The following is a 57427-nucleotide window of genomic DNA, read 5'->3' on the forward strand; positions in this document are numbered from 1 at the left end:
ACGCTGGTGCCGCGCGCGGGCAGCTCGGCGAACAGGGCCATGATCTCCGCCGCCAGGGTCGGGTCGAGGTTGCCGGTCGGCTCATCGGCCACCAGCAGCTTGGGCTCACCGACAATGGCGCGGGCGATGCCGACGCGCTGCTGCTCACCGGCCGACAGCTGCGAGGGCAGCGCCTTCTCGCGATGGCCCAGGCCCATCCGCTCGAGCACCGAGCGCACGCGCTTGTTGATGTCGCTACGGCGGGTGCCGCGCAGGATCAGCGGCAGCGCCACGTTCTCGGCAATAGAGCGGTCCATCAGCAGGCGGTGGTCCTGGTAGACCGCGCCGACCGCGCGTCGATGGCGGGGCACGTCGCCACCGCGCACCTTCAGCAGGTTGCGCTCGTCGAACACCACCGCGCCGCGGCTGGGCCGCTCGTCCAGGTGGATCAACTTGAGCAGGGTGCTCTTGCCCGCACCGGAATGGCCGGTGACGAACAGCATCTCGCCCGGCGCGACCTCGAAGCTGACATCGGTCAGCGCCTCGTGGCCACCGGCGTACTGTTTGCTGACATTGTCGAAGCGCAGGACACTCATGCCCCGATTATGCAGGACCGGCGCGACGTCGTGGAGACGGTCATATGATCGGTAGTGCCGGCCGCTGGCCGGCAGCGGTGTGGGTTGCCGGCCAGGGTGGGTGCCGACCGTTGGTCGGCACACCGGTCAAGGTCACCCGACCAACGGTCGGGTGCTACCCGCTGATCGGCAGCGCCGATCAGCTGCCCGACAGCATCCGGCGGATCTTGCGGCCGATGCGGGTCAGGAACGAATCGCCGGTATCAGCAGCCGTGCGCACCGGCTTGGCCACCACCTGCACCGGGGTGACCGGGCTGGCGCCATTGCCGGCGGCGTTCTGCACACCCTCGGCACCTTCGACCGGACGGCCGTGGCGACGACGACGGCGCTTGCGCGGCTTGTGCTCACCGTCCACCGCACCTTCCGGTGCGCCTTCAGCACGCGGCGGGCGCGGCGGACGCGGGGCCTGTGCGGCAGCGCCTTCGGCACCGGCGGCCGGGGCGGCAGCGCCCTGCTCGCCTTCCACGCGCGGCTTGCGCGGGCCACGCGAACGGCGCTCGCCGCTGCGCTCACCGTCGCGGCCACCGCGGCCACCGCCACTGCCGGAACGGCCGCCACTACGGCCACCGCCACGGCGCTCTTCCTCGGCAGCGCGGGCTTCGCGCGCTTCGCGGAAGATCTGGCCGACGCTTTCGTTGTCCTCGCCTTCCTCGCCCGCAGCCGGGGCCGGGCGTTCCGGGCGCGGCAGCGGGGTCAGCAGTTCCTTGGTGACCGGCTCGGACGGAATCTTCTGCTCGATGTAGGCCTCGATGTCCGGCAGGCCCATCGCATAGCGTTCGCAGGCGAAGCTGATCGCATCGCCCTCTTCGCCCAGGCGCGCGGTACGGCCGATGCGGTGCACGTAGTCTTCGGCGTCGAACGGCAGGTCGTAGTTGTAGACGTACTTGATGCCATCGATGTGCAGGCCACGCGCGGCCACGTCGGTGGCCACCAGGATTTCCAGCTGGCCCTTCTGGAAGCGGTTGAGCAGGCTCTCACGCTTCTTCTGCGGCACGTCGCCGGACAGCACGCCGACGCGGTAACCGGCCTTTTCCAGCGAACGGGCGACGCGTTCGACGAACACCTTGGTGTTGACGAAGACCATGGTGCGCGCGCCTTCGCTGCGCGACAGCAGGCCCAGCAGCAGCGGGATCTTCTCGTCGTCCGCCGGGAAGTAGATGCGCTGGCGCACGCGCGCGGCGGTGATGGTCTCGGCTTCAACCACCAGCTTCTGCGGTTCGTTCATGTGCTCGTAGGCCAGCTCCAGCACGCGGTGGCTGAGGGTGGCACTGAACAGCAGGGTCTGGCGGGTGGTGCGCTCGGGCATGCGGCGCAGCAGGAAGCGGATGTCCTTGATGAAGCCCAGGTCGAACATGCGGTCGGCTTCGTCCAGCACGCAGATCTCGCAGGCGTGCAGCGAGACCACCTTGTGCTGCTTCACGTAGTCGATCAGGCGGCCCGGGGTGGCGATGATCACGTCCACGCCCTGCTGCAGCAGTTCGCGCTGCTTGTCGTAATCCACGCCGCCGTAGACCAGGGCGAAACGCAGGCCCAGGTCGGAACCGAACTTCACTGCATCCTTGTGGATCTGGATGGCCAGTTCGCGGGTCGGGGCGAGGATCAGCGCGCGCGGATCCTCCGGCTTGCGGTCGGCCAGGGCCGGACGCGTCAGCAGGCGGTTCACGACAGCGACCAGGAAGGCCAGGGTCTTGCCGGTGCCGGTCTGGGCCTGGCCGGCAACATCACCACCGGGCAGCGCGACCGGCAGGGTCAGCGCCTGGATCGGGGTGCAGCGGGTGAATCCGGCTCCTTCAAGGCCGGCCTGCAGGGCCGGATGCAGCTCGAAGGAGGAGAAGGTCAAATCGGTCAGCGGTTTGTCGCTCATGAGTCCGTCTTGGTATGGCCGCCGGCCCGTGGGGCGGCTGGCACTTCATCGTCTAGGGGCACCGTCGCAAACTGCGGCCCCTGCGGCGGGTTGGCAGGCTGGGACCACCCGGTCCGCGCGCCGCACAATGCCCCAGTTTAACGCACTCGGGCCGGCAAACCGGAATGAGCTGTCTCATAAAGTCAAGAGACGGCACCCTTCACCCAGCCACACCGGACTTGAACGGCCCTGCCAGGGCCGCTGGTATCGCCCGCTGCCAGCCCCATGTACAGGAAGACAGTGAAATCCGACACATACCAGGCATCGAAGCGATCACGATACGCTGGGTTCCAGCCGGCGCCTGTCCCCGCCCTGCGATAGGGGTACACTGCCGGCCGTGAGCGTCCAGGCATCCCGCCGAACGCACCGCGGCAGTGCGCCGCGAGGCAACGACGAGGGTCGCGCCACCGGGCATGGCCCAGTTCACCCACCTCCGGCATGGCCGGGTGCAATCCAAGACGAGAAACCAAGATGAGCGACAAGGTTGTACATGTCGGCGACGCCGACTTTGATAGCGCAGTGCTGAATTCCAAGGAACCGGTGCTGGTCGATTTCTGGGCCGAGTGGTGTGGCCCGTGCAAGATGATCGCCCCGGCGCTGGACGAACTGGCCGATGCCTACCAAGGCCGCGCCAAGATCGCCAAGGTCAACGTCGACCACAACCGTGCGCTGGCCGCCAAGTACCACGTGCGTTCGATTCCGTACCTGGTCGTGTTCAAGGACGGCGAGAAGGTCGGCGAGCAGATCGGTGCGGTGGGCAAGGCCCAGCTGGCCGGCCTGCTGGACAAGGCCCTGGCCTGATCCTGCTGTTCTCCGGCAGCCGCCGACCGCGGCTGCCGGCGGGCGCCCCGCGCCCATGATGAATGCTGTTCCCGGCGACCCTTGCGTGGCGCCGCAGGCCGATGATAGTGTCGGCATATCCGGCCGCGTTCGCGTGCCGCACCCTCTGGACGCAGTTTCTTCCAGACCCATTCCCAACGTTCGCCGCCCCAGCCGGGCGCTCGCACCTTCAAGCGAGGAATAACGCTCTTGTCCGATAACACTTCCGAAACCGGCAGCGCCGATGCGCCCGCCGAAAAGCGCGTGCGCAAGCCCCGCGTGAGCAAGGCCGCCGCTCCGGCAGCCGCCGAAACCAGCGCCGCGCCGGCGCAGCCGACCCTGCCGCTGGCCGCCGCGCCCGAGGCACCGGCTGCTGCCCCTGCACCGAGCGCGCCCGCCGCCGAGGCCCCCGCCAGCAGTGGCGGTGGCGAAGGCGGTGAGGGTCGCGAATCCGGCCAGCCGCGCCAGCAGAACCACCAGGGGGGTGGCCAGAACCAGGGCCAGAACCCGTACAACCAGAACGGCCAGCAGGGCCAGGGGCAAGGTCAGGGCAACCGCCGTGACCGCTTCCGCAACCGCCGCGACCGTGACCGCAACAACCGCTTCCGCGACGATGGCCTGCCCAACGACGGCGGCGAGCAGCAGCCGTTCGTGCCGCGCCCGCACGCCAACGTACCCGAGGGTTTCCCGGTCTACTCGCTGAGCGACCTCAAGCGCATGCCGGCACAGAAGCTGCTGGAAATCGCCGAGCAGCTGCAGATCTCCGAAGGCGTGGCCCGTGCCCGCAAGCAGGACGTGATCTTCGCCCTGCTGAAGGTGCTGACCCGCCACGGTGACGGCGTCGCCGCCGACGGCGTGCTGGAAATCCTGCCGGACGGCTTCGGCTTCCTGCGCGCGGCCGAAGCCAGCTACCTGGCCGGCCCGGACGACACCTACATCTCGCCCAGCCAGATCCGCCGCTTCAACCTGCGCACCGGCGACCACATCTCCGGCCGCATCCGCTTCCCGAAGGACGGCGAGCGCTACTTCGCGCTGAACATCGTCGACACCATCAACGGCGAGCCGATCGAAGCGTCGAAGAACAAGGTGCTGTTCGAGAACCTGACCGCACTGTTCCCGCGCCGCCGCTTCACCCTGGAGCGCGGCAACGGTTCGTCGGAAGACATCACCGGCCGCATCCTCGACCTGATGGCCCCGCAGGGCAAGGGCCAGCGCTCGCTCATCGTGTCGCAGCCGAAGGCCGGCAAGACCATGATGATGCAGCAGGTCGCCACCGCCATCACCACCAACCATCCGGACGTGCACCTGATCGTGCTGCTGATCGACGAGCGCCCGGAAGAAGTGACCGAGATGCAGCGCACCGTGCGCGGCGAGGTCATCAGCTCGACCTTCGACGAGCCGGCCGCGCGCCACGTGCAGGTGGCCGAAATGGTCATCGAGCGCGCCAAGCGCCTGGTCGAGCACAAGAAGGACGTGGTGATCCTGCTCGACTCGATCACCCGCCTGGCCCGCGCCTACAACAACGTGGTGCCGAGCTCGGGCAAGGTGCTGACCGGTGGTGTGGACGCCAACGCCCTGCACCGCCCGAAGCGCTTCTTCGGTGCCGCGCGCAACGTGGAAGAAGGCGGCAGCCTGACCATCATCGCCACCGCGCTGGTCGACACCGGCTCGAAGATGGACGAGGTGATCTACGAAGAGTTCAAGGGCACCGGCAACAGCGAAGTGCACCTGAGCCGCCGTATCGCTGAAAAGCGCGTGTTCCCGGCCATCGACATCAACCGTTCCGGCACCCGCCGCGAAGACCTGCTGATCGAACCGGAGCTGCTGCAGAAGATCTGGATCCTGCGCAAGCTGCTGCATCCGATGGATGAAATGGCCGCGATGGAGTTCCTGCTGGACAAGATGAAGAACACCAAGTCCAACGACGAGTTCTTCGGTTCGATGAAGCGCTGATCCCTGGCGCTGCATCAGAAGAAACCTGCCGCTCGCTGCGGCAGGTTTTTTTTTGCCTGCAGGGCGACGCACTTCACTTCGCTGGCGCCCGCTTTTGGCGATAATCCGCGCGATACCCTGCCCGGCCCCGTGGGCCCGGCCACCGATTCCCGCTGTCGCCCCTTCCGGAGAACCGGTCGGGTCCAGCCTCCTGCCGGATCCGTCGACGCATGCGAACGCTGTCTCCCCGCCTCAACCTGGGCAAGCTGATCCTCGCCCTGGCCCTGCTCAGCGCCATCATCGCGCTGGCCAACACCCTGCTGGCCAGCTACCGGGTGCAGCGCGACCAGCTGGTCGGCAATACCCTGGAAGCCAACCGCGTCTACGCCACCAAGCTGGCCGAGACCACCCAGAACTTCCTGCTGGCCGCGCAGCAGCAGCTGGCCTATGCCGCGACCCGCCTGGGCGAGGACGACCTTGATCCGAAGCAGGCCCAGGATGAAGCCAGCCGCCTGCAGCTGCAGTCCAGCAGCTTCAACTCCTCGCTGGTGGTGGATGCCGACGGCCTGGTGATCGCCACCTCGCCGCAGACCCTGCAGCTGCAGGGTGAGGTGCTGCACAGTGTCGGCAACAACGCGGCACTGGCGGCGCGCCAGCCGATGATCAGCGATCCCTATCAATCGGCCACCGGCAAGCTGCTGGTGTCGCTGTCGCACCCGATCTTCGACCGCGAGGGCCGCTATCGCGGCTATGTCAGCGGCACCCTGTACCTGCGCCAGCGCAGTGCACTGCACACGCTGCTGGGCAAGCACTACTACCGCGACGGTTCCTACCTGTACGTGGTGGACCGCAATGGCCGCCTGCTGTACCACGCCGATAGCAAGCGGGTGGGTGACTACGTGGTCGGCAACCCGGCGGTGAAGGCCGTGGTGCGCGGAGAACGGGGCGCACAGCAGGTACGCAACAACCGCGGCGTGTCGATGCTGGCCGGCTATGCACCGGTGGCGGCCACCGGCTGGGGCATCATCGCGCAGCGCCCGACCGAGGCCACCCTGCAGCCGCTGTCGCGGTTGATGACCGCAGTGATCTGGAATGCAATTCCACTCGGCCTGCTGTCGCTGCTGGTCACCTGGTGGTTCGCGCGCCGCATTTCGATGCCGCTGTGGCAACTGGCGCGCAACGTGCAGGGCGGCGAGGACACCGGCAACGCGATCAACCACGTCAGCGGCATCCGCGCCTGGTACTTCGAGGTCGCCCAGCTCAAACAGGCGGTGCTGCACAGCTTCAATGCGCTGCAGGATCGTATCGGCACGCTCAACCGTGCCAGCCGCACCGACCCGCTGACCGGCCTGCTCAACCGCCGCGGGCTGCAACAGGCGCTGGATGCGCTGCAGGTGCAGGGCATTCCGTTCGCGATCCTGGCGCTGGACATCGATCGCTTCAAGTCGATCAACGACAGTTACGGGCATGACGTCGGCGACAACGCCATCGTCCACATCGCCGACCAGATGCGCCGCTACTCGCGCGACAGCGACATCCTCTGCCGCGCCGGCGGCGAGGAGTTCCTGCTGCTGCTGCCGGGCATCAGTACTGAATCGGCCCGCCAGGCCGGTGAACGCCTGCGCCAGCACATCGCCGACCATCCGTTCGAACCGGTCGGCACCATCACCGTATCGCTGGGCGTGGCCCACTTCCCCAGCTTCCACGTCGACGCCGAGCAGGCATTGCGGCTGGCCGACAAGGCCCTGTACATGGCCAAGGAACAGGGCCGCAACCGGGTGGTGGTCTACCCGTACGCGGACTGACGCGGAGCCGGGCTGCCCGGCTCCGCAGCGGGTCTCAGCCCTGCGCCAGCGGGGTCAGCAGGCGCAGGCCGCGCTTGGCGCCGTCCACCATGTAGACGCCGCCTTCCGGCAGCAGATCGCTGCCGACCTGCTCGACCGGGTCCGCCTCGCGCCACGGGACGGTCTGCCGCGGCCCCGGAATGAAGGCGCGCCAGCGGCCATAGCGTTCCGCCACTGCATTGGGATCATTGTTCAGGGCGAAGTTCACCGGGATGCGAACCGTCCAGCTGTCCCGGGTGCTGTCCTCGCCGGTGGTCGGCGGCTTGAAGGTCCACGTGCGGGCGGTGCTGACACTGGCTCTGGCCAGGATGTCGCGCATCTTCGCCAGGGTCCGCTCAGGTGCGACCACGGCCATGTTCACCTGCTCGGCGGCCACATCGGCCACCGTTCCGTCACGGGCCACCTTGACCAACAGCAGCACCTCACCCTGGCCACCGTTACGGTAGGCCGCTTCCGGGTAGCGCGGCGGCGTCATGTGCAGCTGGGTCACCGAATCGGTGGCCTTCGGATCGTACTCGCTGAAGTCGACACTGGTCATGCTGATTTCATAACCGCCATCGGCCGCAGCCTTGCCGCGCAGGCGAACGCGCAAAGGGGCCCGCGTAGCCACCGCCTGGCCATCGCGCAGCGTGGGCTCGAAGCGCCAGCCACCGATGGTGCCTTCCACGAAGGAGGCGATGCTCGGGGCCACCATGGCTTTCTGGTCCAGCACCAGCGAACGGACCGCGCCCTCCGGCGTGACCTCGATATGACCGGACAGCACCATGCTCATTTCCGCAGTCGCACGTACAGCACGTGCGGTCTGCGCAGTTGCATCGCCTGCAAGCAGGGGGGCGCCGGCACCTACGGCCAGCGCGAGGGCGAGAAACAGTGGGGAACGCATCATTGCCGGATCCTTGGTGATGAACGGCGAGCCTATCCCAGTCCCAGCCGCGATGACAGCCGGTTCACGCCAGCCGGTGTGCGCCTGCGTAGGGCGGCGTGTCCGGATAATCACCCCGGGCGAAGCGTTCCTGCAGGCCCTGCCACCAGCCCGGGTCGAACAGGTGCCGGTAGTGCTCGCGCACGGCTGCCAGCTCCGGAGCAGGCAGGCCCATGAACGGACCGAAGCGCTCGGGAAACACGTCGCGCGGGCCGACATGGAACCACGGCTCGTCGGCCATCGCTTCCTCTGGCGTGCGTGGCTGCGGCCAGGCGCGGAACACGCAGTCGCTGACCAGGCACAGCTCGTCATAGTCATAGAACACGGCCCGGCCGTGCCGTGACACACCGAAGTTCTTCGGCAGCATGTCGCCGGGGAAGATGTTGTTGCGCGCCATGTCGGTGATGGCCTGCGCGTAGTCGAGCACCGCCGCGCGCACCGCCTCGCCGGACTGCTCGCGCAGGTACAGGTTCAAAGGACGGAAACGACGTTGCACATAGCACAGTGCGACTTCGACCTCGTCGCCATCGACACGTACGCTCTGCGCGCACTGCTGCAGCAGCTCTTCCAGCAGGGCCGGCGCGAAGCGCTCGCGCGGGAAACGCAGGTGGCGATAAGGCTGCGCATCAAGCAGGCGGCCGACACGATCGAGATTGAACACCAGCGCGTACTTCTCTTCCACCTGCTGCCGCGACATTGCCTTGGGCCAGGCGAAACGGTCACGGATCAGCTTGAACACCAATGGATAACTGGGCAGGGTGAACACCGCCATGACCATGCCCGGCGTGCCTTCGGCATGCACCAGCCGTTCCTGCGGATGCTCGTTGAAGTGTCGGAAGAAGGTTCGGTAGCGCTCGGTCTTGCCCTGCTTGGCACGTCCCAGCACCGTGTAGATCTCGTCGATCGGCTTGCCCGGCAGCAGGCTGCGCAGGAACACCACCGCGTCGCCCACGGTGCCCAGGTCAGCCTGGAAGTAGCTGCGCGACACGCCAAACAGATGGGCGACATCACGGCGCCGGGTCAGCACCGCATCGGCACGCAGGCCGCGCGCATCGTTGACCAGGGCAATCACGCATGGCGAAAAGCGATGCTCGCCGAACACGCGGCCAACCAGGTAAGCGCGGCGCTCGCGGTAGAACACCGTGTCGAGCAGTTCGATGCTGCGTACCGGCGTGTCCCCCCAATGGGCGAGGTCGTCCTGCAGGCGCACGGCGATGGCCGCCGCACAGCGCAGCTGGTGCGCATAGGGGATGTCGAAACGGTAGTCGGCCAGTACGCGTTGCAGGGCCTCCACCGGCCGCGTCGGCGAGACCGCGTAGGTATGCCGCGCGACCGGATGGGTGATTGCATCGGAGGGCTCGACGTCGAAAGCAATGAATTCCAGCGCCGGGTCCACGCCGCGGGTAGCGAACAGGCGCCGCGACAGCGTGTTGTAGAAGGTCTTGTACAGCTCGGCGTCGATCAGGCCCTGCAGCAGCCCGCTGTACTGCGCGTGCACCTGCAGCCACAGCGCACGCTCGCCGATCGCGTCACCGGCGAGGCGGCGCAACGCATCCATCTGCTCGGCGATGCACAGGTCGTACAGGGCGATGCGCTCGACCGCATCCTGTCGCGCACCCGCCCAATCGCGCTGCTCGAAGCGCTGCCGCGCCCGCGCGGTGATCGCCGCGAAGCGGGCATGGTACTGCTCGAAACCATCGCGGATGGCACCGGCGATACGCGGCGCCAGCTCGGCAACGATGTCAGGCGTGGACATGCAGGGCTCATCCGGGAGGACCGGCTTCACCATACGCTGGCGTGGGGTGGCTTGTGTAGAGTCGAGCCATGCTCGACTGCTTTTGGCCGAAGTCGAGCACGGCTCGACTCTACAGAAGGCAGGGGCAGAAGCAGTCGAGCAAGCTCGACTCTACAACGCGCCGGTGGATCAGATCGCCAGTTCGGCCTCTACGTCCTGCACCTTGCGCCGCGCCAGCGCCAGGTTGGATTTGGTCCGGTCCAGCACGATGTAGAAAAACAGGCCCTTCTTCTTCGCCACCGGGCGCATGATGTGGTACGCCTTGCCCAGCGAGATCAGGATGTCCTCGATGCTGTCGTTGAGGTTCAGCGACGCGGCGGTCTTCATCTTGGCGCGGATCACTTCAGTGTTGCCGGCGGCGGCCACTTCCATGTCCATGCCGGCACCGGCTTCGCCCAGCAGCATGCCGCTTTCGTAGTCGACCAGCGCCACTGCCTGCGCGCCGTCGATGCCCATCAGTGCGTTCAACGATTCATTCAATCCAGCCACGTCGCACCCCTTGTCGATGTTGGTTCGAGCCCCTCGTTCCCCTGCGGCCGGGCTCACGATCCGCCGAGTTCGGCCAGGATCGCCTGGCCACATTCCCTGCTCTGCCACAGCACCTGGCCGATCACGCTGCGCTGGTCGCAGGCCGCCATCAGCAGCAGCGGTGCGCGCCCTTCGGCCTGGATCGCCAGCATCAGCACCTTGCCGCCCGCGGCTTCCAGCATCAGCGTCTGCAGATCGCCCAGCAGCAGTTCGCGGCCAACTGCCGCGGCCAGCGCCAGCATCGCGCTGGTCATCGCCGCCAGCCGTTCGCCGCGCCCTTCGGCCCCGGCACTGACCAGGGCGAAGCCATCGACACTGGCCAGCACCACCGTGCGCACGCCTTCCACGCGCTGCTGCAGGTCCTGCAGCAGCGGCTGCAGGCGCTCACGCTGACCGGCATCGGGCAGTACCGCCATCTGCCCGTCAGCCATGCGCCGCCACCAGTGCGTACGCTTCCATTTCGCTCATCAACACATCCATCAGCAACAGTCCCTGTTCGCGGTCGCGGGCATCCACCGCCAGCAGCGGCAGTGGTTGGTCGTCAAGGCTGGCACGGGCGGCCCAGTCATCCAGTGCGGCCTGCGGTGCCTGGTCCAGGTGGGTGACCGCCACCACCAGTGCCAAGGATGATGCGAACGGCTGCAGCACCTGCAGGTAGTCCTCCAGCTCGGTGGCCATGCCGGCACGACGCGCATCCAGCAGCAGCACCGCGCCACGCGCGCCCTGCAGCAGGATCGGCCACAGGAAATCGAAACGCTGCTGGCCGGGTGTTCCGTACAACCGCAGGCGTTCGCCATTGGGCAGATCGATGTCTGCGTAGTCCAGCGCCACGGTGGTGGACGCCTTGTCGGCGCCAAGGCGATCACTGTTGGCCACATCCGTGTCGACCACCGCGCCAACCGCGATGCTGCGTACCAGGGTCGACTTGCCGCTGCCCATGCCGCCCAGCACCACCACCTTGTGCTCACGCATTGCGTTCGCTCCCGCGCAGGTGCCGCCACAGGCGGGCAAGCAGGCCGTTGTCGGTGCGGGTGCCACCTGTCGCCATCAGCGGCGTCGCCGATGCAGTCTGCAGCTGCGCGTAGCCGCACAGGTAGGCGGCATGGATGAAATCGCGCACCGCCGCAGCCGGCAACTCGAGCAGCATCACGCACTCGTCAACCGTGCACGCGCGCTTGAGCAGCAGCGAACACAGGCGGAAGCCATCATGGTCGTGGCCCAGTACGCGGAAGTCCGGCCAGCGCAGCAGCTTCACTGAAGCGCCACGAAGGCGTTCGTCCAATGCCTGCCAATGGCGGCTGCGCTGTGCCCACTGCCACAGCAGCGGTCGCAGTGGCTGGCGTGGCCGCTCACCGGCCAGCGCCTGCAGGCGTGCGGGTGTCAGCGCATCCAGTTGCAGGTGTTCGAAGGCATCGGCCAGACGCTCCACCAGCGCCGCAGCCGGTTCCTGCAGCAGCACGGCCTGGTCGTGCTCCAGATCCATCAGCAGCAGAGGCCCGCTCGCATCACTCAACAGTGCCTGCCCCTGTCGCAGCGGCAGCCGCTCGCGCAGCAGGCGGGTGATGGCGTGTGCACCATCGGCAAGACGGATCGGTGCGGGTGCGTGCATGGCCATGGGCTCCGGTGCCAACTGCATGCGGCGCAGCGCGCGGCCGATGGCACCATCGTCAAGCACGTCCTGGTGCCCGTCGCCGTCACGCAGCTGGCCGCCGATATCCTCGATCCAGCACTGCAATCGCGGGCGTTGCTGGCGCATGCGCTGGGCCGCGTTGCGCAGTGCAGGGGTATCGCGGATGACCAGCAGGTCGCAATCGTCCAGATCCTGGCTGCGGCGGATCTGGCCATCCGGCAGTGCCGACGCCAGGCGCAGCCGTTGCAGCAGGGCCTGCTCGCCCTGGATGTCGGTTCCCACTACCAGCACGCGTGCCATCCGTGTTCCCCGAGCGACCACCTCCCCGGTGGTCTCGCGTCGCCAAGGCTAGGGCATCGCCAGCGGCAGCCGTCGTGATCGACTGCTCAGATTGAAGGCGGTTGCAGACTGCCTCCTGTCGTTTCTGCGACGGCCATCGCGGGCAAGTTTCATGCCCCTTTGACGGCATTCCGACAGCCGACGGATGTCACGGTTTCATCGCCTGGCCAAAAAAGAAACCCGCGCCGAAGCGCGGGTTCCGGTGTCACGGCCGAGCGGCGATGGATCAGCCGCGCAGCTGCTCCAGCGCGGCGTTGAAGGTCGCGCTCGGGCGCATCGCCTTGCTGGCCTTGGCCACGTCCGGGCGATAGTAGCCGCCGATGTCCACGGCCTTGCCCTGCACTGCGATCAGCTCTTCGACGATCTTCTGCTCGTTGTCGGTCAGCGCCTTGGCCAGCGGGGCGAAGCGCGCCTTCAGTGCGGCGTCCTCGTCCTGCGCGGCCAGGGCCTGGGCCCAGTACAGCGCGATGTAGAAGTGGCTGCCACGGTTGTCGATGCCACCCAGCTTGCGCGACGGCGACTTGTCGTTGTCCAGGAACTGGCCGTTGGCTTCGTCCAGCGCCTTGGCCAGCACACGGGCCGCGGCGTTGTCGTAGCGGTTGCCCAGGTGTTCCAGCGACGCGGCCAGGGCCAGGAACTCACCCAGCGAATCCCAGCGCAGGTAGTCCTCTTCAACAAACTGCTGCACGTGCTTCGGGGCCGAACCACCGGCACCGGTCTCGAACAGGCCACCACCAGCCATCAGCGGCACGATCGACAGCATCTTGGCGCTGGTGCCCAGCTCCATGATCGGGAACAGATCGGTCAGGTAGTCGCGCAGCACGTTGCCGGTCACCGAGATGGTGTCCTCGCCCTTGCGGATGCGGTCCAGCGAGAACGCGGTGGCTTCCACCGGCGGAAGGATGCGGATATCCAGGCCGCTGGTGTCGTGGTTCTTCAGGTACTGCTCGACCTTGGCGATGACCTGCGCGTCGTGGGCGCGGGCGGCATCGAGCCAGAACACGGCCGGGGTGCTGCTCAGGCGGGCGCGTTCGACGGCCAGCTTGACCCAGTCCTGGATCGGCGCGTCCTTGGTCTGGCACATGCGCCAGATGTCACCGGCTTCCACGGCGTGCTCGAACACCACGGTGCCGGCATCGTCGGTGACCTTGACCACGCCGTCGGCGGCGATCTGGAAGGTCTTGTCGTGCGAGCCGTACTCTTCGGCCTTCTGTGCCATCAGGCCGACGTTCGGCACCGAACCCATGGTGGCCGGGTCGAAGGCGCCGTGCGCCTTGCAGTCGTCGATGACGGCCTGGTACACACCGGCGTAGCAGCGGTCCGGGATGACGGCCTTGGTGTCCTGCAGCTTGCCTTCGGCGTTCCACATCTTGCCGGAGTCACGGATCATCGCCGGCATCGAGGCGTCGACGATCACGTCGCTCGGCACGTGCAGGTTGGTGATGCCCTTGTCCGAGTTGACCATGGCCACGCCCGGGCGCTGTGCGTACTCGGCCGCCAGGTCGGCTTCGATCGCAGCGCGGGTGGCCTCTGGCAGCGACGGCAGGCGCGCAGCCAGGTCACCGATGCCGTTGTTTGCATCGAAACCGGCCTGCTTGAGCACGTCGGCGTGCTTGGCCAGCACGTCCTTGTAGAACTCGTTGACCGCCACGCCGAACATGATCGGGTCGGAGACCTTCATCATGGTCGCCTTCAGGTGCAGCGAGAACAGCACGCCCTGGGCCTTGGCATCGGCAATCTGCTCAGCGATGAACGCGGCCAGCGCCTTGCGGCTCATGACGGCGGCATCGACGATCTCGCCCGCCTTCACTGCGGTCTTTTCCTTCAGCACGACGGTGCTACCGTCGTTGCCGTGGAAGGTGATCTTCAGCGCACCGGCGTTGGCCAGGGTGGCCGACTTCTCGCTGCCGTAGAAGTCACCGGCGGCCATGTGCGCGACGTGCGACTTCGAATCCGGCGCCCAGGCACCCATGCGGTGCGGGTGCTTGCGCGCGTAGTTCTTCACCGACAGCGGCGCGCGGCGGTCCGAATTGCCTTCGCGCAGCACCGGGTTCACCGCGCTGCCCTTGACCTTGTCATAGCGCGCCTTGTAGTCGCGCTGCTGGTCGTCGGCCGGGGTTTCCGGGTAATCCGGCAGCGGATAGCCCTGGTCCTGCAGTTCCTTGATGGCCGCCTTCAGCTGCGGCACCGAGGCGGAGATGTTCGGCAGCTTGATGATGTTGGCGTCCGGCGTGGTCGCCAGCTGGCCCAGCTCGGCCAGATCGTCGCTGACCTTCTGCGCGTCGCTGAGCAGTTCCGGGAACAGCGACAGGATGCGGCCGGACAGCGAGATGTCACGGGTTTCCACCACGATGCCGGCAGTGGCGGTGTAGGCACCAACGATCGGCAGCAGCGACTGGGTGGCCAGGAACGGTGCTTCGTCGGTCAGCGTGTAGAGGATCTTGGACATGGGGGACTTGGACTCTGTAGCAATGCTCAGGGGAAGGCCGGCGCCAGCGCCGGGCCACGTGCAACCGTGTCACTTCCCCCGCCGCCGTCAGGGTGGGCGCGCGGCGGGGAAACCCCTGCATTGTCGCGTTTTCAGCCGCGCGGGGCAAAGCCGCGCCATACGCGGCGGTACTGCACCACTGTGTTGCGCCGCTGGCTCGCTTCCGGTCTGGAAGCTGAGGCTTGATGGCTAGTTCGACTTCCCGCTCGTGGAGGAACGCATGACCCATTCCGACAATCGCGGCCCCCACTCGGCACGCCTTGGACAGGTCAATGTCTGTGAGCGCTTGCTTTGCTGGAAGTTGCAGATGCGCAATCCCCCAACGACGGCGGCCAGGCTGGCGAGTTCATCAGCCGTCGCTGCAGAGCCTCGGATGTGCAGCGAACCGGCGCCAGACGATCCGGGTCGAACGTAGACGTCGTACCGGGTGGAACCTCCTTCCGCCCTTGCATACCCCGACACGACATATCCGCCGTCCGTGAAGCGCAGATCCGGCGTGCTTCCTGACGCAGGCTTTTCGGGGGCATCGCCCTCGTAGATCAAGGCGACTTCCCTACCTTCATGCCTGATGCGGTGCAGACCAAAGTCAACAGGTGCCTCGTAGGTCACGGACATGCCTGTTGGCACGCGCAGACAGGCGCCGTATAGGAAGTGGTCGCAGCTGTAGCTCCAGAGATTCGCGGGTCCCATTGCGAGTGCGAGCGCAATCCAGCTGAGCATGCTGTCCCCCGACCTGTCCGTGTTCCGTTCAGCGTACCCCGCTAGCCTCCCTAAAGCGGGCATCGCCCAACAAAAAAGGACGCAGCCTCGCGGCTGCGTCCATCGTGAGCCCTGCCGGGAGAGAGTCGGCAGGACTTACTTGACCTCGAACTCCTGCGGCGTTCCGGCCGCCTTGCCATCGACGGTGACTTCTGCGCGGTACTTGCCGGCAGGCCAGCCCTTTGCATTCTTGAACGTGACGTTGGTGGTTTCCGCACCGCTGGTGTTCAGGGTGGCGTTCTGTTCGCCGGCCACCTGGCCGTCCTGGTAGGTCAGCTTCGCGCCAACGGTGACGTTGTTGGCAGCACCGTCGGTCTTGACCGAGACGATGACGTCATCCTTCGGTGCGAACAATGCCGTCGTCGCAACCGACTTGTCGGCGGCTGCGGTCTTGCCGACGGTGACCGAGGAGACGCTGACCGCAGCGGCTTCGGCCATCGGCGGCGGTGCGCCGGTCATCGGCGCGGGAGCTGCAGGTTCGGCCGGGGTGGTCGCTGCCGGAGCGGCGTTGCTGTCGGTCGACTCTTCCTTCTTCTTGCAACCGACCAGGGCAACGCTGCCCAGCAGGGCGGCGATCAGGGCGGTCTGGAGCGGGGTGGTCTTGATCATTCGGGGTTCCTCCCAGGGATTGTCGGACGGCGTTCGATGGCCGGCTTACTTCGGCGGCAGTTTCAGGGTCTGGCCCGGGAAGATCTTGTCCGGGTCATCAAGCACATCGCGGTTGGCTTCGAAGATCTTTTTCCAGGCATTGGCGTCGCCCAGATGCTGCTTGGCGATCTTCGACAGCGAGTCACCCTTCTGCACGGTATAGGTGCCGCCGCTGACAACGTCTGCGGTGCTGTCCACCGAAGCGCTGACGCCGGAGAAGTCCGCCTTCGGCACCTGCTCGGCGGTACTGTCGACGCTGCCACTGACGCCGGAGAAATCGGCTTTCTTCTCGGTACTCATCCACAACTCCCGTCTGCATGACTACGTGATTCGCACGGTGCCATGGAGGTTGTTAAATGGGGATGGTGCAGATGTGAAGCCGCCCCCCGGGGCGGCTGAACAATCGGGGGAATAGACGCCCGGTAGTGCCGGCCGCTGGCCGGTTTGCGCTGGCCCTGGATGCGGGTTCCCTGCGGTTGCCGGCCAGCGGCCGGCACTACCCGTAATCGCCTGCGGCAGTTATTGCCGCAGTTCGCGGTAGGTCGCAGCGGGGGCGGCGATGCCGGGACTGGCACGCCAAGGGTTGATATCAAGGCCACCACGGCGGGTATAGCGCGCCTCCACTTCCAGCCACTGCGGCTGGCAGCGGGCGGACACTTCGCTGAAGATCCGCTCAACGCACTGCTCGTGGAACTCGGCGTGCTCGCGGTAGCTGACCAGGTAGCGCAGCAGGCCCGCGCGGTCGATCTTCGGCCCACGGTAACGCAGGCTGACCGTTGCCCAGTCCGGCTGGCCGGTGACCGGGCAGTTGGACTTCAGCAGCGACGAGACCAGGGTCTCCTCCACCACCTCGCCCGCGTCGGCAGTCAGAAAGTCCGCCTGCGGCGGGCCGTAGCAGTCGATCTCCACGTCCAGTCCGTCGATGGATTCACCGAGCGGCGTCTCACGCAGGCCCGGCAGGCCGAACTCGATCTGGACCGGCGCACCGGCGCAGGCAGACAGGTCGTCGACGATGCGCGCGCGCAGTGCCTCGGCGCTGTCGATACGGGTGCTGTTGAGGGAATTCAGGTACAGCTTGAACGACTTAGATTCGATCAGCCGCGGCGAGGTGCACGGCACCTGCACGGTGGCGACGGCGACCTGCGGCTTGCCACGCGGGTCGAGCCAGCTCAGCTCGAAGGCATGCCAGCGGTCGTGGCCGACGAACGGCAGCGCGCCGTCATCGAGGCCGATCTCGGCGCGGGCGCCGCTGCGGGGGATGGGAAACAGCAGGCCGGGATCGTACTGCGACGGGTAACTGACCTCGCGACCGAGGCTGGAATCCTGTGGGGTGTTCATGGGCGTCATTGTATCGCGCCAGAAGCGGGCCTTCGGCCGGGCCGGCCAACGGCGGAGCCCCTCCGTGGTGGTTGTGTTGGATGGTCGCGAAAGGCGGTCTATCGGCCTGGCCGGGTGGGCAGGCGGGTCGGGGGACGCCGTTAACCCGTCCTTGGGGGCTTGGCCGCGGCTTGCTCGTGTGCGCTGTCCTGCGCACACGGCAAAACCGGGGTTGGGCGTCCTGCCCAGCCCGCCCGAGGCATGCCTCGGGCCCATGCCGCGGACACCCCCGCCCCGCCTACCCACCCGGCCCCTGACAGTTCCCTGCACGCGGCCACCACCACGGGAAAGATCAGAAAAATCAAAATCAAAAGCCAATCCTTCAGACATTCCGGATGTCTGCCCGTGTCGACCAAGGTCGACACCTACCAACAGCCGCGTGAACCTGTCGGGGGCGGGGCGGTGTGGGCCTGCAGGACCGTTGGCGCCATGGATGGCGTCATCGAGCCCCCATGGACGGGTTTACGGCGTGTCCTGCAGGCCCACACAGCCCCGCCCAACCAACAGAAATCCAGCACCGCTTTTGCCGTTGACGTTGCCGTTGCTTCGGCGGGTGCAGGGCGCAGCCCTGCCGGAAACCCTCAGCCAGCAGGAGTGCCGGCACCGTTCAAGTAATCCAGGCTCACCTGCAGCAACGCCCGCAACCCGACATCCAGCGCCTTCTCATCCAGCAGGAACTTCGGTGAATGATTCGCCGGTGCCGTCGCCGGGTCGATGCCCACGCTGGTCGAACCGACGAAGAAGAACATCCCCGGCACTTCCTTCGCGTACAGCGAGAAATCCTCCGCACCCATCTGCAGCGGTGGCTCGTACACGTTGTCCTTGCCCACCACCGCCTGCAGGCTCGGCAGCATCTTCGCGGTCAGCGCCGGGTCGTTCACCGTGGCCGGGTTGCCTTCAGACTCGTAGATGTCGGTCACCGCCTTGGCACCGTGCGCGGCGGCAGTGTGCTCGGCCACGTTGCGCAGGTCGGCGAAGATCTGCTGGCGCATGCCTTCGTCGAAGGTACGGATGGTGCCGACCATTTCCACTTCATCCGGAATGATGTTGTAGCGGATGCCCCCGTTGATCGCGCCGAAGGTCAGCACCGCCGGCTGCTTGGACAGGTTCGCGCGGCGGCTGACGATGGTCTGCGCGGTGCCGACCAGGTCAGCGGTGGCCACGATCGGATCAACACCGTTCCACGGCGCCGAGCCATGCGTCTGGCGACCGATCACCTTGATCCCGAAACGATCCGAGGCGGCCATCAGCGGGCCACCGCGCACCGCGATCTGCCCAGCCTGCACGCTGGAGAACACATGCAGGCCAAACACGGCTTCCGGCTTGAAGTCGGCGAACAGGCCTTCCTTCAGCATCAGGGCAGCACCACCCTCTTCCGGCGGCGGTGCACCCTCTTCGGCCGGCTGGAAGATCAGCATCACCTGGCCCGGCAGATCCTTCTTCATCGACACCAGTGCCTCGGCCACGCCGAGCAGGGTGGCGGTGTGCGCGTCATGGCCGCAGGCATGCATCACGCCCACGGTCTGCCCGCGGTACTGGTCGGTGGCTTTCGAGGCGAACGGCAGGCCGGTCTGTTCGGTCACCGGCAGCGCGTCCATGTCCGCGCGCAGGGCGATCTTCGGCCCGGGCTTGCCGCCTTCGATGATCGCCACCACGCCGTGGTGGGCGATGCCGGTCTTCGGCTTCAGGCCCATCGCACGCAGGCGCTTGGCGACCTCGGCCGAGGTGCGCACCTCACGGTTAGACAGTTCCGGGTGCTGGTGGAAATCGCGCCGCCATTCCACCACCTTGGCCTGCAGCCGCTGGGCGGCAGCGGTCACCTCCGGGCGCTGCCCGTCCTGGGCGTGGGCAAGAGCCGGCAAGGCCAGCAGCAGGGCGGACAGCAGCAACGAACGGCGCATCACGATCTCCACGGCAGGGGGTTCCAGCTGAATGTAGGGCAACACCGCCGCTACGGGAACCTCCGCGGCCGGATCCGGTCTTAGCGCCCGTCCCATCCGTCATGCAGGAAACGTGATGTGGCGCAGGTATGCTTTGCGCATTGCCAACCGGGGCCGTGCCCCGTCCAGCCCTCTTGGAGTCCTTGAATGTCACGTGTTTGGAAGATCGTGCTGCTGGTCGTGGCGGTACTGGTGCTGGCCGTGGTCGGCCTGCGCGTACTCGGCGGGGGCAAGGACAAGGCCGGTGGCCCGGCGGCAGCTGCGCGCCAGGGCGGTGAAGACCCGGATGCCGGCCCGGTGCCGGTGACCGTGGTGGATGCGGCACGCCAGGACGTGCCGGTCTATGCCAGCGCGCTGGGTACGGTGACCGCAATGAACACCGTCACCGTCAGCCCGCAGGTTGGCGGCCAGCTGATGAGCCTGAATTTCCGCGAAGGCCAGGAAGTGAAGAAGGGCGATGTGCTGGCGGTGATCGACCCGCGCACCGCCCAGGCCAGCTATGACCAGGCCGTGGCCTCCAAGCGCCAGAACGAGGCGCTGCTGGCCACCGCGCGTTCCAACTACCAGCGCTCGAACGCGCCGGAGTATCGCCAGTTCGTCGCCAAGACCGATCTGGATACACAGCGAAACCAAGTGGCACAGTACGAAAGCGCAGTCGCGGCGAACGAGGCCAGCATGCGCTCGGCGCAGGTGCAGCTGCAGTACACCAAGGTCACCGCGCCGATCACCGGCATCGCCGGCATCCGCGCGGTCGACGCCGGCAACGTGGTCAACGCCGGCACCGCGCTGGTCACGCTGACCCAGATCCATCCGATCCACGTGCTGTTCAACCTGCCCGAGCGCCAGCTCGGCGATGTGCGCCAGGCGCAGGCCGCCGGTGCGGTACCCGTCGCGGCACTGGACCGCGCCGATTCGCACGTGCTGTCCGGCGACGGCAAGCTTGACGTGGTCGACAACCTGATCAGTGCCGACAGCGGCACGTTCAAGGCGCGCGCGATCTTCGACAACACCGACAACGGCCTGTGGCCGGGCCAGTTCGTCAACGTGCGCATGCAGCTGCGCACGATTGCCGGTGGCGTGGTCGTTCCGACCCAGGCCGTACTGCGTGGCCCGGACGGCGAGTACGTCTATGTGGTGCAGGGCGACAACACGGTGAAGATGCAGACCGTGCGCAGTGGCGTGGAAGTGGGTGACAGCCAGGTGCAGATCGCCGAGGGCCTGAAGGGCGGCGAGCGGGTGGTCAGTGAAGGCCAGTTCCGCTTGAAGCCGGGCAGCAAGGTCACCGCGCTGAAGCCGGGCGAAACCCCGGCGGTGCCGACCGAAGCCGAGCTGAAGGCCGCCGAGCAGAAGAACGGCGGCGGTGGCCGTCGTGGCGGCGGCCCGCGCTGAGCGCAGGCTACCGACCTCCCTCGCGCCGGCAAGCCTGCCGGCGCCGACATTGAAGTGCCAGCAAGGATCAGTCCGTGGGCTTTTCGACGATCTTCATCCGCCGCCCCATCGCCACCTCGCTGCTGATGGCGGGCCTGTTGCTGCTGGGCATCCTCGGTTACCGCAAGCTGCCGGTGTCGGCGCTGCCGGAAATCGATGCGCCCAGCCTGGTGGTCACCACCCAGTACCCCGGCGCCAACGCCACCACCATGGCCTCGCTGGTCACCACGCCGCTGGAGCGCCAGTTCGGGCAGATCTCCGGGCTGGAGCTGATGACCTCCGACTCGTCGGCCGGGTTGTCCACGATCATCCTGCAGTTCTCGATGGACCGGAACATCGACATTGCCGCGCAGGACGTGCAGGCGGCGATCCGCCAGGCCACCCTGCCCTCGTCGCTGCCCTACCAGCCGGTCTACAACCGGGTGAATCCGGCCGACGCGGCCATCGTCACCCTGAAACTGACCTCTGACACGCGCCCGCTGCGCGACGTCAACAACTACGCCGACTCGATCCTGGCCCAGCGACTGTCGCAGGTGCAGGGCGTGGGCCTGGTCTCGATCGCCGGCAACGTGCGCCCGGCCGTGCGCATCCAGGTCAATCCGGCGCAGCTGTCGAACATGGGCCTGACCCTGGAACAGCTGCGCAGCGCGCTGACCCAGGCCAACGTCAACGCGCCGAAGGGTTCGCTGAACGGCAAGACCCAGTCCTACAGCATTGGTACCAACGACCAGCTCACCAGTGCCGCCGAGTACCGCGACACCATCATCAGCTACAAGAACGGACGTCCCGTGCGTTTGTCCGACGTGGCCGAAGTGGTTGATGGCGTGGAGAACGACCAGCTGGCCGCCTGGGCCGATGGCAAGCCGGCGGTGCTGCTGGAAGTGCGCCGCCAGCCCGGCGCCAACATCGTGCAGACCGTCGAGCGCATCCGCGCGATCCTGCCGCAGCTGCAGGGCGTGCTGCCAGCCGACGTGCACCTGGAGATCTTCAACGACCGTACCGAGACCATCCGCGCCTCGGTGCATGAGGTGCAGTTCACCCTGATCCTGACCATCGGCCTGGTGGTGGCGGTGATCTTCGTGTTCCTGCGCCGCCTGTGGGCCACGATCATTCCCTCGGTGGCGGTGCCGTTGTCGCTGGCCGGCACCTTCGCGGTGATGGCCTTTGCCGGCATGTCGCTGGACAACCTCTCGCTGATGGCGCTGGTGGTGGCCACCGGCTTCGTGGTCGACGATGCGATCGTGATGATCGAGAACATCGTGCGTTACATCGAGCAGGGCAAGAGTGGCAAGGAAGCGGCCGAAATCGGTGCGCGCCAGATCGGCTTCACCGTGCTGTCGCTGACCGTTTCGCTGGTGGCGGTGTTCCTGCCGCTGCTGCTGATGCCCGGCGTCACCGGCCGCCTGTTCCACGAGTTCGCGTGGGTGCTGAGCATCGCCGTCGTGCTGTCGATGCTGATCTCGCTGACGCTGACCCCGATGATGTGTGCCTACCTGCTCAAGCCCGACGCCCTGCCCGAAGGCGAGGACGCGCATGAGCGCGCGGCGGCGGCCGGCAAGCAGAACCTGTGGACGCGCACCGTCGGCCTGTACGAGCGCAGCCTGGACTGGGTGCTGGACCACCAGCGCCTGACCCTGGCCGTGGCCGGCGGCGCACTGGTGCTGACCGTGCTGCTGTACGTGCTGATTCCCAAGGGCCTGCTGCCCGAACAGGACACCGGCCTGATCACCGGCGTGGTCCAGGCTGACCAGAACATCGCCTTCCCGCAGATGGAGCAGCGCACCAAGCAGGTGGCCGAAGCGCTGCGCCAGGACCCGGACGTGACCGGCGTGTCAGCCTTCATCGGCGCGGGCAGCATGAACCCCACGCTCAACCAGGGCCAGCTGTCGATCGTGCTGAAGGAACGCGGCGAGCGCGACGGCCTGGACAAGATCCTGCCGCGCCTGCAGAAGGCCGTCGCCGGCATTCCAGGTGTCGCGCTGTACCTGAAGCCGGTGCAGGACGTGACCCTGGATACCCGCGTGGCCGCCACCGAGTACCAGTACTCGCTGTCGGACGTCGATCCGGCGACCGTGGCCACCCAGGCCACACGCCTGACCGAAGCGCTGCGCAAGCGCCCGGAACTGGCCGACGTCGACAACAACCTGTCCAACCAGGGCCGCGCGCTTGAACTGAACATCGACCGCGACAAGGCCAGCGTGCTGGGCGTGCCGATGCAGACCATCGACGACACCCTCTACGATGCGTTCGGCCAGCGCCAGATCTCGACCATCTTCACCGAACTCAACCAGTATCGGGTTGTGCTGGAAGTGGCGCCGGAGTTCCGCACCAGCACCGCGCTGATGGAACAGCTGGCCGTTGCCTCCAATGGTGCCGGTGCACTGACCGGCACCAATGCCACCAGTTTCGGCCAGGTCACCTCGTCGAACTCATCGACGGCTACCGGCATCGGCGCGCAGAACACCGGCATCACCGTCGGCGCCGGCAACATCATCCCGCTGTCGGCGCTGGCCGAAGGCAAGGTCAGCAGCGCGCCGCTGCTGGTCAGCCATCAGCAGCAGCTACCGGCAGTGACGGTCTCGTTCAACGTGGCGCCGGGCTATTCGCTGTCCGACGCCGTGCGTGCAATCCAGGAGACCAAGGACAGCCTGGACATGCCCACCCACCTGCATGCCGAATTCATCGGCAAGGCCGCCGAATTCACCGGCAGCCAGACCGATGTGGTGTGGCTGCTGCTGGCCTCGCTGGTGGTGATCTACATCGTGCTGGGCGTGCTCTACGAGAGCTACATTCACCCGATCACGATCATCTCCACGCTGCCGCCGGCCGGTGTCGGCGCGCTGCTGGCACTGATGCTGTGCGGGCTGAGCCTGTCGGTGGATGGCATCGTCGGCATCGTGCTGCTGATCGGCATCGTCAAGAAGAACGGCATCATGATGGTGGACTTCGCGATCGAGGCGCGCCGCGCCGGCGCCAACGCGCATGAAGCGATCCGCCGCGCCTGCCTGCTGCGCTTCCGCCCGATCATGATGACCACCGCCGCGGCCATGCTCGGTGCACTGCCGCTGGCGCTGGGCACCGGCATCGGCTCGGAACTGCGCCGCCCGCTGGGCATCGCCATCGTCGGTGGCCTGCTGCTGTCGCAGCTGGTGACCCTGTACACCACGCCGGTGATCTACCTGTATATGGAGCGCTTCTCCGAATGGCTGGCCCGCCGCCGCGAGCAGCGCGCACTGCGCGACGGTTCGCTGCAGGAGCCGCAGGCATGATCCACGCCCCGCTGCCGTGGGGGGCCGCACGATGAACCTGTCCGGCCCCTTCATCCGCCGCCCGATCGGCACCGCGCTGCTGGCCATCGGCCTGTTCATGGTCGGCCTGATCTGCTACCTGCGGCTGGGCGTGTCGGCGCTGCCGAACATCGAGATCCCGGTGATCTTCGTGCACGCCAGCCAGTCCGGTGCCGATGCGGCAACCATGGCCTCCACGGTCACCGCGCCGCTGGAACGTCATCTCGGCCAGCTGCCGGGCATCGACCGCATGCGCTCGTCGAGCTCGGAAGGCAGCTCGCTGGTGTTCATGATCTTCCAGAGCGGCCACAACATCGATTCGGCGGCACTGGACGTACAGACCGCGATCAACTCGGCACAGGCCGACCTGCCTTCGGGCATGGGCTCGCCGATGTACCAGAAGGCGAACCCGAACGACGACCCGGTGATCGCCATCGCGCTCACCTCGCAGACGCAGTCGGCCGACGAGCTGTACAACGTCGCCGATTCGCTGCTGGCGCAGCGCATCCGCCAGATCAGCGGTGTTGCTTCGGTCGACATCGCCGGTGCCTCGACGCCGGCGGTACGCGTGGACGTCAACCTGCGCCTGATGAACGCACTCGGCCTGACCGCCGACGACCTGCGCAACGCCGTGCGCGCGGCCAACGTGACCTCGCCCACCGGCTTCCTCAGCGATGGCAACACCACCACCGCGATCATCGCCAACGATTCGGTGGCACGCGCCGCCGACTTCGCCGACCTGGTGGTCAAGACGCAGGGCGATGGCCGGGTGATCCGGCTGAAGGACATCGCCAACGTCTACGACGGCCAGCAGGATGCCTACCAGGCCGCGTGGTTCGACCACAAGCCGGCGGTGGTGATGTACGTGTTCACCCGCGCCGGCGCCAACATCGTGGAGACCGTGGACCGGGTCAAGGCACAGATTCCCGCGCTGCGCGACTACCTGCAGCCGGGCACCACGATGACGCCGTACTTCGACCGTACGCCGACCATCCGCTCGTCGCTGCATGAAGTGCAGATCACTCTGCTGATCAGCCTGGCGATGGTGGTGCTGACCATGGAGCTGTTCCTGCGCCGGCTGGCACCCACGTTGATCGCCGCAGTGACCGTGCCGCTGTCGCTGGCCGGTGCCGCGCTGGTGATGTACGTGATGGGTTTCACCCTGAACAACCTGAGCCTGCTGGCGCTGGTGATCGCGATCGGCTTCGTGGTCGACGATGCGATCGTGGTGATCGAGAACATCATGCGCCACCTCGACGAAGGCATGCCGCGGATGCAGGCAGCGCTGACCGGCGCGCGCGAGATCGGCTTCACCATCGTCTCGATCACCGCCTCGCTGGTGGCGGTGTTCATCCCGCTGCTGTTCGCCAGCGGCATGATGGGCGCGTTCTTCCGCGAGTTCACCGTCACCCTGGTGGCGGCCATCGTGGTCTCGATGATCGTCTCGCTGACGCTGACCCCGGCGCTGTGCAGCCGCTTCCTCAGCGCCCACGACCACACGGCGCCGCCGTCGCGCTTCGGCCGTTGGCTGGATGCCGGCCACGAGCGCATGCTGCGCATCTACACCGTGTTCCTGGATTTCTCGCTGCGCCATGCGCTGCTGCTGTCGCTGACGCCGCTGCTGCTGATCGGTGCCACCGTCTTCCTGTTCGGCGCGGTGAAGAAGGGCGCGTTCCCGCCGCAGGACACCGGCCTGATCTGGGGCCGCGCCAACTCCAGCGCCACCGTATCCTTCGAGGACATGGTCGCCCGCCAGCGCCGCATCACCGACATGCTGATGGCCGACCCGGCGGTGAAGACCGTGGGTGTGCGCCTGGGCAGCGGTCGCCAGGGCTCCAGCGCACAGTTCAACGTCGAGCTGAAATCACGCAAGGAAGGCCGCCGCGAAACCACCGCACATGCCCTGGCGCGACTGAGCGCCAAGGCCGACCGCTACCCCGACCTGCAGCTGCGCCTGCGCGCGATCCAGGACCTGCCCAGCAACGATGGCGGTGGCTCCAGCCAGGGCGCGCAGTACCGCATCTCGCTGCAGGGCAATGACCTGGCGTCACTGCAGGAATGGCTGCCCAAGCTGCAGGCGGAGCTGAAGAAGAACCCGAAGCTGCGCGACGTCGGCACCGATGTGGACAATGCCGGGCTGCGCCAGAACATCGAGATCGACCGTGCCAAGGCCGCCCGCCTGGGTGTTTCGGTCGGCGCCATCGACGGCGCCCTGTACGGTGCGTTCGGCCAGCGCCAGATCTCGACCATCTATTCGGACATCAACCAGTACAGCGTGGTGGTCAACGCCCTGCCCTCGCAGACCGCTACGCCGGCGGCGCTGGACGAGGTGCATGTGCGTGCGCGCAACGGCGACATGGTGCCGCTCACGGCGGTGGCCAAGCAGGTGCCGGGGCTGGCGCCTTCACAGATCACCCATGAGAACCAGTACACGACGATGGACCTCAGCTACAACCTGGCGCCGAACGTGAGCATGGGCGAGGCCAAGGCGATCATCGACGCGACCGTGGCCGGCATGCGCATGCCCGGCGACATCCGCCTGGCTGATGACGCCGGCTTCGGCTTCAACTCCGACCCCAGCGACATGCTGATCCTGGTGTTTGCCGCGATCCTGACCGTGTACCTGGTGCTGGGCATGCTGTACGAGAGCCTGATCCACCCGGTCACCATCCTGTCCACGCTGCCGGCGGCGGGCGTGGGTGCGCTGCTGGCGTTGTTCGGCACCAATACCGAACTGTCGGTGATCTCGATGATCGCGCTGGTGCTGCTGATCGGCATCGTCAAGAAGAACGCGATCATGATGATCGACTTCGCGCTGGTGGCGCAGCGCGAACATGGGCTGGCACCGCGCGAAGCGGCACGCGAGGCCAGCATCGTGCGCTTCCGCCCGATCATGATGACCACGATGGTGGCGATCCTGGCTGCTGTGCCGCTGGCGATCGGCCTGGGCGAAGGGTCCGAGCTGCGGCGTCCGCTGGGTATCGCGATGATCGGCGGCCTGCTGTTCTCGCAGAGCCTGACCCTGCTCAGCACGCCGGCGCTGTACGTGATCTTCTCCTGCCTGGCCGAGCGCTGGCGCGCACGTCGCGCACGCAGGCGCGAAGCGAAGCTGCTCAAGCGCGCGCAACGGGCGTAGAAGGGCCCATCCACGCAGGGCGTGGATCTACTGGTAGCGCCGGCCGCTGGCCGGCGTTCTCCGTACAGCCAATCTGCCGGCCAGCGGCCGGCACTACCGTGGGAGCGGATGGTGGGTACGAACCGTGGGCGCGGATGGTGGGTGCGGACCGTTGGTCCGCATACCTCCGGGTTTGACGCACGGTAACGAAAAGAGAACAATTCTCATCCAGCCATGGTCCTGCGCCCCTTCGCGGCGCCCCGCTGCCATCTCCGGCCAGCCTGCGTGATCCCAGCCACTGCCCCTTCCCCCACCCGTGGGCGGATGGCCTGTGGCCGTCCGTCGAGGACCACCATCGATGCTGCCTTCCCGTTCTCCCCGCCTGGCCCTGCTGGCCATCGCCCTGTCAGCCGCCTGCGCTGCCCATGCCGAAGCGCCGGCCGTCAGCCGTAACGCCACCGATCTGGATGCGGTGAAGGTCACCGCCGAACGCACCCATACCGACGCTGGCGCACTGGGCGACCGCGCCCTGCGCGACACTCCGTTCGCGATCACCGCTGTTGGCCGCGAGCAGATCGAGCAGCGTCAGGTGGTCTCGCTGGGCGAAGCCTTCCTGCTCGACCCTTCGGTCAGCACCCAGGTCAGCGCCTATGCCAGTGGCTGGAGCTCGCCCATCCGCAACCGCGGTCTGGAGCTGAACTACGACAGCTACCGGGTCAATGGCCTGCAGGTCTCTTCCTGGGGCACCGAATGGCCGCTGGAAGTGATGGAACAGGTCGATCTGCTGAAAGGCCCGGGCGGATTCCTGTATGGCTTCGGCACCCCCGGCGGCATCGTCAACTACATCACCAAGAAGCCGACGGACACGCCCACCTTCTCCGCCCAGCTGGGCTGGCGCGAACAAGGCATCGTCAGCGGCGGCATCGACGTTGGCGGCCGCTTCGGCAACGAGCAGATGTTCGGCTACCGCTTCAACGCCTTCCAGGAAAAAGGCGAGACCTTCAATGGCGGACACGTCGATCGCAAGGTGGGCGCACTGTCGCTGGACGCGCGCCTGAGCGATGCGCTCACCTGGACCTTCGACGGTGTGTTCCAGTCGCGCGACCTGCGCGAGGAATCGCCGCAGTACTACTTCCGTGGCCTGACCTCGTTGCCGCGGCCGATCGCCGGAGATACCGACAACAGCGTGCCCGGCACCTACTACGACACACGCTCCAGCCTGCTGTCGACCGGCTTGAACTGGCAGATCAACAGCGACTGGAAAGCCAGCCTGAGTTACGGCGTCACCACCTCGTGGAATGACGTCAACAAGATCTTCGCCTACATCGACGATCTCAACGGCGACTACGACGTCAACGTCTACGAACTGGGTGGCAAGAGCGAGTGGAAGCTGGCCCAGGCGATGCTGCAGGGCAGCTTCCGCACCGGCCCCCTTCAGCATCAGGTGGTGGCGGGCATCAGCCACCAGACCGGACTGGGGTGGGACCGCCCCTACGAGTGGAACCTGATTGGCCGCGCCAACCTGTACCAGCGCCATGCCATCCGCCACGACGCCGTTGGTTCGCGGGTGATGACCCGCGGCGACGAGACGGTGCAGCAGGCGGTGTTCGCAAGCGATACGGTGAACCTCGGCAGCGGCTGGTCGGTGCTGGCGGGCTGGCGCTACAACGACTTCGAAACCAAGGGGCGGTACCACACCTACCCGGTCACCCCGACCTACGCCGTGATGTTCAAGCCCAGCGAGGCGGTCACCCTCTACGCCAGCTACATCGAGTCGCTCGAAGCGGGCAGCCGCGTAGGCAACAGCTACATCAACGCCGGTGACGTGCTCGATCCCACCATCAGCAAGCAGTACGAGATCGGAGCCAAGGTCGAAGCGGCGCGTTGGAATGCGAACGTGGCCGCGTTCCGGCTGGAACGTGGTGCCAACATCGATGAGCTCACGCCGGCCGGCAAGCGCCTGGTGCAGGACGGCATCACGCTGTACGAAGGCATTGAAGCCAGTGCCGACCTGCACCTCAACGATGCACTGACCGTCGGCGGCGGCGTGACCTGGCTGGATCCGACCTACGACAAGCTGTCCCCGGGCAGTGCCGCACAGGAAGGCAACCGCACCGCCGGTGCTGCGCGCTGGAGCGGCGTACTGCACGCCACCTACCAGCTGCCGTGGGTAGACGGCTTGGAAACCTATGCCGCCGTGCGCTATTACGGCGATGTCTGGTACGACGCCGACAACACCCTGAAGCTGCCTGACTACACGCTGGTGAATGCAGGCATCGGCTATCGCCTGCTGGCGTCCGGCCATCCGGTGACTCTGCGTGCCAGCGTCGAGAACCTGGCCAACCGCAGGTACTGGTCCAACGCCGGCGCCGGCCTGCCGCGCACGTTCGCGGTGAGCGTGCGCTGGGAGATGTAAGGTGCCGGTCCCCGCCGTCCATGCGGACGACGGGCCCGCACATGGACGGTGGGTGCGGACCGTTGGTCCGCACTCCATATTTCACCCCGTACCCGCAATAATGGTGGGAGACCCTTCCACCGAGCCTGCATGCCCGCCCGCGAATCCCGCCTCAGCCGCCTGTGGGCCCACGAAAAGGCCAGTTATGGCCTTCGGGTGTTCATCGCCCTGACCGCAGCGCTTGCCGTGTGCTGGCAGCTGGACGCGCTCACTGCCCTGCCCGGCGTGTTCCTCGGCATCATCGCCAGCGCCATCGCCGAGACCGATGACAACTGGTGGGGCCGTACCAAGGCGGTACTGCTGTCGCTGCTGTGCTTCTGCCTCGCCGCCGCTTCGGTGATCTGGCTGTTCCCCTGGCCATGGATCTTCATCGGCGCGCTGGCGCTGTCCACCTTCGGGTTGACCCTGCTGGGTGCGCTCGGCGAGCGCTATGCGTCCATCGCCCAGGCCACGGTAACGCTGGCGATCTACACCATGATCGGGCTGGAGCAGCATGGCGCCAGCGACCTGCACAGCGCGCTGGACGCGGTCAGCCACCTGCTGGCCGGTGCGGTCTGGTACGGCCTGCTGTCGATCCTGTGGACCGCACTGTTCGCCAACCGTCCGGTACGCGAACGCGTGGCGCGACTGTACGTTGAACTGGGCCGCTACCTGCAGTTGAAGGCAACACTGTTCGAGCCGGTGCGCGAGGCCGACCTGCAGCGTCGCCAGCTCGACCTGGCCGAACAGAACCGGCGCGTGGTAGGTGCATTGAATGAAGCCAAGACCGCGATCCTGGCCCGCTTCGGCCGTTCCGGGCGGCCCGGCGTGAACTCCGGCCTGTACCTGCGCCTCTATTACATGGCACAGGATTTCCACGAGCGCGCCAGCTCCTCGCACTACCCCTACGGTGCGCTGGTCGATGCCTTCTTCCACAGCGATGTGCTGTACCGCTGCCAGCGCCTGCTCGACCTGCAGGGGCAGGCCTGCGCACGGCTGGGCGAGGCGATCCGCCTGCGCCGTCCGTTCGTGTATGGCGAAAGCAACCAGCAGGCCGGGCGCGACCTGGCCGATGCGCTGGCCTATCTGCGCGACCAGCAGCGGCCGCAGTGGCAGCGACTGCTTGGCTCGCTGGATCTACTCGTGCACAACCTGCGCAGCATCGAGCGCCGCCTGCTGGATGCGGAGCGCTCCGAGGCCAGCCTGGACAACGTCGATACCCGCCTGCGCGACAGCAACCCGCACACCCTGCGCGAGATGGGCGTGCGCGTGCGCCAGCAGCTCACGCCCGGCTCGGTCCTGTTCCGCCACGGCCTGCGCATGGCATTGGCCCTGATCGCCGGCTTCGCGGCAATCCGCTTGTTCAATGCACAGAACGGCTCGTGGGTGCTGCTGACCATCGTGTTCGTGTGCCGCCCCAACTTCGGCGCGACCCGCCAGCGCCTTGCACAACGCATCGTCGGCACCGTGGCCGGCCTGGTGCTCACGTGGGCACTGCTGCAGCTGTTCCCGCAACTGCACGTGCAGCTGCTGATCGCGCTGCTGTCGGCGCTGCTGTTCTTCTTCACCCGCACCGACCGCTACCTGGTGGCGTCGGCGGCGATCACGGTGATGGCCCTGACCTGCTTCAACCTGATCGGCGACGGCTTCGTGCTGATCGTGCCGCGCATGGTCGATACGCTGCTGGGTTGTGCGATCGCCGCCGCGGCCGCCTTCCTGATCCTGCCCGACTGGCAGGGCCGGCAGCTGCATCTTGTGCTGGCGCGGGTGCTGGACACCGCCGCGCGCTATCTGGATTCGGTGCTGGGCCAGTACCGCAGCGGCATGCGTGACGATCTGGCCTACCGCATCGCCCGCCGCGATATGCACAACGCCGACGCCGCGCTGTCCACCGCGTTGTCGAACATGCTGCGTGAGCCCGGCCATGTGCGCCGCAATCTGGATGCCGGCTTCCACTTCCTGGCGCTGTCCAACACACTGCTCGGGCACCTGTCGGCCCTGGGTGCGCACCGCGACCAGGTGGACAGCTACGCCGGCGATCCGCTGGCGCTGGCTGCCGGTGAGCGCGTGCGCAAGGCGCTGCAGCAGCTGGCGACGGCCCTGAGCGCTCGGCAACCGGTCGCGGAAGAGGACAATGATGCCGACCGCGCGGTGGCCGCCGAACTGGAACAGATCGACGAGGCGATGCCGCCGAAGCTGCAGCTGATCCGCACGCAGATGGCGCTGGTGCTGCGGATGCTGCCGAAGGTGCGGGCGGCGGCGAATGAGGCGGTGACCAGCCTGACCTGATCCCTCATCGCTGGTCGGACATTCCATCCACGCATGGCGTGGATCTACTGCACCGCGTGCAACCGTGTGTTGCGTATGGCGATGCGCCCCGATCACGTTCCCGCGCGGATACTGGGCGATCCCTGCTCCCCCGGATTCCCCATGAAGATTGAACTCTCCGGCCGTACCGCGCTGGTCACCGCCTCCACCGCCGGCATCGGCCTGGCGATTGCCCAGGGCCTGGCCAACGCGGGCGCGCGGATCATTCTCAACGGCCGCAGCACCGACAGCGTCGAACGCGCCCGCCAGCGCCTGCTCGCCGCCGTTCCGGGTGCCGACGTGCTCGGCGTGGCCGCCGACCTCTCCGATGCGGCCGGCGTCGACACGCTGCTGACAGGCCTGCCCAAGGTCGACATCCTGGTCAACAACGCCGGCATTTTCGGCCCCGAGGACTTCTTCGAGACCGAAGACGCGACCTGGGAACGTTACTGGCAGATCAACGTGATGTCCGGCGTGCGCCTGTCGCGGGCACTGTTGCCGGCCATGGTCGATGCCGGCTGGGGTCGCGTCCTGTTCATCTCGTCCGAATCGGCACGCAACATTCCGGCCGACATGATCCACTACGGCGTCAGCAAGACCGCGCAGCTGTCGCTGTCGCGCGGCCTGGCCAAGCGCGTGGCCGGCAGCGGCGTCACCGTCAACGCGGTGCTGCCCGGCCCGACCCTGTCTGACGGTTTCGCGGCGATGTTCGAAGATGAACGCCAGCGCAGCGGCAAGCCACTGGAGCAGATCGGCCGCGAGTTCGTGATGACACACCGGCCGTCTTCGGTGATCCAGCGCACCGCCACGGTCGAGGAAGTGGCCAACATGGTGGTGTACCTGGCCTCGCCGCAGGCCTCGGCGACCTCGGGTGCGGCGCTGCGCGTGGATGGCGGCGTGGTCGACGATATCGTCTGAGACCTATCAAGGTGTGCGGACCAACGGTCCGCACCCACAGTTGTGGGGCTTCAGTAGATCCACGCCATGCGTGGATGCATCCCGCCATGGTCCCGGCGGATAGGCAGGAATGCTAGGCTGCGCCGGTCAAGGAGGCTCCATGTCCGGTCACAACCAGTTCGCCCTGCTGCGCCAGCGCCGTTTCCTGCCGTTCTTCGTCGTCCAGGCGCTCGGAGCGTTCAACGACAACGTGTACCGGCAGGCGATCATCGGCCTGTTGTTCTATCTGGGCGTTTCGGAGGAGCAGCGTTCGCTCTACACCACGCTGGCGCCAGCCATCTTCATCCTGCCGTACTTCCTGTTCTCGGCGCTGGCCGGGCAGATCGCCGACAAACTGGAAAAATCGCGGCTGATCGTGATCACCACCACCATGGAGATCGTGATCATGTCGATGGCGGCTGTCGGTTTCATCACCGAGAACCTGCCGTTCCTGCTGGTCGCTCTGTTCTGTACCGGCATGCAGTCGACCCTGTTCGGCCCGGTAAAGTACTCGGTACTGCCCTCGGTGCTAAAACCCGAGGAACTGACCGGCGGCAACGGCCTGGTCGAGATGGGTACTTCGATCTCGATCCTGTCCGGCATGATCATCGGCGGCTCTGTATTCCTGCTTGCGGGCAGCTACGGTCCGATCGTGGCAGCCACAGCGGTGATCGCTCTGGCCATCTGCGGCAACATCGCGGCGCGCCTGATTCCCAAGGTCGACGCCGGCGATCCGAACCTGAAGATCAACTGGAACCCCTTGCCGGAGTCGCGGGTCGTGCTGCGCATGGCACGGCAGCAGAAGGCGGTGCGCAACGCCATCCTCGGGGTATCCTGGTTCTGGTTCGTCGGTACCGTGCTGACCTCGCAGCTGCCCAATTACGCGTTGGCCAACCTCGGCGGCGAACCCAAGCTGTATCTGTTCGCCCTCGCCCTGTTCTCGGTCGGCACCGGCGTTGGCTCGTTGCTGTGCGAGAAGCTGTCGGCACGCACGGTGGAAATCGGCCTGGTGCCGCTGGGTGCGTTCGGCATGACCGCGTTCCTGCTCGACCTGTATTTCGCCCGCAGCGGCGAAGCGACCGTGCACGGACTGACCATCGGGACGTTCCTGCAGCAGCCGGGCAGCATCCGCATCGTCATCGACCTGATCGGCATCGGCCTGTTCACCGGCATCTTCGTGGTGCCGCTGTTCGCGCTGATCCAGAGCCGCACGCCGAAGGCGCAGATGTCGCGCGTGTTTGCGGCGCTGAACATCCAGAACTCCGGCTTCATCGTCGGCGCAGCCCTGCTGTCGCTGGCCGCGCACAAGCTGCTGCACTGGACCATCCCGCAGCAGTTCCTGGCGCTGGCCATCGCCAACGCACTGGTGGCGATCTACATCTTCACCATCGTCCCCGAATTCCTGATGCGCTTCCTCAGCTGGCTGATGGTGCGCACCCTGTACCGCCTGCGCCCGCACGGCATCGAGGCCAACGTGCCCGACGAGGGTGCCGCGCTGCTGGTCTGCAACCATGTCAGCTACATGGACGCACTGATCCTGTCGGCGACGATCCCGCGCCCGGTGCGCTTCGTCATGTACTACAAGATCTTCAACATTCCGGTGATGCGCTGGATCTTCCGGACCGCCAAGGCGATCCCGATCGCCGGTGCGCGCGAAGACCCGGCGCTGATGCAGCGCGCGTTCGATGACATCGATGCAGCGCTGGCCGAAGGCGAGCTGGTCTGCATCTTCCCGGAAGGCGCGCTGACCAAGGATGGTGCGATGGCACCGTTCAAGTCCGGCGTCGAGAAGATCCTCGAACGGCGGCCGGTGCCGGTGGTGCCGATGGCGCTGCGCGGCATGTGGTCGAGCATGTGGAGCCGGCGCGACAGCCGCCTGGGCCGCATGCGCGTGCCGCGCCGTTTCCGCGCCACCGTCGAGGTGGTGGCGGCAGCGGCCGTGGATGGCCACAGCACCAGCGCACCGGTGCTGGAGGCCCAGGTGCGGGCCCTGCGCGGCGATCACGCCTGACGAGATGGGCCCGCCGAGCGGGCCCAGCGGACTCCCCCACATACGTCACCGTCCAGTGGTGTACGCGACATGCCGTGACTGTAAACGCATACATGCAACGCAGGTTGCGGTAGATTACGCACCCACAGGGGGGAGGTCCGGCCGATTCATCATGGCCGGCCACCAAGGAATGGAGTCTCGCTTTGAATCAACCACCACCGCTCAGCCGTCCGGTCTACATCCCCAACCATCTGGTCTGGGCGATCCTGACGACGCTGTTCTGCTGCCTGCCGTTGGGCGTGGTGTCGATCGTGTACGCCTCCCAGGTCGATGGCCGCCGCGCGGCCGGCGACCTGCCGGGGGCCTACAGTGCGTCGCGCAAGGCGGGCTGGTGGGCGGTGGCTTCGGCCGTGGCCCTGCCGGTCCTGTTGCTGTTGTGGTTCGGGCTGTTCGGCGGCTTGGCCGTACTGGGCGCTCTTTCCGACCAATGATTCACCACCACCACCCATCAAGGAGCTTGAACCCATGAATACTGCTACTCCGCAGGTCCCGAACAACCTGGTCTGGGCGATCCTGACCACCCTGTTCTGCTGCCTGCCGGCCGGCATCGTGTCGATCGTCTACGCCGCCCAGGTCAACGGCAAGCTGGCGGCCGGCGACATCGCCGGCGCCCAGGACTCCGCCGCCAAGGCCAAGAAGTGGGCCATGTGGTCGGCCATCGCCTGGGTCGTGCTGGTCGTGCTTTACGTGCTGTTCTTCGTTGTGCTCGGCGGCATGGGCGCGATGAGCAACGGCAACTACTGATACGTCTGGACGGATCCGGCGCCTGCGCCGGATCCGTTGTTGCATGTCCGCGCTTCCCGCTCGTTCCCGACTCGCCCGCTGGGCACCGCTGCTGGTTTCCGCCGGCCTGGCCGTGGGTGCCACGGTGGTGCTGCGCAACGTCAATCCGTATGTCGCCGGCAATCCCCTGCCGAGCTGCCCGCTGTACGCGCTGACCGGCCTGTACTGCCCGGGCTGTGGCAGCACGCGCTGCCTGTATTCCCTGGTCCACTTCGACCTGCCCGGCGCGATGGCGATGAACCCGCTGCTGGTCATCAGCCTGCCGTTCCTGTTGTTGATGCTGCTGAACATCGCCGGCATCCGCCCGCGTGTGCTCGACCCGCTGATGCGGGTGCTGGCCAATCCCGTGTTCTGGCTCTGGGTGCTGCCCGGGTATGCGCTGCTGCGCAACCTGCCGTGGGCACCGTTCACTGCACTGGCACCGATCTAGGTTTCCAGCCAACGGCGCAGCCCCTCGTGGTGGGCGGCGTTTGTCGATCATGGGGTTGGCCGGGCGGGATGGGTTTGCGGGGGACGCCGTGAATCCGTCCGTGGAGGCTTGGCCGCGGCATCCATGCCGCGGACACCCCCGCAAACCCATCCCGCCCGGCCACGGACAGTTTCCGTGTGCGTCCACCACGGAAAAGAAAGAGAAGATCAAAAGCGAAAGCGGAAGCGGATCGCTTCGCTCTGCATCCACGCATGGCGTGGATCTACCGTGTCGACCAAGGTCGACACCTACCAACAGCCGCGGGAATCTGTCGGGGGTGGGGCGGTGTGGGGCTGCAGGACCGTTGGCGCCATGGATGGCGCCATCGAGCCCCCAAGGACGGGTTTACGGCGTGTCCTGCAGCCCCACACCGCCCCGCCCAACCATCACCAATCCAGAGCTGCTGTTGCTGTTGCTGTTGCCTCTGCAGGTGCAGGGCTGCAAGCCCTGCAAAGCAACTACGTCACCCAGCCTGCAATCACCAGCAGGGCGAGGATCGCCAGCCACAGCAGCAGCATCCGCCACACCAGGCTCATCGCATCCCGCAGGTCCGGCAACCGCTGCCACACCGGCAACAGCCCCGCCTCGGTGTAATCGTGCGCATCCTCGCGCAGCTCGGCATTGACGCTGGCCCGCGCCACCGCGCCCAGGAAGCCGATGTTGCCGGCCAGGCGCTCGCCGTGGGCCTGGCGCCAGGCCTTCCACGCCGTATCGAAGTTGCCCACCAGCGCCATCGAAAATGCCATCAGCTGCGCCACCGGCCACTCGATCCAGCCCAGCAGGCGCTGCGCCAGCGCCAGCGGCTCCACCGGCACGCGGGCACGCATCGGGCTTTCCGCCATCAGCGCCAGCAGCCGGTAACCGAGAGCACCGGCCGGGCCCAGCAGCAGGAACCAGAACAGCACCGCGAACCAGCGCCGCAAGGCGTTGAGCACGGTTGCCTCGACCAGTGACGGAATGTCCTCGCGCAGGCTGCCACCGGCCGCCTGCAGGTTACGTACCGCGGCCTGGCGCGTCGCCGCGTCATCGGCATCGATGATCGCTTCGATATCGCGGTCCAGATCGCGCGGGCCCCAGCACCACGCCAGCACCGCCACGCCCAGCAGCAGCGACGGCAGGCCGAACAGCACCCCGCGCAGCAGCCACGCCAGCAGCGCCATCAGCAACAGCGGCGGCAGCAGTGCCAGGGCAACGCCGGCCGGTCCCTGCCAGGCCTTGCCACCCCGCGCGTCCAGCCAGCCCAGCCAACGCCGGAAGCCGTCGAAACGGCGCAGCGAGGCGGCAGCGGCCGGGGCAACATGGCCCAGGGCCAGTGCCACCAGCACGGCGGCCAGAGTGGTGAACATGGCAGGTCTCCCTACGAAACAGAACGCTCGGCGTCGCTACCTTACCTGTCGCAGCGGCGCCCTCAGCGGTGAACCGGACTGTAACCCGGGCCGTGTTCAGGTGGCGGCAATACAGGCGCCACCGTCAGCCCCGCTCAGCCCTTCTGCTGCCGGTACCAGTGTTCGATCAGGCCGCGCGAAATCGAGATCGGCGGCGACAGGCGGATGCCCTGGCCATCGTCCTCCACATCGCGTGCCAGTGCCGCGCCGACCTCGTCGGCACTGAACCAGCGCGCATCTTCCAGCTCGCCATCCACGGTCGGCAGGTCATCCTGCGCCTGTGCACGGAAACCGATCATCAGCGCGCCCGGGAACGGCCACGGCTGCGAACCGAGGTACTGGCAGGCGGTCACCCGTACCTTGCTCTCCTCGTGCACTTCACGCACCACGGTCTGCTCGAAGGTCTCGCCGGGTTCGACGAAGCCGGCCAGCACCGAGTAACGCCGCGGTGCCCAGTTCGACTGCCGGCCCAGCAGCAGCCGGCCCTGGTTTTCCACGGCGACGATCACGGCGGGATCGACACGCGGGTAGTGCTCGGTGGCGCACTGCCCGCAGCGGCCGACGAAGCCACCACGGGCAAACGCCACGGCGCCGCCGCACACGCCGCAGAAGCGGGTGCGCGAGTGCCAGTAGGACATGCCGCGGGCATAACTGAAGGCGGTCGCATCGGCCATCGGCCACAGCAGTGCGGCCTGGCGCAGGTCGAGGCGGCGCGGGGCCGTGACGGTAACGTTGGCGGCTTCGACCGAGAACCAGGCCTGCTCGCCACGCAGGCCAAGGAAGATCGCGGCACCGGGGCCGCCGCCGATGTCGGCGCCGGTCAGCGCCAGCGGCTGGTCGTCATCGCCGGTGAAGACGCTGCCGTCCTGATCGAGCACGAGAATGCGCGCGCCCGGCCACAGGCGCGCCAGTGCATCGGCATCGTCGCGCAGGGCATCGGCGCGCTCCAGCGGTTCGCCAACGAAGGCGAAACCGGAAAGCGGCGAAGGAGTATTGGGCATCCGGCAAGCGTGCCGCCAATCGATGCAGGTGGCAAGTTCGGCGCTGTGCGCAATCTGCCGGTGTGGGCGTGCAGGCACAGCATCCACGCATGGCGTGGATCTACTGAGGTGCCAACCTTGGTTGGCACATTCCGGCCACAGGCCTCTTACATGCTGAAGCTGCTGCCGCAGCCGCAGGTGGTCTTGGCGTTCGGGTTGCGGATCACGAACTGGGCACCGGTCAGGCTCTCGGTGTAGTCCACCTCGGCGCCCATCAGGTACTGCAGGCTCAGCGGGTCGACCAGCAGGGTCACCCCGCTGGTCTGTACCGCCAGGTCATCCTCGGCACGGTTCTCGTCGAACTCGAATCCGTACTGGAAGCCCGAACAGCCACCGCCTTCGATGTACACGCGCAGGGCCAGGTCGGGGTTGCCCTCTTCCTGGATCAGGGATTTGACCTTGGCGGCCGCCGACTCGGTGAAGTTCAGCGGGCGCTCCAGCGACTGGTAATCGGGCGCGGCAACCGGGGTGGCGCCGGGCAGGGAGACTAGCGTGCTCATGGTGTCAGCATGGGGGTGCCGACGATGGCTTTCAAGCCATCGCCTCGGCCAGCTTGCGGCGTGCGGCGGTGTCACCCTTGCCGCCATTGGCCTCATCACCTTCCGGGGCCGGCAGGGCCGCCATCGGGGCGCTGGCATGGATCAGGCGGCCGTTCAGCTGGGCACCCGCATTCATCTCCACCACCTGGTAATGGACGTTGCCATTGACCCGCGCGCTCGGGGTCAGTTCGACCTTCTCGGTGGCATGCACGTCGCCGTCCAGGCGTCCACTGATGACCACCACCTGGGCACGGATCTCACCTTCGATCACGCCATGCTCGGCGACCGTCAGGGTCGCGCCACTGGCGCCTTCGGCGGCGATCACCTTGCCATGGATGCGGCCTTCCACATACAGGCCACCACTGAATTCCACATCACCGCGGATCACCACCTGGTTGCCGATCAGGGCATCCACCACCAGCTGGCCTTCACGGTTGGATTTGCTGCTTCCGAACATCTGCCTACTCCCCTTTGGCGGCCGGCGCACCGGCCTGTTTCCAGTCGAATACCTGGGTGGTACCCCCCGTACCACTCCCCAATGTCACCCGCACGCGTTGCGGGGTGAAGTCAGCCGGCAGCATCACGCTGCCGGTGAGCTGCTGGAAGTACCGGAACGAGTAATCCTGTCCCGGTACCTTGCTGCGCTGGTGCAGATCATCCCAGCTGATCGTGGCCAGCTTGCCGTTCTTGACGCCTTCCACGGTGAAACGCATCTGCCCCTGGCTGATGGCGCCGCGGTTGAGGTTCTGTGTCAGCACGGCGGTGTACTGCCAGGTGCCGGCCGCTTCCGGGCTGAACTCGATCGAATGGGTGTTCAGGCCCTTGCGCTGGCTGGTCGAACCCACCAGGCGCTCATAGAAGGCAACGTCGGCGCGCAGGCCGGCGATTTCCTCATCGCGTTCGGCCAGCGAGGACTGCACCTCGGTGTTGGCGGCGCGGCTGATGCGGTCGGAGGCTTCCAGCGTGGCCTGCTTCTGGCGCAGTTCGGTCAGCTGCGCCTGCAACGTCTCGGCGCGCTTCTCGGCGGCCTGCAGGCGCTGGCCCTGTGCATCGCGCGGCGTGGCCATCCAGCAGCCACCCAGCACGGCCAGCACCAGGCTGAGCAGCCAGATGCCGCCGATCACCAGCAGGCGGCGACGGTCGGCCGGCGGTTGCGGCGCGCCGGGCAGGCGAACCTGCACGCGCATGGGAGGACGGTTGGTCATGGGTGGATTCCGGGGCATCGCGAGGGCGACACCGGTACGGCCCCTGTGGCAAACGACGGGCTAGTGTATGACAGGACGGGTGGGTTTCCTGCGCAGTGGCGAGCCACCGTCTGTGGCGTTCAGGCATGCCATCGTCGATAGTGTGGTCCCCTGCACAGTTCCGTCGCCGGAGCATCGCCATGACCGAAGCCCACCTGTTCGTGATCGGCATCCTGCTGGCCTGGCTGGCCGGCATCCGCGTCTACCTCACCGTGTTCGGTGTCGGCCTGGCCGGCCTGCTCGGCTGGGTCGACCTGCCGCCGGCCCTGCAGGCCACCGAATCGTGGTGGGTGCTGGGCACCTCGGCAGCGCTGGCGGTGACCGAATTCTTCGCCGACAAGATTCCCGGCGTCGACTCGGCGTGGGATCTGGTGCAGACCCTGGCACGCGTACCCGCAGGTGCCTTCCTTGCCGCAGCCACGCTGTCGCCGGATGGGCAGCTGGGCACCGGCGCACTTGCTGCCGGTGCCGGTGTCGCGCTGGCCAGCCATGGTCTGAAGGCCGGCACCCGCGCCCTGCTCAATACATCGCCCGAGCCTGCCAGCAACTGGGTGGCCTCCGCCGCCGAGGACACCGTGGTGGTCGGTGGCCTGGCCCTGGCCCTGGCACACCCGTGGATCGCGCTGATCGTGGTGCTGGCCTGCAGCCTGGCCGGCGCGCTGCTGGTGTGGCTGGTCTGGCGCACCTTGTGGAAGGGCGTGCGCTGGCTGGCACGCAGTGCGTCGCCCGACAGTCCACGCCAGCCCGGTACCGGTTGATCGCCGGGCTTGTCGCATAATGGACGCGAACACCAGGAGCACCGATGGCCGCAAACGAATCCCCCGCGGGCGCCCGCCCGGGACGCGCTGAAACCCCTCCGGCCGATCATTGGCAACGCTGGACCGCTGAACCGGCGAGCGCGGTCGCCGCAGCGCCGGCCGCGGTTCCGCCGCTGGCCGCCTCCGACGCACCCGCATCGATCGGCAGCGCACCGCCGCCGTTGCCGGCCCCGGCCGTGCTGGCCGAGGCTGGCAACAACGACCAGGCGCCGCCGCCCTCCGATTCGCCCTACCGCGTGCTGATCGTCGAGGACGACCGCGCGCAGGCCCTGTTCGCACAGAGCGTGCTGCATGGCGCCGGCATGCAGGCGATCGTGCACAGCGATGCCGACGGCGCGCTGCAGGCGATCAAGGAGCATCGGCCCGACCTGATCCTGATGGACCTGCACCTGCCCGGCCTGGACGGCATGCGCCTGACCGCGCTGATCCGCCAGCAGCCTGGCCTGCAGTTGCTGCCGATCGTGTTCCTGAGCGGCGATCCGGACCCGGAACGCCAGTTCGAGGTGCTCGACAGCGGCGCCGACGATTACCTGAGCAAGCCGATCCGCCCCCGCCACCTGATCGCCGCCGTGGCCAACCGCATCCGCCGCGCACGTGCGCAGGCAGCGACCCTGCCTGGTGCTACCGGCGCACCGGCCACCAGCAATCCGGAAACCGGCCTGCCGACACGTCACCACGTGCTGCAGCAACTCAACGCCACCCTCACCCATCGCGACCGGGGCGGCGTGTTCTTCATTGAAGTGGCCAGCGCGCTGGGCCTGCGCGAACGCTATGGCTACGCCGCCTTCGAGCGCCTGATGGTGCAGGCCGGGCAGCGCCTGGCCGAGGCCGGCCATCCGCACCTGCTGGCACGCCTGAACGACAACAGCTTCCTGCTGCTGGCCCGCAATACCGATGAAGACAGCCTGGAAAGCATCGCCGCGACCCTGCGTGAGCAGCTCTCGGCGCGCGCCTTCGTGATCCGCGATGATGAATCGGTGCATCTGCGCGGCGTGGTGGGTTACGCGCCGCTGTCGCCGGGCTTCGACGATGCCAACGCCGCACTGGAAGCGGTCGAGCGCACCACCCTGCAGGCACGCCTGCTCAGCGCCGGCGTGGCAGGCCACGTGCATCGCCAGGCCGTCACCGAACAGGAACACCTGGCACTGCTGGAAGGCCAGCTGGAGCTGGCCTATCAGCCGATCGTCGCTGTCGCCGGTGGCAACACCGCGCAGTACCAGCTGCTGCTGCGCCTGCGCCAGGCCGACGGCACGGTGCTGGCGGCCGGCCAGGTGATTCCCGCCGCCGAAGCGGCAGGCCGCATCGCCGACCTCGACCAGCAGGTGATGGACCATGCGCTGGGCCTGCTGGACCTGTACCGGCACGCAACGCAACCGCTGAACCTGTTCGTTTCGCAGTCGCTGCGCACCCTGCAGCGCGATGCCTTTGGCGACTGGCTGCTGGAATCGCTGCAGCAGCGTGACCTGCCCGGCAGTGCGCTGGTGATCGACGTGCGCCTGCCCGACGCGCTGATCCACACCGTGCCGCTGCAGCAGTTCTGCCAGCGCATGGCCGGCGCCGGCGTGCGCTTCTGCCTGAGCCAGTTCGAACCCAGTGGCGAAGCCGATGCACTGCTGACCCAGCTGCCGCTGTCGTTCGTGCGCATGGCCGCGCGTTTCTCCAGCAGCCATTCCAACCCGGCCACGCGCGAGGAACTGCGCAAGGCGATCGAACAGGCGCATGCCGCCGGGCTGCAGATCATCGGCCAGCAGATCGAGGACCCGCAGGCCGCGGCAGCGATGTGGGTCGGCGGCGTCGATTACATCCAGGGCAACATGGTGCAGTCGGCCGGCAGTGACCTGAACTTCGACTTCCACAACGCGGTGCTCTGAGGTGCCGCTGTGGGGCGTGCTGCTGGTTGCCCTTGCTGCGGCCGTCGCACTGCTGCTGTTGGGCATGCGCCTGCGCGCGCGCAGCCGGGCACTGGCCCAGCTGCAGCGCGAGCACAGCGCGCTGGCCGCCGAGCGCGACCAGCTGCGCCATACCACCGAACGCCAGGGCCAGCTGGAACAGCAGCTGCTGCAGGCCAAGCAGGCCGCCGAAGCGGCCGTGCTGGCCAAGGGCGAGTTCCTGGCCACGATGAGCCACGAGATCCGCACGCCGCTCAACGGCATCCTGCCGATGCTGGAGCTGATCGCGCGCGGGCCGCTGGGTGAAGACCAGCGGCAGATGCTGGCCACCGCTTCGGCCAGTTCACAGCAGCTGCTACGCATCGTCGACGACATCCTCGACTATTCCCGGCTGGAAGCGCAGGCGCTGGAACTGGAGATCACCAGCTTCAACCTGCGCGAACTGCTCGATGGCGTGGTGCAGCTGATGCAGCGCGCCGCCGATGCCAAGGGCCTGTCCCTGGCCCTGCAGCTTGACCCATCGGTGCGCCTGCCGGTGCGCGGCGACCCGGTACGCCTGCGCCAGGTGCTGAGCAACCTGCTGGCCAACGCCATCAAGTTCACCGCCCGCGGCCAGGTGCAGCTGCGCGTGCAGCGCCTGGGCGAAGGTGCCGCGCAGCACCAGCTGCGCTTCGAGATCATCGACACCGGCATCGGCATCGACGACGCGCTGCAGGCACGCCTGTTCCAGTCCTTCAGCCAGGCCGACGCGTCCACCACCCGCCTCTATGGCGGCACCGGCCTGGGCCTGGCCATCTGCAAGCGCATCATCGACCTGATGCACGGGCACATCGGCGTGCAGTCCACGCCGGGCCAGGGCGCGACCTTCTGGTTCGAGATCCCGCTGCTGAAAGTACCCGGCGACCTGCCTGCGATGGCGCGCGCCCCCGCAGCGCTACTGTTGTTCAGCGCCGATGCAACGCTGCAGGCACGCATCGAGCGCATCGCCGCCCACCATGGGCTGCAGGTGCAGGTGCTGGCACAGCTGGATGCCGTGGTCGAGCGCCTGCGCGCTCCCGCGCGGCCCGGACAACCAGCACCGGCATGGCTGATTGTCGATTCCCGCACCCGCCGCAACGGCGAGGTCACGCTGCAGCAGGCGCTGGCCGACCGCGGCGACGATGATGCACTGCAGGTACTGTGGCTGCAGGAAGACACGCCTGCACAACGCCCGCGCCAACGCCAGCTGCTCCCGCATTTCGATGATGCAGCCCTGCATGCACTGCTGGCGGCGCCTGCCACGCCTGCCCGCCCTGCCGCCCTGCTGGCCAATGCCGAAGACGGCTTGCCCGCACCGACGCTGCCGCCACTGCACCTGCGCGTGCTGCTGGTGGAAGACAACACGGTCAACCGGATGGTGGCCGAGCATCTGCTGCGCGTGTTCCAGTGCGAGGTGCGCAACGCCGCCGACGGCGAGCAGGCACTGGCCGCCCTTCGCGAAGGCGGCGTGGACGTGGTGCTGATGGATTGCCAGATGCCGGTGCTGGACGGCTACGCCGCCACGCGCCGCTGGCGTGCGGAAGAAACGGAAACCGGGTGCTCGCGGTTGCCGATCATCGCGATGACGGCCAACGCCATGGCCGGTGACCGCGAACGCTGCCTGCAGGCCGGCATGGACGACTACCTGTCCAAGCCGATCGCACGCGCCACCTTGCATGCGCTGTTGAGGCGCTGGGGGCAGCGATCACGCGATGTCGTAGCGTCGAGCTTGCTCGACGGTGATGCATCCGGGGCCAGTGGGATCCCGCCAGCCGAGCATGGCCCGGCTCTACAAGAGACGAAAAGCCAAGCGGTGACGCAACCGGTGCTGGACCGTGATGTGCTGGACGAACTGCACGCGATGATCGGCGATACCGCCCTCCAGATCGTCTCGGTGTTCCTGGAGGATGCGCCGGCGATGGTGCAGCAGCTGCAGCAGGCCGCGCAGAGCAGCGACGAGCCGCGACTGCAGGCAATCGCCCACAGCCTCAAATCATCGAGTGCGAACGTTGGGGCGTTGTCGCTGTCGGCGGTCGCGCAGCGGATCGAACATGAGGCCCGTAGTGGCAGCCTGCAGCGCCCCGCAGTGGCGGTGGCGCTGCTGGTTGCCGAATTCGCCCGGGCGCGCGTGGCGCTGACGGGCTACCTGGCACAGCATCGGTAGCGTCGAGCTTGCTCGACCATCGCCATGCTGATCACAGTCGAGCAAGCTCGACGCTACGTCACTCTTCCAGCTTGCTGAGCAGGTACTTCGGCTCGCCGATACGCTCGATCAGGTCGAGCTGGGTTTCCAGCCAGTCGATGTGCTCTTCTTCCGAGTCGAGGATCTTCACGAACAGCTGGCGGCTGACGTAGTCACCCACCGAATCGGAGTAGGCCACGGCCTCGCGCAGGGTCACTACGCCGTCGCGCTCCAGCGACAGGTCGCACTGCAGGATCTCGGTCGGGTTCTCGCCGATGCGCAGCTTGCCCAGCGCCTGGAAATTCGGCAGGCCTTCGAGGAACAGGATGCGGTCGGCAAGCATGTCGGCATGCTTCATCTCGTCGATCGATTCCTTGTACTCGTGTTCGGCCAGCTCCTTGATGCCCCAGTTCTTCAGCATCTTGGCGTGCAGGAAGTACTGGTTGATCGCGGTCAGCTCGTTGTAGAGGACCTTGTTGAGGAATTCGATGACCTTGGTGTCGCCCTTCATGGGGGTGCTCCTGCACGCTGAAAACGCAGGCACTTTAACGCCTTGCGCGCGGCCGTGAAGGAACGCGAATCGTGCGCATTGGCCTGTGCGGCCGCACGTGAAGGATGCGAAAGCGCGGCGTCAACGCGCCGCGAAAGAGACGATCAGGCGACCTGGGCCAGACCGAGGACCGGCAGCGGCAGATCGTGGGTGGCACGCGCCTTGGCCAGCAGATCGCCGGCCATGTCCAGGCAGGAACCGCAGGTGGCACCACAACCGGTACGCATGGTCAGTTCGGCCACCGTGCTGACGCCATGGCTGGCGGCTTCGCGGATCTGGTGGTCGGTGACTCCGTTGCAGATGCAGACGTACACAGGCGTGAACCGGGCTGACAGGCCAAGAGTGGCCTGTTGGCTATTCCAATGGAAACGAGAATGGTTGTCAATCAGAGACCTGAACCATTCTCGATACGGTTCAGCCGGTCACGTGGCCGGACCATCGCCGGTGGCCTTCTTCGGCCAGTAGCCGCGGGTCCGTGGGCGCTTGCGTGGGCGGTCATGCCCGGCGGTATGGCCCGGCATCCAGGCCTCCGCAGCGCTCTTGGGCATGGCGGTCACGCCCTGCCCGGCCACCCCGCGCGCCAACGGCGCCAGATGTCGCAAGGCGCGCGCATAGACGCCACGCTTGAACATCACCACGTGCTCCACCGGGTACCAGAAGTCCACCCAGCGCCAGTGGTCAAACTCGGGGGAGTCGGTGTGGTCCAGCTTCACGTGGGATTCGTCGCCAGTCAGGCGCAGCAGGAACCAGACCTGCTTCTGGCCGATGCAGACCTGCCGCTCGTTGCGGCGGATGGCCCGCGCCGGCAGCTTGTAGCGCAGCCAGCCGGGCGTTGCCCCGAGCACTTCCACGTGCTCAGGCAGCAGGCCGGTCTCTTCCTGCAGTTCACGATACATGGCCTCGACAGGCGTCTCGTCGGTATTCATGCCACCCTGCGGGAACTGCCAGCCGTCCCGGCGCACACGTCGTGCCCAGAACACCTGTCCGTCCTGCCGCATCAGCACAATGCCGACGTTCGGTCGATAGCCGTCCGGATCGATCACGATGCGGACTCCTAAAAAATCTACTGGTCGGGACTATCCCATGCCGCCTGTCGGCCCACAAGCACGATACAAAAGTGTTGACAGGGGCGATACACATCCGCAGAATAGCGGGCTCACCAAGGCTATGTAGCTCAGCCGGTTAGAGCACAGCACTCATAATGCTGGGGTCGGTGGTTCGAGTCCACCCATAGCCACCACACTGAAAATCAAGTTGTTGTTCAGCGTGAAAAGTGAGAAAATAGTTGCACGTTTTGCCCCGTCGCCAAGCGGTAAGGCACCTGACTCTGACTCAGGCATTCGGTGGTTCGAATCCATCCGGGGCAGCCAAATTAAAAGCAAAAGGCCAGATCGAAAGATCTGGCCTTTTGCTTTTAATTTGGTCGCGCATTCCACCTTATCCCCGCGCCTGTCGGCGCACCCCCTTGAACAACAAGGGGGCTCTTCTCCAGACAGAGACCGGGGTCAGGCATGCGGACCAAGGGTAGCGCCGGCCGCTGGCCGGCAACCAGGAAATCCACGACCCCAGAACGACAAAAGCCCGGCCGAAGCCGGGCTTTTGCTTGTCCAACCAGCGGGCCCCCGAAGGAGCCCAACCAGGCGCGGTAGATCAGCGCTTGGAGAACTGAGTGGCGCGGCGGGCCTTGTGCAGACCGACCTTCTTACGCTCGACTTCACGGGCGTCACGGGTCATGAAGCCAGCCTTGCGCAGCTCGGACTTCAGGGTTTCGTCGTACTCGACCAGAGCACGGGCGATGCCCAGACGGATCGCACCGGCCTGGCCGGTGGTGCCGCCGCCAGCGGCGGTGACCAGGATGTCGAAGCTTTCGGTGTTCTTGGTCAGCTCGAGCGGCTGGCGCACGATCATGCGCGCGGTCTCACGACCGAAGAACTCGTCCAGCGGACGGCCATTGACGGTGATGTTGCCCGAACCCTTGCGCAGGAACACGCGAGCGGTGGAGGACTTGCGGCGGCCAGTGCCGTAGTTTTGAGTGATAGCCATGATTAGATATCCAGAACCTGCGGCTGCTGTGCGGCGTGCGGATGCTCAGTGCCGGCGTAGACCTTGAGCTTGCGGTACATCTGGCGACCCAGCGGGCCCTTCGGCAGCATGCCCTTCACGGCGATCTCGATCACGCGCTCCGGGTGGCGCTCCAGCGCCTGTGCCAGGGATTCGGTCTTCAGGTTGCCGATGTAACCGGTGAAACGGTGATACATCTTGTCCTGCAGCTTCTTGCCGGTGACGGCAATCTTTTCTGCATTGATGACGACCAGGTAGTCGCCGGTATCAACGTGCGGGGTGTAGACCGGCTTGTGCTTGCCACGCAGACGGCGGGCCAGCTCGGTGGCGAGACGGCCCAGGGTCTTGCCCTCGGCGTCGACGAGGTACCAGTCGCGCTGGACGGTCTCGTTCTTGGCAGTGAAAGTGCTCATGAAGAACTCTAGGTTAGGTCGGGCTCATTGCGGCGAAAGGCTCGCCGGAACTCTGCCACGCGTTGTGAAAAGGTGAAGCGTAAGAGGCGGGATTGTACGCAGGTCAGCCCCCCGTTGCAAGCCGGCCCTTGACCGGGTTGGCAGGGGGACGGGGTCGGGCGAGAATCGCGGGGTCTTCCGCCCCACCGTGTACCGCCATGACCGTGCTCCGCCAGATCACCCCGCTGGACCACCTGCTGACCGAGGCGCAGCGCGCCCTGGACACGGTGTTCGGCAACCCGCCGGCGGCCCGCCCCTATCCGGCTGCGGACACCGACGAGCCGGGCATGGACAGCACCGAACGCCGCCACGCGGCCGGCCTGATGCGGATCAACCACGTCGGCGAGGTCTGCGCACAGGGCCTTTACTTCGGCCAGGCGGCCGTGGCCCGCGACCCGGCCACGCGTGAACACCTGCTGGAAGCGGCCCAGGAAGAAACCGACCACCTGGCCTGGTGCGCCACCCGCCTGGGCGAACTGGACAGCCGTCCGAGCCTGTTCAACCCGCTCTGGTACGCCGGCAGCTACACCATCGGCACCCTGGCCGGGCTGCGCGGCGACGGCTGGAACCTGGGCTTCGTGGTCGAGACCGAGCGCCAGGTGGAAGCCCATCTGGACGAGCACCTGGTCGACCTGCCGGCCGGCGACCTGCGCAGCCGCGCGGTCATCGCCGTGATGAAGGAAGACGAGGCCCGCCATGCGGACCACGCCGAGCAGGCCGGCGCACGCCGCCTGCCGTTCCCGATCCCGGGCGCGATGGCGCTGGCTTCCAAGGTCATGAAGACCATCGCCTACCGGCTGTGACCGCCAGGTAGTGCCGGCCGCTGGCCGGCAACCACGCAGACGCCGCAGAAGATCCGGAGGTTGCCGGCCAGCGGCCGGCACTACCAGTTAATTGGGCGAGACCAGCTTCAGGCCGATCACACCGGCCACGATCAGGCCCACGCAGGCCAGGCGGGCCGGCGATGCGCTGTCGTTGAACAGGTAGATGCCCAGCACCGCCACGCCCATGGCACCGATACCGGTCCAGATCGCGTAGGCGGTACCGACCGGGATGCTCTTCATCGCCTGGCTCATCAGGTACAGGCTGATCAGCGCGGACACGACCGTGGCAGCGGTGGGAAGGGGTTTGCTGAAGCCTTCGGAGTACTTCATTCCGAGGGCGAAACCGATCTCGAACAGGCCGGCCAGCAGCAGGTAGATCCAGGGCATGGGTGGGGGCTCCTTACCTTTTTTGAGAAAAACGAAACGGCCCGGTGTTTTCACACCGGGCCGTGGGTCGGTACATCACCGTGGAACTGTAACGCGTGCGGGGCACTGGTTCCACGGGGCGGGTCGTCCCGCCTGGGCGGCGATGCCTGCGGGCATCGCACATGGGGCTTACTCGGACAGGTTCCGGCCGTGGAACAGCTCTTCGATCTCGCGCTTGAGCAGCGCTTCGATCTTCATGCGTTCCTTGAACGACAGGTTCTTGGCCTTTTCCTCGAACAGGTACTGGTCCAGGTCGAAGTCCTTCAGGTGCATCTTCGTGTGGAAGATGTTTTCCTGATAGACGTTGACGTCGAACATCTCGTAACGCGACTTGATGTTCTTGGCCAGGAAGTTCTGGATCGAGTTGATCTTGTGATCGATGTAGTGCTTCTTGCCCTTCACATCGCGGGTGAAGCCACGGACGCGGTAGTCCATGATCACGATGTCCGACTCGAGGCTTTCGATCAGGTAGTTCAACGCCTTCAACGGCGAAATGACGCCGCAGGTGGCCACGTCGATGTCGGCGCGGAAGGTGGCGATACCTTCCTGCGGGTGCGTTTCCGGATAGGTGTGCACGGTGATGTGCGACTTGTCCATGTGCGCGACCACGGCATCGGAGATCAGCTCCTTGCCGGCCTGCTTCTTGTCGATCACCGGTTCTTCGGAGATCAGGATGGTCACCGAGGCACCCTGCGGATCGTAGTCCTGGCGGGCCACGTTCAGGATGTTGGCGCCGATGATCTCGGCGACATCGGTCAAGATTTGAGTCAGCCTGTCGGCGTTGTACTCTTCATCGATGTATTCAATGTAACGCTGACGCTCCTCTTCGGTGCGCGCGTAACACACGTCATAGATGTTGAAGCTCAGCGCCTTGGTGAGGTTGTTGAAACCCTGCAGCCTCAGGCGAGGCAACGGCTTGACCACGGCGGTCGATTCCTGTGTAAGAAGGGAAAGGGGGAATTATGGGGCAAACTGTCCCCGGGGGGAACGTGAAGAGCGCTCACATCTGGCACACTGTTTGCCCTTAACAATTGCGCTGGTTAAGCTCCGCTATCGACCCCGTGAATCCGTTCATGCGCAGAGGGAGCGCTCCTATCGTGTCAACCGTGCGCCTAGCTAGCAGTCCACTGGCCCTGGATATCGCCACAATCGATCGTTTCCTGGCGCACAGCCACAGGCGGCGATACCCCACCCGTACCGACGTCTTCCGACCCGGTGACCCGGCGGGAACCCTGTATTACGTCATCAGCGGCTCGGTTTCGATCATGGCCGAGGAAGATGACGATCGCGAGCTGGTGCTGGGCTACTTCGGTGCCGGCGAGTTCGTCGGCGAGATGGGCCTGTTCGTTGAATCGGACCGCCGCGAGGTGATCCTGCGGACCCGTACCGCCTGCGAGCTGGCCGAAATCAGCTACGAGCGCCTGCACCAGCTGTTCCTCGGCCCGCTGTCGGCCGACGCCCCGCGCCTGCTGTACGCGCTGGGCCAGCAGATCTCCAAGCGCCTGCTCGACACCAGCCGCAAGGCCAGCCGCCTGGCATTCCTGGACGTTACCGACCGGATCGTGCGCACCCTGCACGACCTGGCGCAGGAGCCGGAGGCGATGAGCCATCCGCAGGGCAGCCAGCTGCGCGTCTCGCGCCAGGAGCTGGCACGCCTGGTCGGCTGCTCGCGTGAAATGGCCGGCCGTGTGCTGAAGAAGCTGCAGACCGACGGCCTGCTGCATGCCCGCGGCAAGACCGTGGTGCTGTACGGCACCCGTTGACCGTTGAGCACCCGGTGGGTGCGGACCTTGGTCCGCACTCTTTCACGCGCTAGGCTCGGTACATGGAACTGAGCAGCGCATTCTGGTGGTTCATCCTCATCGGCCTGGGCGCCCAGCTGGTGGACGGCGCGCTGGGCATGGCGTTCGGCCTGGTGTCGTCGTCAGTGATGCTGGCCATGGGCATTCCGCCCGCGCAGGCCAGTGCAGCCATCCACACCGCCGAGGTGTTCACTACTGGCGCCTCCGGCGTGTCGCATCTGGTCGCCGGCAATGTCGATAAGCGCCTGTTCCTGCGCCTGGCGCTGCCCGGCGCCGTAGGCGGCGCCGTGGGTGCCTACGGCCTGACCCAGCTGCCCGGCGAGGTGATCCGCCCGCTCATCTACCTGTACCTGCTGGTGCTGGCCATCATCATCCTGGCACGTGCCGCCGGCCGCCTGATGCCCAAGGGCGAGGTCAAGCGGGTGCCCGTGCTGGGCTTCGTGGCCGGCTTCCTGGATGCCAGCGGCGGGGGCGGCTGGGGGCCGGTGGCCACCTCCACCCTGCTGGCCCGCGGCGGCCAGGCACGCACCACCATCGGCACGGTGAACGCGGCCGAGTTTGTGGTCACCCTGACAGTTTCAGCAACGTTCCTGCTGTCGATGGGGCTGCATCACCTGCAGATCGTGGCCGGCCTGCTGATCGGCGGCATGATGGCCGCGCCGGTGGCCGCACTGCTGGTGAAGCGCCTGAAGGAGCGCTGGGTGCTGGTGGCCGTGGGCGTGCTGGTGCTGGGCATCAGCCTGTTCCAGATCGGGCATGCGCTGACCGGGTATCTGGCGCGCTGAGCGCTCGCCGGGCATGGCCCGGCGCTAGCTGCACGGGATTCGGTAGTGCCGGCCGCTGGCCGGCAACCCCGCAAGCCCTTCCGCAATCATGAAGTTGCCGGCCAGCGGCCGGCACTACCGGGTCGCAGCCCGGCACTCCGTCATCCCATCCCCGGCGGATTCCGCGCGTTACGCCTTGTCGCCGCCGCGGTCCACGCAGCCCCAGTTGAGGATGCGGGTGCCGGCCGGCAGCACGCGGCGGAAGAAGTCCACCCTGCCCGGCTTCGGGTTCACCACCACCGGCGCCTTGGCGGCCAGCAGCAACGGCAGGTCGGCGGTGCTGTCGGAGTAGGCGATATCGATGTCGCCGTAGCCGCGCTCGCGCAGCATGCGCATCTTCTCTTCGTTGTGGCAGTGGCGGGTCGGGCCGACGCCACCCAGCCGTGGGCCGACCTCGGTGCCGATCACCGGTACGTCCTGGTGGGCGACGAAGGCCAGGATCGCGCGTGCCAGCTCTGGTGGCGCGCCCGTGGCAACCACCACGCGGTCACCCTTGGCCCGGTGCGCTGCGAACACCTCCAGCGCCTGTGGCAGCAGCTTGGCGCGCATCTGCGCCTCGTTGCGCAGCACATAGGCGTCGATCACCTTGTTGAAATCGCGCGCACGGTGCAGGCCGAAGCTGCCGATCCACACATAGACCGAAATGCCGGTACGGCGGGTCGGCAGCAGCGCCACCATCGGCCCGGCGATCGGCGTGACCAGCAGCGCCGCCAGCATGCGCAGCGGGTTGCGCTTGATCAGCGAAGCGAACAGGTGAGTACCCGAATCGCCGTCGTAGAGGGTGTGGTCGAAATCGAAGACCACCAGCGGCGCATCGTCGCGCGGCGTCGGATAGTGCGTTTTCATGCCGCGAAGAATAGCTGACGCAGGCCCTCGCCCGGCTCTTCCACGCGCATGAAGGCTTCGCCCACCAGGAACGAGTGGATGCCGGCATCGCGCATCAGCGCCACGTCCTGCGGACCGAGGATGCCGCTCTCGGTGACCAGCAGGCGATCGCGCGGCACCGCCTGCTGCATGTCCAGCGTGGTCTGCAGCGACACCTCGAAGGTGCGCAGGTTGCGGTTGTTGATGCCGATCATCGGTGCCGGTACCTGCAGCGCACGCTCCAGCTCGTCGATGTCGTGCACTTCCACCAGTACGTCCATGCCCAGCGACATCGCCAGTTCGGACAGCGTGGCCAACTGCGTGTCGTCCAGCGCAGCGACGATCAGCAGGATGCAGTCGGCACCCAGCACGCGCGCCTCGTACACCTGGTAGGCGTCGATCACGAAGTCCTTGCGCAGCACCGGCAGCGTGCAGGCCTCACGGGCCTGCTGCAGGTAGGCATCGGCACCCTGGAAGAAGTCCACATCGGTCAGCACCGACAGGCAGCTGGCGCCGCCGAACTCATAGCTGACGGCGATGTCGGCCGGGCGGAAATCCGGGCGGATCACACCCTTGGACGGGCTGGCCTTCTTCACCTCGGCGATCACCGCCGGATCGCCGTTGGCCACTGCCGCCTGCAGCGCGCGCACGAAGCCACGTACCGGCGGGGCGCTGGCCACGGCGGCCTGCAGGTCCTCGAGGGGACGCTGGGCACGGCGCTGGGCCACTTCTTCGGCCTTGCGGGCCAGGATCGTCTGCAGGATGTCGCTCATCGTCTTCGATTCGGTGCGGGGGCGGTGAGGACGGCCATTATCGGCCATCAAGAGGGTCAGGCTGAACCGCGCGCTCAGGCAACCAGCGCGCGGGTGGTCTCTACATACTGCTGCAGGCGCTGGCGGGCGCTGCCGTTGGCGATGGCGGCACGGGCACGGGCCAGGCCGTCGCCGATGTCGCTGGCCACGCCGGCCACGTACAGCGCGGCGCCGGCGTTCAGGGCCACGATGTCCAGCGCCGGACCGGGCTGGTTGTCCAGCACGGCGCGCAGCATGGCAATGGACTGCTCCGGGCCATCCACGCGCAGGTTGCGGCTGGCCGACATCGCGATGCCGAAGTCTTCCGGGTGGATCTCGTACTCGCGTACCTTGCCGTCGCGCAGCTCGCCCACCAGGGTACCGGCGCCCAGCGAGATCTCGTCCATGTTGTCGCGGCCCCAGACCACCATGGCGCGCTCGGTGCCCAGCTCGCGCAGCACGCGTGCCTGGATACCCACTAAATCCGGGTGAAACACGCCCATCAGCACCGACGGTGCGCTGGCCGGGTTGGTCAGCGGGCCAAGGATGTTGAAGATGGTACGCACGCCCATCTCGCGGCGGACCGGCGCGACCACCTTCATCGACGGGTGATGGATCGGCGCGAACATGAAACCGATGCCGGTCTGTTCGATGGCCGCGGCCACCTGCGCCGGCTGCAGCTCGATGGCCGCACCCAGTGCTTCGACTGCATCGGCGCTGCCGGACTTGGACGACACGCTGCGGTTGCCATGCTTGGCCACGCGCGCACCGGCCGCGGCCGCGACGAACATCGCGCAGGTGGAGATGTTGAAGGTGTGCGAGCCATCGCCGCCGGTGCCGACGATGTCGACCAGGTGGGTGGTATCGGCCACCGGCACCGCCAGCGCGAATTCACGCATGACCGTGGCCGCAGCGGCGATCTCGTCGATGGTTTCCTTCTTCACGCGCAGGCCAGTGAGGATGGCGGCAGTCATCATCGGCGAGACATCGCCGCGCATGATCTGCCGCATCAGGTCGACCATCTCGTCGAAGAAGATTTCGCGGTGCTCGATGGTGCGTTGCAGGGCTTCCTGGGGGGAGAAGCTCATGGGAATGCTCCTGGGATCAGGCGGCCGGACGCTGCAGGAAATTGCGCAGCAGGGCATGGCCGTGTTCGGTGAGGATGGATTCGGGGTGGAACTGAACGCCCTCCACCGGGAACTGGCGGTGGCGCAGGCCCATGATCTCTTCGATCGAGCCGTCGTCGTTCTCGGTCCAGGCGGTCACTTCCAGCACCTCGGGCAGGCTGTTCTTGTCCACCACCAGCGAGTGGTAGCGGGTGGCCTGGTAACGGTCCGGCAGGCCGGCGAACACGCCCTTGCCTTCATGGCGGATCGGCGAGGTCTTGCCATGCATGATGTTGCCGGCGCGGATGACCGTACCGCCGTAGACCTGGCCGATGCCCTGGTGGCCCAGGCACACGCCGAGGATCGGCGTGGTCGGGCCCAGGCGCTGGATGAGTTCCAGCGACACGCCCGCTTCGTTGGGCGTGCACGGGCCGGGCGAAATGACGATGCGCTCAGGCTTCTGCGCGGCGATCTCGTCCACGCTCATCGCATCGTTGCGCACCACCTTCACCTCGGCGCCCAGCGTCTGCAGGTACTGCACGAGGTTGTAGGTGAAGCTGTCGTAGTTGTCGATCATCCACAACATGGTCAGGTTCCGTCGCTTATCAGGAAAATGGCGTATACGTTTTCGGTGTAGGTGATGGGGCCGGCTTCGATGGATTCGCGCAGGCGTGAGCCGGTGGTCTCGATCATGTCCATCTGCGCCGCAGGTGACGGCGGCGATGGCGGTGTCACCATGTCGTCGCTTCTGGGCCAATTGCCCGCCTGCACGCCATAGGCGAAGTTCGGCGCCACATCAGAGATGCTGTACAGCCCGCGCAGCTTCGTGCCGTAGGCATTGGCAAGGCCCTGCGCGGATTGGCGCGTCGACGCGGCGGCCTCACCCTTGAGTTCGCGCCGCAGCGCCACTTCGCCCGAGTAGGTCGGGGCCACGCTGCTGACCTGCAGGTTCTCGTTGGCCTTCAGTGCACCCAGCACGTCCTGCATCGCCTTCACGCTGGCGAAGCTGGCACGCAGCTGGCGCGACACGCGGGTGCCGACGAAGACCTGCCGGTTCTGCTCATAGCGCGTGGCCGGGCCGATCCGCAGATTGTCCGCACGCACGCTGCCCTCCACCGCCTTGTGCTGCTTGAACAGCGCCAGCACGCGCGCGACGTTGTCCTGCACGCGGCGGCGCGCGGCGTCGGCATCCATGTCGGTCTCTTCGATATTCAACTGCAGGCCGAACCGGTCGGGCATCACCTCGCGGCGCGCCTCGCCCTTCACCAGCAGGTGCGGCTGCGAGGGAATGGTGTTGGCCTGCGCCCACGCAGACGGGGCCATCGTGGCCAGCAGTGACGACCACAGCAATGCGCTCAGCAGCTTCATGCGGTACTCCTTGTCTTGAACGGGAACGGCGGAACGACCACGGCGCAGCGGCCGTGGCGAGGCAGGCTTACAGGCCCTTGGCGGCCTGGGCGACGGCGCGGAACAGCGCGCGGCCCTTGTTCATCGTCTCGTCCCATTCCTTGTCCGGGTCCGAGTCGTAGACGATGCCGGCGCCGGCCTGCACATACAGGCGGCCGTCCTTGATCACCGCGGTGCGGATCGCGATCGCGGTATCGGCATCGCCATGCCAGCCGATGTAGCCGATGCTGCCGGCGTAGACATTGCGCTTGATCGGTTCCAGCTCGCGGATCACTTCCAGCGCGCGGATCTTCGGCGCACCGCTGACCGTGCCGGCCGGGAAGGTGGCACGCAGCACGTCGGCATAGCTCAGGCCCGGCTGCAGCTGCCCGGTCACTTCGCTGACGATGTGCATGACGTGGCTGTAGCGCTCGATCACGAACTGCTCGCCCACTTCCACGGTGCCGGCCTTGGACACGCGACCGGCATCGTTACGGCCGAGGTCGATCAGCATCAGGTGCTCGGCGCGCTCCTTCGGATCGGCCAGCAACTCGGCTTCCAGCGCCAGGTCCTGTTCGACAGTGGCACCGCGCGGCCGGGTGCCAGCGATCGGGCGCACCGTCACTTCGCCATCCTGCAGACGCACCAGGATTTCCGGCGAGGAACCTACCACCTGCAGGTCGCCGACATCGAGGAAATACATGTAGGGCGACGGGTTCAGTGCACGCAGCGCACGGTACACATCCACCGGGCGCGCCTTGAACGGCACGCTCAGGCGCTGGCTCAGCACCACCTGGAAGATGTCGCCGGCACGGATGTATTCCTTGCTGCGCTGGACCGCATCGACGAAGCCTTCGCGGGTGAAACCGGAGACGAAAT

Annotated in this window: 50 protein-coding genes and 2 tRNA genes (2 of these 52 only partly in view); 21 read left to right on the forward strand and 31 right to left on the reverse strand. The window is 66.8% G+C overall.

All coding sequences use genetic code 11. The features are described from left to right. Both ftsE and rhlB read right to left on the reverse strand, forming a co-directional pair. A protein-coding gene (gene ftsE, locus ACZK2R_RS21350; protein WP_032129538.1) for a cell division ATP-binding protein FtsE crosses the window boundary here: on the reverse strand, positions 1 to 575 show its 5' portion. The gene continues 112 nt to the left of window position 1, outside the view; 575 of the gene's 687 nt are visible here — the first part of the coding sequence; the start codon lies at positions 573 to 575; its stop codon lies beyond the left edge, outside the window. A gap of 178 nt (positions 576 to 753) precedes the next feature. Next, on the reverse strand, positions 754 to 2478 hold the full coding sequence (rhlB, locus tag ACZK2R_RS21355; RefSeq protein ID WP_032129537.1) for an ATP-dependent RNA helicase RhlB: 1725 nt from the start codon (positions 2476 to 2478) through the stop codon (positions 754 to 756). 510 nt (positions 2479 to 2988) lie between these two features. Here rhlB and trxA point away from each other — a divergent pair. From trxA to ACZK2R_RS21370, 3 genes are all read left to right on the forward strand, one after another. Then, entirely contained in the window at positions 2989 to 3318 is a 330-nt protein-coding gene (gene trxA, locus ACZK2R_RS21360; RefSeq protein ID WP_005411275.1) for a thioredoxin, read from the forward strand. A gap of 228 nt (positions 3319 to 3546) precedes the next feature. Beyond that, the gene (rho, locus tag ACZK2R_RS21365) at positions 3547 to 5289 is read left to right on the forward strand and encodes a transcription termination factor Rho (RefSeq protein ID WP_029379723.1); all 1743 of its coding nucleotides are present in this window, start codon (positions 3547 to 3549) and stop codon (positions 5287 to 5289) included. 209 nt (positions 5290 to 5498) lie between these two features. Next, complete coding sequence (locus tag ACZK2R_RS21370) at positions 5499 to 7073, forward strand: sensor domain-containing diguanylate cyclase (protein ID WP_125895641.1); 1575 nt, start codon at positions 5499 to 5501, stop codon at positions 7071 to 7073. Between the two features lie 34 nt (positions 7074 to 7107). Here the strand turns inward: ACZK2R_RS21370 and ACZK2R_RS21375 are convergent, their stop codons facing one another. From ACZK2R_RS21375 to ACZK2R_RS21425, 11 genes are all read right to left on the reverse strand, one after another. Continuing rightward, positions 7108 to 7998, reverse strand: coding sequence for an energy transducer TonB (locus ACZK2R_RS21375; protein WP_032130286.1), 891 nt, complete (start codon positions 7996 to 7998; stop codon positions 7108 to 7110). A gap of 61 nt (positions 7999 to 8059) precedes the next feature. Next, positions 8060 to 9790 carry a bifunctional isocitrate dehydrogenase kinase/phosphatase gene (gene aceK / locus ACZK2R_RS21380; RefSeq protein WP_180838254.1) on the reverse strand — a complete coding sequence of 577 codons (1731 nt, stop codon included), beginning with the start codon at positions 9788 to 9790 and terminating at the stop codon, positions 8060 to 8062. Positions 9791 to 9958: 168 nt separating this feature from the next. Beyond that, on the reverse strand, positions 9959 to 10318 hold the full coding sequence (locus tag ACZK2R_RS21385; RefSeq protein ID WP_005419760.1) for a hypothetical protein: 360 nt from the start codon (positions 10316 to 10318) through the stop codon (positions 9959 to 9961). Between the two features lie 53 nt (positions 10319 to 10371). Beyond that, complete coding sequence (locus tag ACZK2R_RS21390) at positions 10372 to 10788, reverse strand: roadblock/LC7 domain-containing protein (RefSeq protein ID WP_049401646.1); 417 nt, start codon at positions 10786 to 10788, stop codon at positions 10372 to 10374. After that, complete coding sequence (locus ACZK2R_RS21395) at positions 10781 to 11329, reverse strand: GTP-binding protein (RefSeq protein WP_180838253.1); 549 nt, start codon at positions 11327 to 11329, stop codon at positions 10781 to 10783. Before ACZK2R_RS21395 ends, ACZK2R_RS21390 begins: the two co-directional genes overlap by 8 nt. Further along, positions 11322 to 12287, reverse strand: a complete 966-nt coding sequence (locus ACZK2R_RS21400; RefSeq protein ID WP_125895949.1) for a hypothetical protein — start codon at positions 12285 to 12287, stop codon at positions 11322 to 11324. The genes ACZK2R_RS21395 and ACZK2R_RS21400 overlap by 8 nt, the downstream gene beginning before the upstream one ends. A 265-nt stretch (positions 12288 to 12552) precedes the next feature. Further along, positions 12553 to 14775 (reverse strand): NADP-dependent isocitrate dehydrogenase, encoded by a 2223-nt coding sequence (locus ACZK2R_RS21405; RefSeq protein WP_180838252.1) that lies wholly within the window; start codon positions 14773 to 14775, stop codon positions 12553 to 12555. 894 nt (positions 14776 to 15669) lie between these two features. Next, a complete protein-coding gene (locus tag ACZK2R_RS21410; protein WP_125895952.1) occupies positions 15670 to 16182 on the reverse strand; it encodes a hypothetical protein in 513 nt (170 codons plus the stop codon). Between the two features lie 45 nt (positions 16183 to 16227). Next, complete coding sequence (locus tag ACZK2R_RS21415; RefSeq protein ID WP_005419771.1) at positions 16228 to 16521, reverse strand: LysM peptidoglycan-binding domain-containing protein; 294 nt, start codon at positions 16519 to 16521, stop codon at positions 16228 to 16230. A 219-nt stretch (positions 16522 to 16740) separates the two neighbouring features. Further along, positions 16741 to 17559: an NADPH-dependent 7-cyano-7-deazaguanine reductase QueF gene (gene queF / locus ACZK2R_RS21420; protein ID WP_180838251.1), complete on the reverse strand. Its 819-nt coding sequence runs from the start codon at positions 17557 to 17559 to the stop codon at positions 16741 to 16743. 620 nt (positions 17560 to 18179) lie between these two features. Next, complete coding sequence (locus tag ACZK2R_RS21425; RefSeq protein WP_071229371.1) at positions 18180 to 19499, reverse strand: M20 family metallopeptidase; 1320 nt, start codon at positions 19497 to 19499, stop codon at positions 18180 to 18182. A gap of 186 nt (positions 19500 to 19685) precedes the next feature. Here ACZK2R_RS21425 and ACZK2R_RS21430 point away from each other — a divergent pair, with 186 nt between their 5' ends. The 10 genes from ACZK2R_RS21430 (at position 19686) to ACZK2R_RS21475 (ending at position 36308) form a co-directional block, all read left to right on the forward strand. Then, positions 19686 to 20927, forward strand: coding sequence for an efflux RND transporter periplasmic adaptor subunit (locus tag ACZK2R_RS21430; protein WP_180838250.1), 1242 nt, complete (start codon positions 19686 to 19688; stop codon positions 20925 to 20927). A gap of 74 nt (positions 20928 to 21001) precedes the next feature. Next, complete coding sequence (locus tag ACZK2R_RS21435) at positions 21002 to 24235, forward strand: efflux RND transporter permease subunit (RefSeq protein ID WP_180838249.1); 3234 nt, start codon at positions 21002 to 21004, stop codon at positions 24233 to 24235. Between the two features lie 31 nt (positions 24236 to 24266). Then, complete coding sequence (locus ACZK2R_RS21440) at positions 24267 to 27389, forward strand: efflux RND transporter permease subunit (protein ID WP_180838248.1); 3123 nt, start codon at positions 24267 to 24269, stop codon at positions 27387 to 27389. A 337-nt stretch (positions 27390 to 27726) separates the two neighbouring features. Beyond that, the gene (locus ACZK2R_RS21445) at positions 27727 to 29784 is read left to right on the forward strand and encodes a TonB-dependent siderophore receptor (protein WP_125895793.1); all 2058 of its coding nucleotides are present in this window, start codon (positions 27727 to 27729) and stop codon (positions 29782 to 29784) included. 129 nt (positions 29785 to 29913) lie between these two features. Continuing rightward, positions 29914 to 32091 (forward strand): YccS family putative transporter, encoded by a 2178-nt coding sequence (gene yccS / locus ACZK2R_RS21450; RefSeq protein ID WP_125895794.1) that lies wholly within the window; start codon positions 29914 to 29916, stop codon positions 32089 to 32091. Positions 32092 to 32232: 141 nt separating this feature from the next. After that, positions 32233 to 33027, forward strand: a complete 795-nt coding sequence (locus ACZK2R_RS21455) for an SDR family NAD(P)-dependent oxidoreductase (RefSeq protein ID WP_180838247.1) — start codon at positions 32233 to 32235, stop codon at positions 33025 to 33027. Between the two features lie 139 nt (positions 33028 to 33166). Further along, positions 33167 to 35056 (forward strand): MFS transporter, encoded by a 1890-nt coding sequence (locus ACZK2R_RS21460; RefSeq protein WP_121504237.1) that lies wholly within the window; start codon positions 33167 to 33169, stop codon positions 35054 to 35056. Between the two features lie 182 nt (positions 35057 to 35238). After that, positions 35239 to 35526, forward strand: a complete 288-nt coding sequence (locus ACZK2R_RS21465; RefSeq protein ID WP_005419784.1) for a CD225/dispanin family protein — start codon at positions 35239 to 35241, stop codon at positions 35524 to 35526. A gap of 34 nt (positions 35527 to 35560) precedes the next feature. Then, positions 35561 to 35839, forward strand: coding sequence for a CD225/dispanin family protein (locus ACZK2R_RS21470; protein ID WP_032127177.1), 279 nt, complete (start codon positions 35561 to 35563; stop codon positions 35837 to 35839). Positions 35840 to 35882: 43 nt separating this feature from the next. Beyond that, the gene (locus ACZK2R_RS21475) at positions 35883 to 36308 is read left to right on the forward strand and encodes a DUF2752 domain-containing protein (RefSeq protein WP_006473646.1); all 426 of its coding nucleotides are present in this window, start codon (positions 35883 to 35885) and stop codon (positions 36306 to 36308) included. A 497-nt stretch (positions 36309 to 36805) separates the two neighbouring features. On the opposite strand, the gene ampE is transcribed toward ACZK2R_RS21475, so the two are convergent. The 5 genes from ampE to ACZK2R_RS21500 all read right to left on the reverse strand — a co-directional run bounded on the left by ampE (position 36806) and on the right by ACZK2R_RS21500 (position 40516). After that, positions 36806 to 37693, reverse strand: coding sequence for a regulatory signaling modulator protein AmpE (ampE, locus tag ACZK2R_RS21480; RefSeq protein WP_032127176.1), 888 nt, complete (start codon positions 37691 to 37693; stop codon positions 36806 to 36808). A 134-nt stretch (positions 37694 to 37827) separates the two neighbouring features. Further along, positions 37828 to 38733 (reverse strand): NAD(+) diphosphatase, encoded by a 906-nt coding sequence (gene nudC / locus ACZK2R_RS21485; protein WP_180838246.1) that lies wholly within the window; start codon positions 38731 to 38733, stop codon positions 37828 to 37830. 146 nt (positions 38734 to 38879) lie between these two features. Then, positions 38880 to 39272 (reverse strand): iron-sulfur cluster insertion protein ErpA, encoded by a 393-nt coding sequence (gene erpA, locus ACZK2R_RS21490; RefSeq protein ID WP_005419789.1) that lies wholly within the window; start codon positions 39270 to 39272, stop codon positions 38880 to 38882. A gap of 31 nt (positions 39273 to 39303) precedes the next feature. Further along, positions 39304 to 39768, reverse strand: coding sequence for a bactofilin family protein (locus tag ACZK2R_RS21495; protein WP_006398829.1), 465 nt, complete (start codon positions 39766 to 39768; stop codon positions 39304 to 39306). Positions 39769 to 39772: 4 nt separating this feature from the next. Then, the gene (locus ACZK2R_RS21500) at positions 39773 to 40516 is read right to left on the reverse strand and encodes a DUF6776 family protein (RefSeq protein WP_019336613.1); all 744 of its coding nucleotides are present in this window, start codon (positions 40514 to 40516) and stop codon (positions 39773 to 39775) included. Between the two features lie 179 nt (positions 40517 to 40695). On the opposite strand from ACZK2R_RS21500, the gene ACZK2R_RS21505 reads away from it, so the two are divergent. Genes ACZK2R_RS21505 through ACZK2R_RS21515 form a run of 3 tightly spaced genes read left to right on the forward strand, consistent with a single transcriptional unit; the run spans position 40696 to position 45444 of the window. Continuing rightward, complete coding sequence (locus ACZK2R_RS21505; protein WP_005411305.1) at positions 40696 to 41313, forward strand: DUF4126 domain-containing protein; 618 nt, start codon at positions 40696 to 40698, stop codon at positions 41311 to 41313. Between the two features lie 44 nt (positions 41314 to 41357). Next, the gene (locus tag ACZK2R_RS21510) at positions 41358 to 43244 is read left to right on the forward strand and encodes an EAL domain-containing protein (RefSeq protein WP_049424052.1); all 1887 of its coding nucleotides are present in this window, start codon (positions 41358 to 41360) and stop codon (positions 43242 to 43244) included. Position 43245: 1 nt separating this feature from the next. Continuing rightward, positions 43246 to 45444 (forward strand): ATP-binding protein, encoded by a 2199-nt coding sequence (locus ACZK2R_RS21515; protein WP_180838245.1) that lies wholly within the window; start codon positions 43246 to 43248, stop codon positions 45442 to 45444. A gap of 58 nt (positions 45445 to 45502) precedes the next feature. Here the strand turns inward: ACZK2R_RS21515 and bfr are convergent, their stop codons facing one another. From bfr to ACZK2R_RS21530, 3 genes are all read right to left on the reverse strand, one after another. Next, positions 45503 to 45973, reverse strand: a complete 471-nt coding sequence (gene bfr, locus ACZK2R_RS21520) for a bacterioferritin (protein ID WP_005419804.1) — start codon at positions 45971 to 45973, stop codon at positions 45503 to 45505. A 143-nt stretch (positions 45974 to 46116) separates the two neighbouring features. Next, the gene (locus tag ACZK2R_RS21525; RefSeq protein ID WP_005411309.1) at positions 46117 to 46326 is read right to left on the reverse strand and encodes a (2Fe-2S)-binding protein; all 210 of its coding nucleotides are present in this window, start codon (positions 46324 to 46326) and stop codon (positions 46117 to 46119) included. Between the two features lie 108 nt (positions 46327 to 46434). Next, positions 46435 to 47055 (reverse strand): RNA pyrophosphohydrolase, encoded by a 621-nt coding sequence (locus ACZK2R_RS21530; protein ID WP_032127170.1) that lies wholly within the window; start codon positions 47053 to 47055, stop codon positions 46435 to 46437. Between the two features lie 120 nt (positions 47056 to 47175). Between ACZK2R_RS21530 and ACZK2R_RS21535 the strand changes: the two genes are divergently transcribed. Further along, positions 47176 to 47252 (forward strand) — tRNA-Met (locus ACZK2R_RS21535). 55 nt (positions 47253 to 47307) lie between these two features. After that, positions 47308 to 47382, forward strand: a tRNA-Gln gene (locus ACZK2R_RS21540). A 280-nt stretch (positions 47383 to 47662) separates the two neighbouring features. Here ACZK2R_RS21540 and rpsI read toward each other — a convergent pair. Then, positions 47663 to 48055 (reverse strand): 30S ribosomal protein S9, encoded by a 393-nt coding sequence (gene rpsI / locus ACZK2R_RS21545; RefSeq protein ID WP_005411311.1) that lies wholly within the window; start codon positions 48053 to 48055, stop codon positions 47663 to 47665. Between the two features lie 2 nt (positions 48056 to 48057). Continuing rightward, the gene (gene rplM / locus ACZK2R_RS21550) at positions 48058 to 48486 is read right to left on the reverse strand and encodes a 50S ribosomal protein L13 (protein ID WP_005414692.1); all 429 of its coding nucleotides are present in this window, start codon (positions 48484 to 48486) and stop codon (positions 48058 to 48060) included. Positions 48487 to 48683: 197 nt separating this feature from the next. On the opposite strand from rplM, the gene coq7 reads away from it, so the two are divergent. Continuing rightward, entirely contained in the window at positions 48684 to 49328 is a 645-nt protein-coding gene (gene coq7 / locus ACZK2R_RS21555; protein WP_049401665.1) for a 2-polyprenyl-3-methyl-6-methoxy-1,4-benzoquinone monooxygenase, read from the forward strand. An 87-nt stretch (positions 49329 to 49415) separates the two neighbouring features. Here coq7 and ACZK2R_RS21560 read toward each other — a convergent pair whose 3' ends face one another. Then, the gene (locus ACZK2R_RS21560) at positions 49416 to 49736 is read right to left on the reverse strand and encodes a DMT family transporter (RefSeq protein WP_005411314.1); all 321 of its coding nucleotides are present in this window, start codon (positions 49734 to 49736) and stop codon (positions 49416 to 49418) included. A 168-nt stretch (positions 49737 to 49904) separates the two neighbouring features. Next, positions 49905 to 50699 (reverse strand): adenosylmethionine decarboxylase, encoded by a 795-nt coding sequence (gene speD / locus ACZK2R_RS21565; RefSeq protein WP_006473908.1) that lies wholly within the window; start codon positions 50697 to 50699, stop codon positions 49905 to 49907. 149 nt (positions 50700 to 50848) lie between these two features. Between speD and crp the strand changes: the two genes are divergently transcribed. Next, positions 50849 to 51538: a cAMP-activated global transcriptional regulator CRP gene (gene crp / locus ACZK2R_RS21570; RefSeq protein ID WP_010482649.1), complete on the forward strand. Its 690-nt coding sequence runs from the start codon at positions 50849 to 50851 to the stop codon at positions 51536 to 51538. Positions 51539 to 51600: 62 nt separating this feature from the next. Next, positions 51601 to 52362, forward strand: a complete 762-nt coding sequence (locus ACZK2R_RS21575) for a sulfite exporter TauE/SafE family protein (protein ID WP_014038735.1) — start codon at positions 51601 to 51603, stop codon at positions 52360 to 52362. Positions 52363 to 52530: 168 nt separating this feature from the next. On the opposite strand, the gene ACZK2R_RS21580 is transcribed toward ACZK2R_RS21575, so the two are convergent. From ACZK2R_RS21580 to trpE, 6 genes are all read right to left on the reverse strand, one after another. Continuing rightward, on the reverse strand, positions 52531 to 53247 hold the full coding sequence (locus ACZK2R_RS21580) for a haloacid dehalogenase-like hydrolase (protein ID WP_032127168.1): 717 nt from the start codon (positions 53245 to 53247) through the stop codon (positions 52531 to 52533). Continuing rightward, a complete protein-coding gene (gene trpC, locus ACZK2R_RS21585; protein WP_180838414.1) occupies positions 53244 to 54038 on the reverse strand; it encodes an indole-3-glycerol phosphate synthase TrpC in 795 nt (264 codons plus the stop codon). The genes ACZK2R_RS21580 and trpC overlap by 4 nt, the downstream gene beginning before the upstream one ends. Positions 54039 to 54112: 74 nt before the next feature. Next, positions 54113 to 55144 (reverse strand): anthranilate phosphoribosyltransferase, encoded by a 1032-nt coding sequence (trpD, locus tag ACZK2R_RS21590; RefSeq protein WP_049401667.1) that lies wholly within the window; start codon positions 55142 to 55144, stop codon positions 54113 to 54115. Positions 55145 to 55160: 16 nt separating this feature from the next. After that, complete coding sequence (locus ACZK2R_RS21595) at positions 55161 to 55748, reverse strand: anthranilate synthase component II (protein WP_125895885.1); 588 nt, start codon at positions 55746 to 55748, stop codon at positions 55161 to 55163. Between the two features lie 2 nt (positions 55749 to 55750). Further along, positions 55751 to 56530: an SIMPL domain-containing protein gene (locus tag ACZK2R_RS21600; RefSeq protein WP_049461246.1), complete on the reverse strand. Its 780-nt coding sequence runs from the start codon at positions 56528 to 56530 to the stop codon at positions 55751 to 55753. Positions 56531 to 56597: 67 nt separating this feature from the next. Further along, on the reverse strand, positions 56598 to 57427 hold the 3' portion of the coding sequence (trpE, locus tag ACZK2R_RS21605) for an anthranilate synthase component I (RefSeq protein ID WP_049401669.1). It continues 646 nt past the right edge of the window; only the last 830 of its 1476 coding nucleotides appear in the window; the start codon falls outside the window, past its right edge; its stop codon occupies positions 56598 to 56600.

The organism is Stenotrophomonas sp. 96582_Sma, assembly GCF_056480905.1.

Excerpts from the sequence above, each read along its gene's own strand:
- rhlB (WP_032129537.1), bottom strand. The coding sequence starts at position 2,478 with ATGAGCGACAAACCGCTGACCGATTTGACCTTCTCCTCCTTCGAGCTG.
- trxA (WP_005411275.1), top strand. The coding sequence starts at position 2,989 with ATGAGCGACAAGGTTGTACATGTCGGCGACGCCGACTTTGATAGCGCA.
- ACZK2R_RS21370 (WP_125895641.1), top strand. The coding sequence starts at position 5,499 with ATGCGAACGCTGTCTCCCCGCCTCAACCTGGGCAAGCTGATCCTCGCC.
- ACZK2R_RS21375 (WP_032130286.1), bottom strand. The coding sequence starts at position 7,998 with ATGATGCGTTCCCCACTGTTTCTCGCCCTCGCGCTGGCCGTAGGTGCC.
- aceK (WP_180838254.1), bottom strand. The coding sequence starts at position 9,790 with ATGTCCACGCCTGACATCGTTGCCGAGCTGGCGCCGCGTATCGCCGGT.
- ACZK2R_RS21390 (WP_049401646.1), bottom strand. The coding sequence starts at position 10,788 with ATGGCTGACGGGCAGATGGCGGTACTGCCCGATGCCGGTCAGCGTGAG.
- ACZK2R_RS21395 (WP_180838253.1), bottom strand. The coding sequence starts at position 11,329 with ATGCGTGAGCACAAGGTGGTGGTGCTGGGCGGCATGGGCAGCGGCAAG.
- ACZK2R_RS21400 (WP_125895949.1), bottom strand. The coding sequence starts at position 12,287 with ATGGCACGCGTGCTGGTAGTGGGAACCGACATCCAGGGCGAGCAGGCC.
- ACZK2R_RS21405 (WP_180838252.1), bottom strand. The coding sequence starts at position 14,775 with ATGTCCAAGATCCTCTACACGCTGACCGACGAAGCACCGTTCCTGGCC.
- ACZK2R_RS21410 (WP_125895952.1), bottom strand. The coding sequence starts at position 16,182 with ATGATCAAGACCACCCCGCTCCAGACCGCCCTGATCGCCGCCCTGCTG.
- ACZK2R_RS21415 (WP_005419771.1), bottom strand. The coding sequence starts at position 16,521 with ATGAGTACCGAGAAGAAAGCCGATTTCTCCGGCGTCAGTGGCAGCGTC.
- queF (WP_180838251.1), bottom strand. The coding sequence starts at position 17,559 with ATGAACACCCCACAGGATTCCAGCCTCGGTCGCGAGGTCAGTTACCCG.
- ACZK2R_RS21425 (WP_071229371.1), bottom strand. The coding sequence starts at position 19,499 with ATGCGCCGTTCGTTGCTGCTGTCCGCCCTGCTGCTGGCCTTGCCGGCT.
- ACZK2R_RS21430 (WP_180838250.1), top strand. The coding sequence starts at position 19,686 with ATGTCACGTGTTTGGAAGATCGTGCTGCTGGTCGTGGCGGTACTGGTG.
- ACZK2R_RS21440 (WP_180838248.1), top strand. The coding sequence starts at position 24,267 with ATGAACCTGTCCGGCCCCTTCATCCGCCGCCCGATCGGCACCGCGCTG.
- ACZK2R_RS21445 (WP_125895793.1), top strand. The coding sequence starts at position 27,727 with ATGCTGCCTTCCCGTTCTCCCCGCCTGGCCCTGCTGGCCATCGCCCTG.
- yccS (WP_125895794.1), top strand. The coding sequence starts at position 29,914 with ATGCCCGCCCGCGAATCCCGCCTCAGCCGCCTGTGGGCCCACGAAAAG.
- ACZK2R_RS21455 (WP_180838247.1), top strand. The coding sequence starts at position 32,233 with ATGAAGATTGAACTCTCCGGCCGTACCGCGCTGGTCACCGCCTCCACC.
- ACZK2R_RS21460 (WP_121504237.1), top strand. The coding sequence starts at position 33,167 with ATGTCCGGTCACAACCAGTTCGCCCTGCTGCGCCAGCGCCGTTTCCTG.
- ACZK2R_RS21470 (WP_032127177.1), top strand. The coding sequence starts at position 35,561 with ATGAATACTGCTACTCCGCAGGTCCCGAACAACCTGGTCTGGGCGATC.
- ACZK2R_RS21475 (WP_006473646.1), top strand. The coding sequence starts at position 35,883 with ATGTCCGCGCTTCCCGCTCGTTCCCGACTCGCCCGCTGGGCACCGCTG.
- ampE (WP_032127176.1), bottom strand. The coding sequence starts at position 37,693 with ATGTTCACCACTCTGGCCGCCGTGCTGGTGGCACTGGCCCTGGGCCAT.
- nudC (WP_180838246.1), bottom strand. The coding sequence starts at position 38,733 with ATGCCCAATACTCCTTCGCCGCTTTCCGGTTTCGCCTTCGTTGGCGAA.
- erpA (WP_005419789.1), bottom strand. The coding sequence starts at position 39,272 with ATGAGCACGCTAGTCTCCCTGCCCGGCGCCACCCCGGTTGCCGCGCCC.
- ACZK2R_RS21495 (WP_006398829.1), bottom strand. The coding sequence starts at position 39,768 with ATGTTCGGAAGCAGCAAATCCAACCGTGAAGGCCAGCTGGTGGTGGAT.
- ACZK2R_RS21500 (WP_019336613.1), bottom strand. The coding sequence starts at position 40,516 with ATGACCAACCGTCCTCCCATGCGCGTGCAGGTTCGCCTGCCCGGCGCG.
- ACZK2R_RS21505 (WP_005411305.1), top strand. The coding sequence starts at position 40,696 with ATGACCGAAGCCCACCTGTTCGTGATCGGCATCCTGCTGGCCTGGCTG.
- ACZK2R_RS21510 (WP_049424052.1), top strand. The coding sequence starts at position 41,358 with ATGGCCGCAAACGAATCCCCCGCGGGCGCCCGCCCGGGACGCGCTGAA.
- bfr (WP_005419804.1), bottom strand. The coding sequence starts at position 45,973 with ATGAAGGGCGACACCAAGGTCATCGAATTCCTCAACAAGGTCCTCTAC.
- rpsI (WP_005411311.1), bottom strand. The coding sequence starts at position 48,055 with ATGGCTATCACTCAAAACTACGGCACTGGCCGCCGCAAGTCCTCCACC.
- rplM (WP_005414692.1), bottom strand. The coding sequence starts at position 48,486 with ATGAGCACTTTCACTGCCAAGAACGAGACCGTCCAGCGCGACTGGTAC.
- coq7 (WP_049401665.1), top strand. The coding sequence starts at position 48,684 with ATGACCGTGCTCCGCCAGATCACCCCGCTGGACCACCTGCTGACCGAG.
- ACZK2R_RS21560 (WP_005411314.1), bottom strand. The coding sequence starts at position 49,736 with ATGCCCTGGATCTACCTGCTGCTGGCCGGCCTGTTCGAGATCGGTTTC.
- crp (WP_010482649.1), top strand. The coding sequence starts at position 50,849 with ATGCGCAGAGGGAGCGCTCCTATCGTGTCAACCGTGCGCCTAGCTAGC.
- ACZK2R_RS21575 (WP_014038735.1), top strand. The coding sequence starts at position 51,601 with ATGGAACTGAGCAGCGCATTCTGGTGGTTCATCCTCATCGGCCTGGGC.
- ACZK2R_RS21580 (WP_032127168.1), bottom strand. The coding sequence starts at position 53,247 with ATGAAAACGCACTATCCGACGCCGCGCGACGATGCGCCGCTGGTGGTC.
- trpC (WP_180838414.1), bottom strand. The coding sequence starts at position 54,038 with ATGAGCGACATCCTGCAGACGATCCTGGCCCGCAAGGCCGAAGAAGTG.
- trpD (WP_049401667.1), bottom strand. The coding sequence starts at position 55,144 with ATGAGCTTCTCCCCCCAGGAAGCCCTGCAACGCACCATCGAGCACCGC.
- ACZK2R_RS21595 (WP_125895885.1), bottom strand. The coding sequence starts at position 55,748 with ATGTTGTGGATGATCGACAACTACGACAGCTTCACCTACAACCTCGTG.
- ACZK2R_RS21600 (WP_049461246.1), bottom strand. The coding sequence starts at position 56,530 with ATGAAGCTGCTGAGCGCATTGCTGTGGTCGTCACTGCTGGCCACGATG.